This is a genomic window from Burkholderia catarinensis (assembly GCF_001883705.2).
Taxonomy (GTDB): Bacteria; Pseudomonadota; Gammaproteobacteria; order Burkholderiales; family Burkholderiaceae; genus Burkholderia; species Burkholderia catarinensis.
On record NZ_MDEQ02000006.1, the window covers coordinates 167113 to 223019 of the forward strand.

56 protein-coding genes and 3 pseudogenes (1 of these 59 running past the window's edge) are annotated in these 55907 nt (G+C 65.4%); 24 read left to right on the top strand and 35 right to left on the bottom strand.

The genetic code is table 11. The features are described 5' to 3' along the window. Positions 1-85 precede the first annotated feature (85 nt). Together BFF94_RS11760 and BFF94_RS11765 are read left to right on the top strand one after the other, a co-directional pair. The gene (locus BFF94_RS11760; protein ID WP_128849708.1) at positions 86-793 is read left to right on the top strand and encodes a M35 family metalloendopeptidase; all 708 of its coding nucleotides are present in this window, start codon (positions 86-88) and stop codon (positions 791-793) included. Between the two features lie 14 nt (positions 794-807). Further along, positions 808-1266, top strand: a complete 459-nt coding sequence (locus BFF94_RS11765) for a hypothetical protein (protein WP_143269756.1) — start codon at positions 808-810, stop codon at positions 1264-1266. A gap of 77 nt (positions 1267-1343) precedes the next feature. On the opposite strand, the gene BFF94_RS11770 is transcribed toward BFF94_RS11765, so the two are convergent. Together BFF94_RS11770 and BFF94_RS11775 are read right to left on the bottom strand one after the other, a co-directional pair. Further along, entirely contained in the window at positions 1344-2777 is a 1434-nt protein-coding gene (locus BFF94_RS11770) for a nicotinate phosphoribosyltransferase (protein ID WP_128849713.1), read from the bottom strand. A 74-nt stretch (positions 2778-2851) separates the two neighbouring features. Beyond that, positions 2852-3892 carry a bifunctional nicotinamide-nucleotide adenylyltransferase/Nudix hydroxylase gene (locus BFF94_RS11775; RefSeq protein WP_085038588.1) on the bottom strand — a complete coding sequence of 347 codons (1041 nt, stop codon included), beginning with the start codon at positions 3890-3892 and terminating at the stop codon, positions 2852-2854. A gap of 181 nt (positions 3893-4073) precedes the next feature. On the opposite strand from BFF94_RS11775, the gene BFF94_RS11780 reads away from it, so the two are divergent. From BFF94_RS11780 to BFF94_RS11790, 3 genes are all read left to right on the top strand, one after another. Continuing rightward, complete coding sequence (locus BFF94_RS11780) at positions 4074-4526, top strand: type II toxin-antitoxin system RatA family toxin (RefSeq protein WP_128849716.1); 453 nt, start codon at positions 4074-4076, stop codon at positions 4524-4526. Between the two features lie 225 nt (positions 4527-4751). After that, positions 4752-5639 (top strand): DUF4261 domain-containing protein, encoded by an 888-nt coding sequence (locus BFF94_RS11785; protein ID WP_128849718.1) that lies wholly within the window; start codon positions 4752-4754, stop codon positions 5637-5639. 131 nt (positions 5640-5770) lie between these two features. Then, positions 5771-6559 carry a lysozyme inhibitor LprI family protein gene (locus tag BFF94_RS11790; RefSeq protein WP_128849720.1) on the top strand — a complete coding sequence of 263 codons (789 nt, stop codon included), beginning with the start codon at positions 5771-5773 and terminating at the stop codon, positions 6557-6559. Here the strand turns inward: BFF94_RS11790 and BFF94_RS11795 are convergent. Genes BFF94_RS11795 through BFF94_RS11820 form a run of 6 tightly spaced genes read right to left on the bottom strand, consistent with a single transcriptional unit; the run spans position 6556 to position 10447 of the window. Continuing rightward, positions 6556-6900 (bottom strand): hypothetical protein, encoded by a 345-nt coding sequence (locus tag BFF94_RS11795; protein ID WP_246637278.1) that lies wholly within the window; start codon positions 6898-6900, stop codon positions 6556-6558. The two genes, BFF94_RS11790 and BFF94_RS11795, sit on opposite strands and share 4 nt — an antisense overlap. A 36-nt stretch (positions 6901-6936) precedes the next feature. Further along, positions 6937-7320, bottom strand: a complete 384-nt coding sequence (gene speD, locus BFF94_RS11800; protein ID WP_128849724.1) for an adenosylmethionine decarboxylase — start codon at positions 7318-7320, stop codon at positions 6937-6939. Next, complete coding sequence (locus tag BFF94_RS11805) at positions 7317-7466, bottom strand: hypothetical protein (RefSeq protein ID WP_158062128.1); 150 nt, start codon at positions 7464-7466, stop codon at positions 7317-7319. The genes speD and BFF94_RS11805 overlap by 4 nt, the downstream gene beginning before the upstream one ends. After that, on the bottom strand, positions 7463-8971 hold the full coding sequence (locus tag BFF94_RS11810; protein WP_219139363.1) for a DUF4178 domain-containing protein: 1509 nt from the start codon (positions 8969-8971) through the stop codon (positions 7463-7465). The genes BFF94_RS11805 and BFF94_RS11810 overlap by 4 nt, the downstream gene beginning before the upstream one ends. Positions 8972-8980: 9 nt before the next feature. Then, complete coding sequence (locus tag BFF94_RS11815) at positions 8981-10033, bottom strand: SPFH domain-containing protein (protein WP_219139364.1); 1053 nt, start codon at positions 10031-10033, stop codon at positions 8981-8983. 27 nt (positions 10034-10060) lie between these two features. Continuing rightward, complete coding sequence (locus tag BFF94_RS11820) at positions 10061-10447, bottom strand: DUF350 domain-containing protein (RefSeq protein ID WP_128846983.1); 387 nt, start codon at positions 10445-10447, stop codon at positions 10061-10063. Between the two features lie 121 nt (positions 10448-10568). Here BFF94_RS11820 and BFF94_RS11825 point away from each other — a divergent pair, with 121 nt between their 5' ends. From BFF94_RS11825 to BFF94_RS11850, 6 genes are all read left to right on the top strand, one after another. Next, complete coding sequence (locus BFF94_RS11825; protein WP_128846980.1) at positions 10569-12083, top strand: polyamine aminopropyltransferase; 1515 nt, start codon at positions 10569-10571, stop codon at positions 12081-12083. Then, on the top strand, positions 12083-13702 hold the full coding sequence (locus tag BFF94_RS11830; protein WP_128846977.1) for an NAD(P)-binding protein: 1620 nt from the start codon (positions 12083-12085) through the stop codon (positions 13700-13702). Before BFF94_RS11825 ends, BFF94_RS11830 begins: the two co-directional genes overlap by 1 nt. 124 nt (positions 13703-13826) lie before the next feature. Next, positions 13827-14591, top strand: a complete 765-nt coding sequence (locus tag BFF94_RS11835; protein WP_219139365.1) for an N-acetylmuramoyl-L-alanine amidase family protein — start codon at positions 13827-13829, stop codon at positions 14589-14591. A gap of 53 nt (positions 14592-14644) precedes the next feature. Continuing rightward, positions 14645-15034 carry a lysozyme inhibitor LprI family protein gene (locus BFF94_RS11840; RefSeq protein ID WP_128843620.1) on the top strand — a complete coding sequence of 130 codons (390 nt, stop codon included), beginning with the start codon at positions 14645-14647 and terminating at the stop codon, positions 15032-15034. 88 nt (positions 15035-15122) lie between these two features. Further along, positions 15123-15701: a hypothetical protein gene (locus tag BFF94_RS11845; protein ID WP_128843619.1), complete on the top strand. Its 579-nt coding sequence runs from the start codon at positions 15123-15125 to the stop codon at positions 15699-15701. Between the two features lie 50 nt (positions 15702-15751). Beyond that, complete coding sequence (locus BFF94_RS11850; RefSeq protein WP_128843618.1) at positions 15752-16279, top strand: GNAT family N-acetyltransferase; 528 nt, start codon at positions 15752-15754, stop codon at positions 16277-16279. 25 nt (positions 16280-16304) lie between these two features. On the opposite strand, the gene BFF94_RS11855 is transcribed toward BFF94_RS11850, so the two are convergent. From BFF94_RS11855 to BFF94_RS11870, 4 genes are all read right to left on the bottom strand, one after another. Continuing rightward, positions 16305-17651, bottom strand: coding sequence for a glutamine synthetase family protein (locus tag BFF94_RS11855; RefSeq protein ID WP_128843617.1), 1347 nt, complete (start codon positions 17649-17651; stop codon positions 16305-16307). Between the two features lie 152 nt (positions 17652-17803). Beyond that, entirely contained in the window at positions 17804-18361 is a 558-nt protein-coding gene (locus tag BFF94_RS11860) for a helix-turn-helix domain-containing protein (RefSeq protein ID WP_128843616.1), read from the bottom strand. A gap of 17 nt (positions 18362-18378) precedes the next feature. Beyond that, complete coding sequence (locus BFF94_RS11865; RefSeq protein WP_219139366.1) at positions 18379-19668, bottom strand: NAD(P)/FAD-dependent oxidoreductase; 1290 nt, start codon at positions 19666-19668, stop codon at positions 18379-18381. A 56-nt stretch (positions 19669-19724) separates the two neighbouring features. After that, positions 19725-19901, bottom strand: a complete 177-nt coding sequence (locus BFF94_RS11870; RefSeq protein WP_219139367.1) for a hypothetical protein — start codon at positions 19899-19901, stop codon at positions 19725-19727. A 352-nt stretch (positions 19902-20253) separates the two neighbouring features. Between BFF94_RS11870 and codB the strand changes: the two genes are divergently transcribed. Genes codB through BFF94_RS11885 form a run of 3 tightly spaced genes read left to right on the top strand, consistent with a single transcriptional unit; the run spans position 20254 to position 23538 of the window. Beyond that, positions 20254-21522: a cytosine permease gene (codB, locus tag BFF94_RS11875; protein WP_128843614.1), complete on the top strand. Its 1269-nt coding sequence runs from the start codon at positions 20254-20256 to the stop codon at positions 21520-21522. A 44-nt stretch (positions 21523-21566) separates the two neighbouring features. Beyond that, positions 21567-22820, top strand: coding sequence for a cytosine deaminase (codA, locus tag BFF94_RS11880; RefSeq protein ID WP_128843613.1), 1254 nt, complete (start codon positions 21567-21569; stop codon positions 22818-22820). 43 nt (positions 22821-22863) lie between these two features. Continuing rightward, entirely contained in the window at positions 22864-23538 is a 675-nt protein-coding gene (locus tag BFF94_RS11885; RefSeq protein ID WP_308286042.1) for a TetR/AcrR family transcriptional regulator, read from the top strand. A 72-nt stretch (positions 23539-23610) separates the two neighbouring features. On the opposite strand, the gene BFF94_RS11890 is transcribed toward BFF94_RS11885, so the two are convergent. Further along, entirely contained in the window at positions 23611-24048 is a 438-nt protein-coding gene (locus tag BFF94_RS11890; protein WP_219139368.1) for a hypothetical protein, read from the bottom strand. A 120-nt stretch (positions 24049-24168) separates the two neighbouring features. On the opposite strand from BFF94_RS11890, the pseudogene BFF94_RS11895 reads away from it, so the two are divergent. After that, positions 24169-24354 (top strand): annotated as a pseudogene (locus tag BFF94_RS11895) (DUF488 family protein); the annotation flags it as partial. Between the two features lie 132 nt (positions 24355-24486). On the opposite strand, the gene BFF94_RS11900 reads toward BFF94_RS11895, so the two are convergent. Next, the gene (locus BFF94_RS11900; RefSeq protein ID WP_128843685.1) at positions 24487-25782 is read right to left on the bottom strand and encodes a right-handed parallel beta-helix repeat-containing protein; all 1296 of its coding nucleotides are present in this window, start codon (positions 25780-25782) and stop codon (positions 24487-24489) included. 625 nt (positions 25783-26407) lie between these two features. Here BFF94_RS11900 and BFF94_RS11905 point away from each other — a divergent pair. Further along, positions 26408-27148, top strand: a complete 741-nt coding sequence (locus tag BFF94_RS11905) for a sulfite exporter TauE/SafE family protein (protein WP_128843684.1) — start codon at positions 26408-26410, stop codon at positions 27146-27148. 184 nt (positions 27149-27332) lie between these two features. Here BFF94_RS11905 and BFF94_RS11910 read toward each other — a convergent pair whose 3' ends face one another. From BFF94_RS11910 to ftrA, 7 genes are all read right to left on the bottom strand, one after another. Continuing rightward, entirely contained in the window at positions 27333-27911 is a 579-nt protein-coding gene (locus BFF94_RS11910; RefSeq protein ID WP_128843683.1) for an NnrU family protein, read from the bottom strand. A gap of 295 nt (positions 27912-28206) precedes the next feature. Beyond that, complete coding sequence (locus BFF94_RS38195) at positions 28207-28794, bottom strand: TfoX/Sxy family protein (protein ID WP_128843682.1); 588 nt, start codon at positions 28792-28794, stop codon at positions 28207-28209. 16 nt (positions 28795-28810) lie between these two features. Next, positions 28811-29920 (bottom strand): malate/lactate/ureidoglycolate dehydrogenase, encoded by a 1110-nt coding sequence (locus tag BFF94_RS11920; RefSeq protein ID WP_128843681.1) that lies wholly within the window; start codon positions 29918-29920, stop codon positions 28811-28813. Between the two features lie 56 nt (positions 29921-29976). Further along, positions 29977-31431, bottom strand: a complete 1455-nt coding sequence (locus BFF94_RS11925; protein ID WP_128843680.1) for a M20 family metallopeptidase — start codon at positions 31429-31431, stop codon at positions 29977-29979. Between the two features lie 80 nt (positions 31432-31511). After that, positions 31512-32582: an NAD(P)H-dependent flavin oxidoreductase gene (locus BFF94_RS11930; RefSeq protein WP_219139369.1), complete on the bottom strand. Its 1071-nt coding sequence runs from the start codon at positions 32580-32582 to the stop codon at positions 31512-31514. 108 nt (positions 32583-32690) lie between these two features. Further along, positions 32691-33428, bottom strand: a complete 738-nt coding sequence (locus BFF94_RS11935; RefSeq protein ID WP_219139370.1) for a hypothetical protein — start codon at positions 33426-33428, stop codon at positions 32691-32693. 162 nt (positions 33429-33590) lie between these two features. Then, on the bottom strand, positions 33591-34565 hold the full coding sequence (gene ftrA, locus BFF94_RS11940; protein ID WP_219139371.1) for a transcriptional regulator FtrA: 975 nt from the start codon (positions 34563-34565) through the stop codon (positions 33591-33593). Positions 34566-34684: 119 nt separating this feature from the next. On the opposite strand from ftrA, the gene BFF94_RS11945 reads away from it, so the two are divergent. After that, positions 34685-35104 (top strand): rhodanese-like domain-containing protein, encoded by a 420-nt coding sequence (locus tag BFF94_RS11945; RefSeq protein WP_128848113.1) that lies wholly within the window; start codon positions 34685-34687, stop codon positions 35102-35104. Positions 35105-35194: 90 nt separating this feature from the next. Beyond that, positions 35195-35521, top strand: coding sequence for a superinfection immunity protein (locus BFF94_RS11950; protein ID WP_219139372.1), 327 nt, complete (start codon positions 35195-35197; stop codon positions 35519-35521). A 15-nt stretch (positions 35522-35536) separates the two neighbouring features. Here BFF94_RS11950 and BFF94_RS11955 read toward each other — a convergent pair whose 3' ends face one another. From BFF94_RS11955 to BFF94_RS11985, 7 genes are all read right to left on the bottom strand, one after another. Continuing rightward, positions 35537-36706, bottom strand: coding sequence for a cytochrome P450 (locus BFF94_RS11955; protein WP_219139373.1), 1170 nt, complete (start codon positions 36704-36706; stop codon positions 35537-35539). A 101-nt stretch (positions 36707-36807) separates the two neighbouring features. Beyond that, a complete protein-coding gene (locus BFF94_RS11960) occupies positions 36808-37074 on the bottom strand; it encodes a YodC family protein (RefSeq protein WP_128847621.1) in 267 nt (88 codons plus the stop codon). 126 nt (positions 37075-37200) lie between these two features. Next, on the bottom strand, positions 37201-37407 hold the full coding sequence (locus tag BFF94_RS11965) for a hypothetical protein (protein WP_158062076.1): 207 nt from the start codon (positions 37405-37407) through the stop codon (positions 37201-37203). A gap of 13 nt (positions 37408-37420) precedes the next feature. After that, the gene (locus tag BFF94_RS11970; protein WP_128847617.1) at positions 37421-38281 is read right to left on the bottom strand and encodes an isocitrate lyase/PEP mutase family protein; all 861 of its coding nucleotides are present in this window, start codon (positions 38279-38281) and stop codon (positions 37421-37423) included. Between the two features lie 178 nt (positions 38282-38459). Next, the gene (locus tag BFF94_RS11975) at positions 38460-38885 is read right to left on the bottom strand and encodes a GNAT family N-acetyltransferase (RefSeq protein WP_128847615.1); all 426 of its coding nucleotides are present in this window, start codon (positions 38883-38885) and stop codon (positions 38460-38462) included. A gap of 55 nt (positions 38886-38940) precedes the next feature. After that, the gene (locus tag BFF94_RS11980) at positions 38941-39801 is read right to left on the bottom strand and encodes a MurR/RpiR family transcriptional regulator (protein WP_219139374.1); all 861 of its coding nucleotides are present in this window, start codon (positions 39799-39801) and stop codon (positions 38941-38943) included. A 55-nt stretch (positions 39802-39856) separates the two neighbouring features. Continuing rightward, positions 39857-40210 carry a YgiW/YdeI family stress tolerance OB fold protein gene (locus tag BFF94_RS11985; RefSeq protein WP_128847613.1) on the bottom strand — a complete coding sequence of 118 codons (354 nt, stop codon included), beginning with the start codon at positions 40208-40210 and terminating at the stop codon, positions 39857-39859. Positions 40211-40443: 233 nt separating this feature from the next. On the opposite strand from BFF94_RS11985, the gene BFF94_RS11990 reads away from it, so the two are divergent. The 3 genes and pseudogenes from BFF94_RS11990 to BFF94_RS12005 all read left to right on the top strand — a co-directional run. Beyond that, positions 40444-41106 (top strand): response regulator, encoded by a 663-nt coding sequence (locus BFF94_RS11990; RefSeq protein ID WP_128847611.1) that lies wholly within the window; start codon positions 40444-40446, stop codon positions 41104-41106. Further along, the gene (locus BFF94_RS11995; protein WP_128847609.1) at positions 41103-42479 is read left to right on the top strand and encodes an ATP-binding protein; all 1377 of its coding nucleotides are present in this window, start codon (positions 41103-41105) and stop codon (positions 42477-42479) included. The genes BFF94_RS11990 and BFF94_RS11995 overlap by 4 nt, the downstream gene beginning before the upstream one ends. A 393-nt stretch (positions 42480-42872) precedes the next feature. Beyond that, positions 42873-42953 (top strand): annotated as a pseudogene (locus BFF94_RS12005) (antibiotic biosynthesis monooxygenase); the annotation flags it as partial. Positions 42954-43355: 402 nt separating this feature from the next. Here the strand turns inward: BFF94_RS12005 and BFF94_RS12010 are convergent. The 6 genes from BFF94_RS12010 to BFF94_RS12035 all read right to left on the bottom strand — a co-directional run bounded on the left by BFF94_RS12010 (position 43356) and on the right by BFF94_RS12035 (position 51217). Then, a complete protein-coding gene (locus tag BFF94_RS12010) occupies positions 43356-43610 on the bottom strand; it encodes a PAAR domain-containing protein (protein WP_128847607.1) in 255 nt (84 codons plus the stop codon). Positions 43611-43641: 31 nt separating this feature from the next. Next, positions 43642-44475, bottom strand: coding sequence for a hypothetical protein (locus BFF94_RS12015; RefSeq protein ID WP_246637279.1), 834 nt, complete (start codon positions 44473-44475; stop codon positions 43642-43644). A 220-nt stretch (positions 44476-44695) separates the two neighbouring features. Further along, positions 44696-45667, bottom strand: a complete 972-nt coding sequence (locus BFF94_RS12020) for a hypothetical protein (RefSeq protein WP_246637280.1) — start codon at positions 45665-45667, stop codon at positions 44696-44698. After that, complete coding sequence (locus BFF94_RS12025; RefSeq protein ID WP_128847605.1) at positions 45657-48212, bottom strand: M35 family metalloendopeptidase; 2556 nt, start codon at positions 48210-48212, stop codon at positions 45657-45659. Before BFF94_RS12025 ends, BFF94_RS12020 begins: the two co-directional genes overlap by 11 nt. Before the next feature lie 35 nt (positions 48213-48247). Beyond that, on the bottom strand, positions 48248-50470 hold the full coding sequence (locus BFF94_RS12030; RefSeq protein ID WP_246637281.1) for a type VI secretion system Vgr family protein: 2223 nt from the start codon (positions 50468-50470) through the stop codon (positions 48248-48250). Between the two features lie 63 nt (positions 50471-50533). Then, positions 50534-51217 carry a TagK domain-containing protein gene (locus BFF94_RS12035; protein ID WP_128847603.1) on the bottom strand — a complete coding sequence of 228 codons (684 nt, stop codon included), beginning with the start codon at positions 51215-51217 and terminating at the stop codon, positions 50534-50536. 537 nt (positions 51218-51754) lie between these two features. On the opposite strand from BFF94_RS12035, the pseudogene BFF94_RS12040 reads away from it, so the two are divergent. Next, positions 51755-52949: pseudogene (locus BFF94_RS12040) on the top strand (IS3 family transposase); the annotation flags it as partial. Positions 52950-53618: 669 nt separating this feature from the next. Further along, positions 53619-53819 (top strand): DUF805 domain-containing protein, encoded by a 201-nt coding sequence (locus BFF94_RS12045; protein ID WP_128847601.1) that lies wholly within the window; start codon positions 53619-53621, stop codon positions 53817-53819. Between the two features lie 480 nt (positions 53820-54299). Here BFF94_RS12045 and blaPEN-bcc read toward each other — a convergent pair whose 3' ends face one another. After that, the gene (gene blaPEN-bcc / locus BFF94_RS12050; protein ID WP_219139375.1) at positions 54300-55238 is read right to left on the bottom strand and encodes a PEN family class A beta-lactamase, Bcc-type; all 939 of its coding nucleotides are present in this window, start codon (positions 55236-55238) and stop codon (positions 54300-54302) included. A gap of 128 nt (positions 55239-55366) precedes the next feature. Here blaPEN-bcc and penR point away from each other — a divergent pair, with 128 nt between their 5' ends. After that, positions 55367-55907, top strand: the 5' portion of a protein-coding gene (gene penR, locus BFF94_RS12055) for a beta-lactamase transcriptional regulator PenR (protein ID WP_128847595.1). 359 nt of this gene lie beyond the right edge of the window; 541 of the gene's 900 nt are visible here — the first part of the coding sequence; the start codon lies at positions 55367-55369; its stop codon lies off the right edge, out of view.

The window sequence follows — 55907 nt, forward strand, 5'->3', positions numbered from 1 at the left end:
ACTTCAAAAATCATACTCGTCTCATAGACGGGTATATCTCCGTCGACCGATAGTCTTCTCCTTCTTCCGGAGAACTATCGAGTCCATGAGCGGAACCTTCAATTCATACGATACTACGCGCCAAGAACACGACGACGAAGAATGGATTTGCGTCGGAACCACTTGCACAAACACCATACCGGGTTCCATTCACGCTATCGAACTCGACATGGCGCACATCTGCGAGAACATGTCGAACAAAACATTCAGGCACTTGATTGTACGTCTGCGTGACGCTGCGATTATCCTGATTCGTGAGCGGATTCATGGCCTTGCCGCTTGGGACCAGGAAGAACAGAGGCGCGTCCAGACTTGGTTCGGGCGATCGGACGAGGCGGTCCGGCAACGTTTGAGCATCGGGTTACCCAGGCTTCTTCGCGTCATGCAGGAACTAAAGCCCGAGAACGTCATCAGGTGGGATGAGCAGACGCAGAGAAACATAACGTGCACGGTGTTTCCCGACAACGGAATCACGGATGCCGCAGTATGCAAACCCGACTCACACAAACGGATAATCGCAATCTACCCGCATTTCTGCACGCTTCCCGATGCCAGGCTTTCTACCAATTGCAAGCTGAAAGTCCTTATTCACGAGTGCACGCACTATATCGACACCTTCGATTCAAACGACGAAATCTACGGATTCGGTACCGGCCTGAAGTACTGGGCCCAGGCACACCAGGATGTGGCGATCGACAATGCAGATAGCCTCGCTTGCTATATTTCATTTTTCGACGACCGGGACCTGTGGTGACATATCTTGCTCGCATGATGAGCCTGGCAATCTGGGCCTGCCTCTCGTTCCCGATTTCATCCACGGCATGCACCGTTTCCGAAGACATGCTAGACAGCGTCCCGCTCAATTCCGATACGATCCCGAACAAGGATCGCATCAAGATTGCGGAAATGGTCATCCGCGCGCGTCAATGGCCTGACGCCGAGATTCGAGGGATCGTCACCGCCGGAGCCTACATCGGTGAAGAAAATCCACAGGCACTCGCGCTGCGAAGAGCAGCGCGCCTGAAGGAGTATCTGGTCCAACTCGGTGTCAAGCGCGAGAACATCTGGTCGGACACCCACATGATCTCGAAACCGTATCCGAAAGACAGCGCCGGTTATGAAGGCTATCTTCAGATCGGACTGACACTGGTCCCAATATGCAAAGATGGATGTCGGCACCTATGCGGCGCTGCGCCTAACACACCGACATCCAGGGTACTCCGTTGACGGAGTTCGTCGTTAGATGGCATCTCCGATACATCTTGTCAGCGCCAGAGTAACGCGAACGTCTCACTCCGCCTGCGTCAAACCTCCCCCGCGTGCGCCCTCGCCCGCACCTCGGCAAACGACGTATCGACGAGCAAGCGCCCCGTATCGAACACCGTCCCGAGCGCCTCGTCCCATTCGCCTTCCAGCGCACGATCGTCCCACGCCACGGGCAGCGTCACGGTCCGATACTCTCCCGTGCGGCGATTGCGCAGCAGCGTGAGCCGCCCCTTCTTCGAGCGCTTGCCCTGATCGGTGACCGGATCCTTTCGGACGTCGTGCCATACGCCGCCGCGCCGGATCGCCGAGCACTTCATCGCGAAGCGTTGCGTATCGCGGTTCACCTGTTGCAGCAGCGCGCCGCCCATGCCGAACACGACGTTGCCGGCCGCATAGCCTGCGTCGTCGAGCGCGGAAAGAATCGCGTCGATCGACAGCTCGTCGACACCGTCGCCCTGGATCACGCGCACGCGATTCAGCACGCGCCGCCCCTTGCCGTTCACGGTCGAGCCGAACGACGCGTCGAGCGCGCGCACGGTCTGCAGCACGATCGTCACGGGGTCGCCCGAATCGGGACGCACGACGAGCGTCGCGCCCGAATCGATCACGGCCTGCCGCAGTTCGCCGCCCCACAGATCGAGCGCGGCGAACAGATCGTAGGAGTCCGACACGACCGATACGATCGCGCCAGGCAAGCCGAAGCGGCGGATCATGTTCCGGTATGCATCGACCTCGCCTTCGCGCCCCCACGACGTGATCGTGCTGTGCTCGGCCGCCGGCACCGAGTACGCGGCCATCGGCTCGCGATAGAAGCGGTTCGCGGCCAGCACGCCGAGCACCGTGTCCGAACCCATGAAGCTGACGAGGTGCGCCGCGCCGCCGATCGCGGCCGACTCCGCGCTCGACACGCCGCGCGCGCCGAAGTCGTGCAGCTTGAACGGCAGTTGCGCGAGATCGTCGTCGGTCTTCTCGAGGAAGCTGCGGATCGTCTGCCGCAGGTGCCAGCTTCGCGTCGCGACCGTCACCGGATACCACACGCGCAGCAGCATCGTCTCGAGATACGACGCGAGCCAGAACACTTCGGGGTCGTCGCATTCGACCGTCATCAGCACGTTGTGCACCGGCACGACCGAACCCTCCGGCACCGCGCGGATCTTCACCGGCAGGTAACCGTCGTAGCGTTCGACGATGTAGCGCCACCCGGCTTCGTTGAACGGCTCGCCGTGTACCGTGAAGAAATCGCGCGCATCGTCGATCATCGCGTGCGTGACCGGCTTGCACAGATATTCCTTCAGCAGCATCTGCAGGCCGAAAAACAGCGTGCGGTCGTAGCGCCCGCCGCGCGACTCGACATACGAGAACATCGCCGACGCGTCGGGCGGATATTGCAGGAAGTGGGATGCCTTGTACGAATCCGTGTTGAGGATCGGATTGGCGAGAACCGCGGCAAAGCCGCCGGGATCGTTTTGCATGGCTAGAGCTCCTCTAGGCCGTTGAAGTGCCGCCGCGTCTGTCGCAGCGGACCGGAATGCGGGGAATCAGCGGATCACAGCTTCCCCAGGAAGTGATACGCGATGTCGAAGTGATCCTCGAACATCACGTTGCGCATCTGCGCGAATTCGTTGAGCGGGACCCAGCGCGCCTTGTCGGCGTCGTCGCTGCCCTTCACGCGCGGCAGCTCGCCGGTCGGGAAATTGAACAGGCACGCGTGCGTGATCGTGCGGCCGCGCAGCGACCGCGTCGGGTGATCGAACACCTGGCGATCCTTGATCGAGCCGCGCAGCACGGGCTCCGGCAGCTTCAGGCCGGTCTCTTCGCGCAACTCGCGAATGCAGGCCGCGTCGAGCCGTTCGTCCTGGTTCACGAACCCGCCCGGCAGCGCCCACAGGCCGCGGCCCGGTTCGCTGCGGCGGCGCACGAGCAGGATATGGCCCGAGTGCACGACCACCGCGTCGACCGTCACGAACGTGACGGGATACGGCGCGGCCGCCCACGCCTTGCGATATGCGGCGATGAATTCGGCTTCCGACTTCAGTTGCGCGAATTCCGGCTGCGTACGGAAGCGCTCGAGCCAGCCGAACACGGGTTCCGGCACGGCCCACTGCACGAAGCTGTTGGTGCGTTCGGCGAAATACTGGTCGCGGATCTCGGTAGCGGAAATGTCTTCCGTCGCGTCGACGTCGACGAGCTCCCATTGCGGGAACATCCGCAGGTAATACGAGGTGGCATCCTTCTCGTGGCCGATCAGCCCGACCTTGCGCTGTGCGATATCGCCGAGCGCGGACGCGACGGCGTCCTGCACCCAGCGCACCCAGTCGCCGTCGTTGTACGTCGAATCCTGCAACGGCGCGATCGTCACGCGGTCGCGCTCGGACGCGTCGAGCAGCGAAGCCAGCATCTGGCGGCGCTCGTCGAACGAGAACGGATCCTTGATGGTGCGGGGCTTGTCGGTCGACCCGATCAGCACGCACACGCGCTCGGCCCGGCTCAGTGCCGACTTCAACACGTTCAGGTGACCACGATGCGGAGGCTGGAAACGACCAATGAAAACGAGCGCGTCGAAGCGCCGGTTCTGTTGCGTACTCATGAGGCTCCCTCAAGAGATTGAAACGCTCCGGGTCTTTCCCGAAGGGTTGAAACGAATCCTAGGTGAAATCCCGAAATGCGTCAATCGAGCCCATGCTCGACTTGACGAAGTCTGAAGAAACGCAATGCGCCGGCGGGTTACACTCGATTTCATCCCAATCCGCGTCATTGCGCCTGCCATCATGAGGATATCAGTCAGCCGGACCGTCGGCGTCGATCGCAGGCGCCTCTTCACGTGGTCGCAGGATTACGCGCGGCGGCTCGTGTGGGACAGCTTCCTCGTCGACGCCTACCTGCTCGACGGGATGGCGGCCGACGTCGGCGTCGACGCGTTCTGCCGCAGCCAGTCGGGCGCGACGATGGTGTCGCGCTACATCTCGTACCGCCCGCCGCAGGTCGCCGCCGTCGAAATGGTCGACGGGCCGAAAGTGCTCGAACGCTTCAGCGGCAGCTGGAACTTCACCGAACACGCGCCGGGCACGACCGAGGTGAAATTCACGTACAACTTCCGCGCTCAGCCGGCCTGGTTGCGCTGGTTGCTCGAACCGCTGATCGGCGCGTTCTATCTCGTGCAGACGCGCCGGCGTCTCGATTCGTTCAAGCGCTGGGCCGAGGCCGAAGCGTTGCCGCGCTGACCGCCACCACCACGGGCCGAGCGCCCGCTCGGTCCGGCGGATCCGCGCCACCGCCCCCCGAACACGTTCGAACGCGCCACGGCCGCATCATCAGGCATCGATCGGACATTTGCCAGATTCGCCGAACCCGGGGAAACTACGGGCGGCCGTCACCGTGACGGCCGGCCCTGACCGAGAGAACAGGGCACGCCTCCCTGAACCGGCGTCGACACAAACATAAATCCGATGAGCCTGATATCCCGATTCTTTGGCCGCAAGGAAGAACCCGAAAGCCCCGCCGCACTGGTCGCGGCATCCGACATCGAGCATCCGTTGAGCGTGGCGGTCGTCTTCGACGGCCCGCTGCAGGTCGATATCGCGTCGCTGACGGCCGCGCTGCGTGCGTACCATCCGAGCATGAAACAGGCCCGCGTCGAAACCGAACCGACGCTGGAGCAGGTATTCGGGCTCGCCGGCTGGGGCAATCACGTCGTCCGGCTGGTCGGCTTCGATGCACCCTACCCGTCCGATGCGCTGGAAGCCTGCGTCGCGCCCGCCCACTACGGGCAGGACCTGAAGCAGCAGGTGCGCGCGAGCCGCAGCCACGTGATCCTCTACTACGCCGGACACGAACCCGACCCGCTCGACCAGTATGTCGCGCTGGCGGCCGTCGCCGGCGCGCTGGCCGAACAAAACGGCCTCGCCGTGCTGAACGAGCACGCGCACACGTCGTTGCCGGCCGGCGTCTTCGATGCGAAGGAACTCGGCGAAGAAAGCCTCGAAGTGCTGCGCGGGATCCCGCTGAACCTGTTCTTCTGCGGCTTCGTGAAATACGAGGTCGAAGGCGCCGAAGGCGTGTGGATGCGCACCTATGGCGCCGACGTGTTCGGCCTGCCCGATTTCGCCGCGCTTGCGGCGGGCCATCACGAAGGCGAACGCTATTCGGGCATCTTCAACAACGTGATGCACTACATGCTGGAAAGCGGCGCGCACATGCATGCGGGCGAAACGATGCAGGTCGGCTCGGAAACGTTCATGAAACTGCGGGAGCCGCTCGAGCACGAGTACTACCTGCAGGGGCCCGCGCAGGTGCTGGTGGCCGAGCTGATCTCGGCGGACGAAATCAATCGCTGATCGCACCCCGTTGCACCGTATCGCATCCTGATGCACGGCGCGCGGGTTCGACGCTTTGCGAACCACGTGCGCCGCGGCGTCACATGACGGCTGCATGACAGCCGCCGCCCCGCCTCGATGAGGAGACGTCCGTGTTCGGTATTCGCCTTTGTCTCACACTGGCCGCCATCGGCCTGTCGTTGTCCGCTCACGCCGACGGCATCGACTGCACGCGTGCGAAGACGCGCACCGAGCGCCTGATTTGCGGCGACAAGGCGCTCGTATCGGCCGACAGCGCATTGTCGAACGCCTACTACGATGCAATCGGCATCGCCGCCGACCAGCCGGCCGTGATCCGGTCGCAACGCGCGTGGCTCGCGCAGCGCGATGCATGCACCGACGCCGCATGCATCGCCACCGCCTACCGCGACCGGACGGCGGCGCTGAAGCAGGTGAAACACGCGGGCTGGAAAACCTATCGCGACCCGGCGCTCGGCATCTCGTTCGAGTATCTCGCGAACCGGCAGGTGAAGAAGCCGTGCCCTGAAGGCGGCGGCGACCGCTGTGTCGCGATCGTCGGCCGCAACATGACCCAAAGCAACTATTTCATCTCGTTCGAGATCGTCGACGGCGCGCTGGAGCCGGTCGCGGAGAAGGAAGCCGGATTCGTCAAGCAGGACGACGGCAAGTGGGTGACGTCATACGGCCCCGGCATCCCGCAGGACGTCGAGCGCTTCTCCGGCGCCGGCTGGCACGGCATGCGCGCGACGATCACGTGCGGCATCAGCGATCCGGAAACCGGCTTCCACGCGGCCGGCGGCGAATGCTACTGGGCCGTGCTGAGCAACGGCAAGCGCTCGGCCGTCGCGGGTACGCAGGGCATCGTCGGCACCGACGACGCGACGCTGCACAGCGTGTCGACGTTCCGGTTCGAGCGCTAGCGGGTCGTGAACGCTTTCGCGTCCGGATCGCGACGCAACGTCACTTCCATACCGGTCAGCCATCCTGACGATTTCAGGATCGGGCGCGCGATCCCATACAGCCGATCGGCGCTGGCGCCATAGAAGTACAGGTAACCGTCGTTGCCGTCGCGATGCAGTTCGGTCTCGCCCAGTTCGCCCGCCCCGGCCCGCCGCACGGCGCGATCCAGCCGCTGTTCCAGCGCATGAAGGCGCGCCTTGTTCTTCTCGTCGTAGTCGAAGTGGATCATCACGACCGGCCCGGGCGGCGGCTCCGCGGCGACGTTGCCGGTGAAGCATGCAAAGCCGAGCAATGCGGCCATTCCGGTTCTTTTACGCATCGGTTGGGCAATGCCCGCTCAGGCCGGCGCAGCGCCGCGCGCCACCTGCTGCCGGACCTGCGCGTGCGTGCCGAGCGCGGCGGCGATCGCATCGACCGCATCGGCCGCGCGCGCCGCGCCGCACATGAACGCGTCGACGGCTGCGAAGCGATGCTCGGGCCACGTATGGATCGTGATGTGCGATTCGGCGAGCAGCACGACACCCGTCACGCCATGCTCGCCGCCGAAATGATGGAAATGCGCGCCGATCACGCGCGCGCCCGCCTGTTGCGCCGCTTCGGCAAGGATCGTCTCGAGCCGCGCGGCGTCGCGCAGCAGCGCCGCGTCGATGCCGGCCAGGTCGGCCAGCACGTGCGAGCCGAGCGTCGCGCGTGGCGGCGCAACCCCGTCGCGCGCGGTCATTTGTGCGACCCGTACGACGAGTAGCCGCTGCGGGCCGACGAACTGCCCCAGCCGCCGCCGCCCGAACCGCCGCCGCCGATCGATGCGCAACTGAACAGCGTGACGACGATCAGGCCGTAGACGCCGTAGAGGATGAACCGGATCACGAGTTGCCCCCGTCCGACGCAAAACCCTTCCACAGCCATTCAGGCAGCCACAGCACCAGCAGGCCGACCAGCACGTAGGCGGTGCGGCCGCTGAACGAGAACAGCGACCCCATGTTGAAGATCACGAGCAACGCGCTGAACACCCACGGCAGCGGCCCGAAACTGTGCGGGCTTTTACCGCCGAACAGGCCCGTCGACGCGGTGGCGCCGGCCGCCGCGGCCGGCGCAAGCGCCGGCGTGCCGAAGCGTTCGGCGATCGTGCTGCCCGACAGCGGCCGTGCACGCGACCAGACGATCTCCGCGGCGCTGCGCTCGCGCGTCAGCTTGTCCTTCTGCCAGCCGTAGTCGATGATCGACGTGCGATCGCCCACCTGCACGCGCCAGTTGAACGCACCGACCACGTAGACGACCTCCGATTCGTATTCCTCGCGCAGGCGGTAGGTCTTGCCGCCGTCGGTCACGTCGGACTCGCTGCCGATCGTCGGCCATTGGTCGAGCACCTGCACGCGTTCCCAGCGCCCTTCGCTCTGCACGAGCCACAGGAAACCGCGCTTCGGATTCAGCAGCAGGTATTCGTCCCACGTCTCGTCGTCGCCCGGCACGCGGCAGCGCATCATGCCGATCACCGTGTACTTCACGCCGTCGAACGTGCCGATCGCGCCGAGTTCCAGCGCGCCCTTCACCGATTCGAGCTTGCGCTGCGCCGCGAACACGGTCTGCTGCTCGGCCGTGCACTGCACGCCCGCATGGCAACTGCCGCACACGACGTAGTCGGCGACGCTCGGCGCATACGACAGCGGCGCGCCGCAACTCGGGCACGCGAACGGCACCATCTCCGCGCCGCGCTTCTCGCGCGTATCGGCTTGCGTATCGCGCAGCCCCGTGAACGCGAGCGCATCGAACTCCAGCGCCTCGCCCGAATAGACGGCCGGGCTCCCGCCGTTCGCATCGGCATCGGAATAGTCGTACGTCGCAAACGCGTTGCCGGTCCGCAGGTCGACGACGCGCGCCTCCCAGCCGGCATCGACGCGGAACGGAAGTTCGCCGTCGCCGCCCGTGCAGCGCGCGGTGCGCACGTCGGACACGAGATACGCGCGGCCGCCGTGGTCGATCCGCATGCCCGGTTCGAGCGTGCCGAACGCGGGCCACGCGCCGCCGGACGCATCGTCGGGCTCGCGCACCGTGACCGCGTACTGGCCCGACGCATCCGACAGCCAGCCGAACGCGCCGTCGTCGAACACGACATACCATTCGCTCCATGCGCCGGCGTCGTAGGTCATCTGGATGCGCCCGAGCACCGTGAACGCGCGCTTGCCGTAGCGCCCGGCCGTGCCGATCTGGATCGGCGACGCATCGTCGAGCACCGTGGCCAGTTCGCCGATACGTTCGACGTCGGTACCGCGCTTGAGCAGCGTGCTGCGGCAGAACGCGCAGACGGCCATCACCGCCGCCGCCGAGCGAAACTCGACCGGCGCGCCGCACTGGGGGCACGAGGTACTGAACATGCGCGACGCTTACCGGGTGAGCTTCGCGAGGATCTCGGCCTTCGCGCGCGAATATTCGTCTTCGGTCACGAGGCCCTTGTCGAACAACGCCTTCAACTGTTCGAGCCGCTGCACGTAATCGGTGCCGTCGGCCGGTGCGGCCGGCTGCGCGGCGGCCACCGGCGCCGCGACGGGCGCGGGCGGTGCAGGCTGCGCCGGTTGAGCGGCACCCGCGATCTGGCCGGCCATCGCCTGCCCGATCACTGCGCCCGCGGCGAGCCCCGCGCCGACGCCCGCGATGCCGCCCGGGTTCTGCGCGGCGAGCGGAATCGCCTGCGCGGTCTGGTACTGCGTGGCCCGCGCGAGATCGCCGGCCATCCCCGCGCCGATCCGCAGGTCGAGCGCCTTCTGCAGCTCCGCCGGCAGCGACACGCTCTCGACCGCGAATGCGTCGAGCGCGAGGCCGTAGCGCGTGAACACCGGCGCAAGCGCCTCGGCGATGCGCTGCGACAGCAGCGACTGGTTCGCGGCCATGTCGACGAACGGCACGTCGGCCGAGCCGAACGTCGTGCTCATCGCGGTCACGACCAGGTTGCGCAGTTGCTGTTCGAGATCGTCGACCGTGTACTGCGCGCGCGTGCCGCTGACCTCGCGATGGAACGCGGCCGCGTCGACGATCCGGTACGAGTAGATGCCGAACGCGCGCACCTGCACGAAGCCGAATTCGCGATCGCGGATCGTCACCGGCTGCGCGGTGCCCCAGCGCCGGCCGAGCTGCAGCCGCGTGCTGAAGAAGTAGACGTCCGACTTGAAAGGCGACTGAAAGAATTTGTCCCAGTTCTTCAGGTACGTGAGCACCGGCAGCGTGTTCGTTTCCAGCGTGTACAGCCCCGGCTGGAAAACGTCGGCGATCTTGCCTTCGTTGACGAAGATCGCGACCTGCGTTTCGCGCACGGTCAGCTTGCCGCCGTACTGGATTTCCTGATCCTCCATCGGATAGCGCCAGGCCAGCACGCCGTCGGTGTCTTCCGTCCATTGCAGGACATCGATGAACTGCTTGCGGATAAACGATCCCAGACTCATGTCGGTCTCCTCGAAACGCGTGGCGCGTCAGGTCAGGCAGGCGGCATTGATGATGCCGACGACGAGCGACGCGGTGCCCATCAGTCCGCCCATCGCGACGTTGCGATCCTCGATCGCATGATTCATGCCGGGCATCAGGCGCGTCAGCGCCGCATAGGTGATCAGTTGCACGATCATCGCGCCGACGGCCCAGGCCACGACTTCGCCGAGCGTCGAGTTGTGCGCGATGCTGGACGCGAGCGTCAGGCAGAAACCGATCAGCGCGCCGCCGAACGACAGCGTCGCGGCCGCGTTGCCGTCGCGGATCAGCGCCAGTTCGTCGAACGGGGTGACCTTCAGGTACACTGCCGCGAACACAAGAAGCAGCACGAACGCCGACAGTAAATGAACCGCATAAAGATAGGCACTATTCATTCTTTTCCTCGGATTTTGTGCTCGGTTCGCCGCCCCGCCGCCGGTTGGCCCACGACTGGCCAACCCACGAAAATCCGCGCCAGTATATCCACATTGCCGACCGCTGCACAACGGATGCGCCATGCTGCATAAGCGTGCGCTCGTCCTGTCGATCCTCGTGCTCGCGTCGTGCGGGCTCGGCTACGAACTGATCAGCAGCGCGCTGTCGAGCTACCTGCTCGGCGATTCGATCCTGCAGTTTTCATCGGTGATCGGCTGCTACCTGTTCGCGATGGGGATCGGCTCGTGGCTCGCGAAGTTCGTCGAGGACGACGACGTGCTCGACCGCTTCGTCGACATCGAGCTGCTCGTCGGCCTGCTCGGCGGCATCTCGGCCGCACTGCTGTTCGCGGTGTTCGCATGGCTGGCCGCGCCGTTCCGCGCGGCGCTCTATGCGCTCGTGTTCGCGCTCGGCACGCTGATCGGGATGGAGATCCCGCTCGTCATGCGCGCGTTCCAGCAGCGGCGCCAGGCATTCCGCCATACCGTCAGCGAGGTGCTGACCTTCGACTATCTCGGCTCGCTCGCCGTCTCGCTGATCTTCCCGCTCGTGCTCGCGCCGCGTCTCGGCCTGCTGCGCACCAGCTTCCTGTTCGGTCTCCTGAACGCCTTCGTCGCCCTGTGGACGACGCACCTGTTCCGCGACGAGATCCGCAACGTACGCGGCAAGCTGATGCGCGCGTCGCTCGTGATCGGGCTGCTCGTCGCCGGGTTCGCGCTGTCGGACCGCATCACGCACTGGGCCGAACACGGCGTCTACGGCGACGAAACGATCTATTCGGAAACGACGCCGTACCAGCGGATCGTGCTCACGCAGTGGCACGACGACATGCGGCTGTACCTGAACGGCAACCTGCAGTTCTCGTCGCGCGACGAGCATCGCTATCACGAAGCGCTGATCCATCCGACGATCGAGGCGCTGCCGTGGGCGAAGCGCGTGCTCGTGCTCGGCGGCGGCGACGGTCTCGCGGTGCGCGAACTGCTCAAGCACCGCAACCTCGAACAGATCACGCTCGTCGATCTCGATCCCGCGATGACGAAGCTGTTCTCGACCTCCACGCCGCTCGTCAAGCTGAACCAGGGGTCGCTGCACGACCCGCGCGTGCGCGTGATCAACGACGACGCGGTGCGCTGGCTCGAATCGAACGCCGATGTGTACGACGCGATCGTCGTCGACTTCCCCGATCCGACCAACTTCGGGCTCGGCCGCCTGTACTCGGTGCCGGTGTTCCGGCTGCTCGCGCGCCACCTGTCGGAAAACGGCTACGCGGTGATCCAGTCGACGTCGCCGTATTTCGCGCCGCACGCCTACTGGACCATCATCGCGACGCTGCACGAAGCCGGGCTCAACACGTGGCCGTACCACTGCTACGTGCCGTCGTTCGGCGACTGGGGCTTCGTGATCGCCGGCAAGCGCCGCGACTTCACCGTGCCGACGCACTACTCGGTGCCCACGCGCTGGCTCGATGCGCAGACGGCCGCCGAGATGTTCCACTTCCCGGCCGACATGCCGGCGCTGCCGATGTCGCCGAACGAACTCAACGACCAGCCGCTCGTGCGCCGCTTCGACGACGACTGGAAACACGTGCTGCGCTGATGGACCGCCGCACGTTCCTCGTCGCGTCGGCGGCCGCGTCGCTCGCCGCGTGCGGCCGCACCGGCTGGATCGAGACGACGCCGCGTGTCGGCTACCCCGGCATGCGCGAAGGCCATGCGCTGCGCGACCACGCAACGCTGCCACCGCCTTCCGGCACGATCGAGACGGACGTCGCGATCCTCGGCGCGGGCGCGGCCGGGCTGTCGTGCGCATGGCAGCTCGCCCGCGCGGGCCACCGGCGCTTCACGGTGCTCGCGGGCCCCGAGTTCGGCGGCAATGCGGCCGGCGGCCGCTTCGGCGATCTCGGCTATCCGAAAGGCGCGCACTACCTGCCGCTGCCGTCGCTCGAATCCGCGCATCTGCGCGACATGCTCGCCGATCTCGGCGTGATCGAATCCGCCCCGTTCTCCGCGCGCCCCGTGTACGACGAGCGCGCGCTCGTCCATGCGCCCGACGAACGGCTCTTCATCGCCGGGCAGTGGCAGGACGGCATCGTGCCGACCGCCGGCCTCGGCGCCGGCGAGCTCGCGCAGCAGGCACGCTTCTTCGCGTACACGGACGGGCTGCGCACCGCACGCGGCGCCGACGACCGCAAGGTGTTCTGCATCCCGATCGCCGAATCGTCGCGCGACCCGCGCTGGTGCGCACTGGACCAGCGCTCGTTCCGCCAGTGGCTGCTCGACGAGGGCTACACCGCGAAGGCGCTGCACTGGTACCTGAACTACTGCTGCCGCGACGACTACGGCGCGGGGTACGAGCATGTGTCCGCGTGGGCCGGCCTGCACTATTTCTCGTCGCGCGGCGGCCATGCGGGCGATGCAGGCGATGGCGCGGTGCTGACCTGGCCCGACGGGCTGCACACGATGGTGACGAAGCTGGGCGATTCGATCACCGCGCGCGCCGGCTCGAACGCGTGGTCGCGGGACGGCTTCGCGGTGCGCGCGACCGAACGCGCAGGCGGCGTCGACGTGCTGTGCGCGCGCATCGGCGTCGACGGCGCGCTGTCGACGTTCACGCTGAAGGCGCGGCGGGTCGTGTGCGCGATGCCGCTGTTCGTCGCGGCGCGCGTGTTTCCGCAGCTTTCCGCCTACGGCTTCGACCCCGCGCGCGACCTGCCGCCGCGCGCGCCGTGGCTCGTGTCCAACTTCCTGCTCGACGGCATGCCGGCCGAAGCAGCGGGCGTGCCGCTCGCGTGGGACAACGTCGTCTACGACGGCGCGGGCCTCGGCTATGTGGTGTCCACGCACCAGCTGATCCGGATGTCGCCGCCGACGCGCTCGGTGTTCTCCGCATACCAGGCGTTGAGCACGCACGCGCCGGACGACACGCGCCGCTGGCTCGCGCAGGCGCCGCCCGACGCATTGCGCGAACAGGCGGCGACCGACCTGCAGGCCGTGTACGGGCGCGAGCTGTGGAAACACGCGACGGCCCTCGAGATCACCGTGCGCGGCCATGCGATGGCGACACCCGACGTCGGTTTCCTGAGCCGGCCGGGGCTGCTCGCGCTGCGCGATGCCGACGGCCCCATCGTGTTCGCGCATGCCGACCTGTCCGGGCTGTCGCTGTTCGAGGAAGCGTCGTATTGGGGCATGCTCGCGGCCGGGCGCGTGCTGGCCTGACGGTCATCGTTCGTCATTGCGGCGCCGCCGCCAACCGCTATAATCGCGCGACATTCCGACTGCATTGAGCAGGCCGACGGTGCCGTGCCGTTCGACGCGCCGCATGCCCTCCTCGACAACAACAATGACGAACCGAACCCTCCGACGCCTTCGCCCGTTCGTGCGCGCCGCCGCGCGCGTGCTCGCCTGCGCCCCGCTGCTCGGCGCGCCGCCGGCGCTGCATGCGGCCGACACCGCGGGCGCCACCGGCACCGAGCCCGCATCCGGGCGCTACATCGTCATCGACACCGGCCATACGCCGGCGCATCCGGGCTCCACCGGCGCGAGCGGCCGCGTCGAATACCTGTACAACCTCGACCTGTCCGGCGCAGTCGCCGCAAGGCTCGCCGAACATGGCGACCGCGTGCTGCGCACGTCGGCCGACGGCCGCGAGATCGCGCTCGACCAGCGTTCGACGCAGGCGCCCGACGCCAACCTGTTCGTGTCGATCCATCACGACTCGATGCAGCAGCAGTTCATCGACGCGGGCCGGCAGCGCGAATTCCGCGGCTTCTCGGTGTTCGTGTCGGAGCGCAATCCGCACTATGCGGAAAGCCTGCGTTGCGCGAAGGCGATCGCCGAGCGGCTGGTCGCGGCCGGCGAGCGGCCGTCGCTTTATCACGCGCAGCCGATCCGCGGCGAGAACCGCCCGCTGATCGACCCGCAACTCGGCATCCACCGCTTCGACGATCTCGTCGTGCTGCGCACCGCGCCGGTGCCGGCCGTGCTGGTCGAAGCCGGCGTGATCGTCAATCCGGACGAGGAAGCGCGGCTCGCGCGGCGCGAGACGATCCAGCGCCTGTCCGCTGCGATCGCGGGCGGGATCGACGCATGCACGGCCCCGAAATGAAGGACGGCATCGCCGTCGGGCTCAACGGTTTTCACCCAGTCAGGAGCATCACGATGAAAAAGAAGAATCTGTTCGCATCCTGCGCGCTGCTCGCGCTCGCCGTTCCGTTCGCCGCGCACGCGGCAGGCTGTGCGAAGCCGCACAGCGCGTTCGACCAGGTGTATTGCAGCAGCACGCAGTTCTCGCAGACCGACCGCGAACTCAACGACGAGTACGGCCGCCTGCGCAAGCAACTGAGCGGCGACCAGCAGGCGACGCTGAAGGCCGGCCAGCTCGCCTGGCTGAAACAGCGCGACGGTCAGTGCAGCGAAACCCGCAACAACGGCTACCTCGTGGATCTGCAGTGCGCGACCGACATGACGCAGTCGCGGCTGTCGTTCCTGCGCGAGCGTGAACGCGAGTGTACGAGCACGGGGTGCGTGGCGTCGAAGCTCGGCGAGTAAGGGCTTCGCGAGTGCCGCGATGCGTTTCGCGTCGCGGCGCTTCGTGCACTCGCGATCCACCCGCTTCGGCACCGCGAAAGGAACGGCGATGCGACATGAATTTTCCGAAGTCCTCAACGATCTGGTCGACTACTTTCTCGTCGGCGATCTTCTGCTGCTGAAGCGCTACAAGGAACAGCACGCGCTGTCGGACAACGTCGCCTTGGAATTCACGACGAACGACAGCGGCGACAACGCCGTGCTGGAAGGTGTCGTCATTCCGCTGGCCGGCATCGTGAACCATCCGTACACGGTCATCTTCACGCTGGACGACGAAACACCCGAATTGCTGAAGACGGGAAGCCGCCTGCAGCATCGGCGCGGCGGTTACGTGCTGCGCGTCGAACATCGTTCGATCATGCTCTACACGTGGCGCATACTCGAACGCTTCAACGACGAAACGGTGAACGCGCTGCTCGCGCGCTATAGCGAACCGGGCCAGCCCGCGATCGAAATCGAGAACGGCTGGTACGAGGTCGAAATCCTCGGCGGAGAAATCCCGCGCAACCGCTGGTTCGAACCCGCGTTCGAATTCGTGCTGAAGAAAACCGACGCACCCGGCGATGCATCGCAAGTGGATATCAGCTACAGCTTCGCGATCAACAGCCGTTCGGGTCCGGCGAATTAAATCCCCCGCGCGACAACGCGACAAGCGACAACCGATCAGGCGGAGTACGCATGGCACCGAATACGACGAAGCTCGACATCCGCCCTGCCACGTCTGCCGACGCCCCGGCCATCGCCGCTATCCACGTCGCATCGTGGCAGGCAACCTACCCGGGCATCATGCCGGCCCCGTTCCTCGCCGGCCTGTCGGTCGACAAGCGTACGGCCGCGTGGCGTTATGCGCTCGACGCCGGACGACCGCGCGTCGCGCTCGCCTTCACGGAAAGCGGGCCGGCGGGCTGGATCGCGTATGGTCCGACGCGCGACACCGACAAGGATCGCAGTTGGGGCGAAATCGAAGCGATCTACCTGCATCCGTCGCATTGCGGGCAAGGCATCGGTGCATTGCTGGTCGACCATGCATGTCGATCGCTGCATGACGCGGGCCATGCGTGGGTGTCGCTCTGGGTACTGACCAAGAACCGTCGAGCCAGGACGTTCTATGAACGCGAAGGCTTCGTCGCTGAAGACGACATCAAGACGTTCGAGATCGACGGTACGCCGATCGACGAAGTGCGCTACTGGCGCGCACTACCGTAGTCCGCTTTATCGACGCGCGTGACAATCACAGAAACCACCGATACTCCCGCGCGCCGATTTCATTGCGGAAATCCAGCTCCTCCTGCCGCTTGTTCTCGCAATACACCATCACGAACTCGCTGCCGAGCCCTTCGCGCACGGCCGCATGATCCTGCATCGCGGCAACGGACGACAACATCTCCTTCGGGAAATCGATCCCGCTGCCGCGATCCTCGTTGAGCGGCGCGATCGGCTCGATCCTCGCATCGAGCCCGTGCTCCATTCCGGCGAGGATCGCCGCCAGCACCAGATACGGGTTCGCGTCGGCACTCGCGAGCCGGTGCTCGATCCGCAGGTTGCCCGCATCCGACTCCGGAATCCGGATGCATGCATCGCGATCCTCGAAGCCCCAGCTCGCGCGGCTCGCCGCGTTCACCATCGACCCGTAGCGCCGGAACGCGTTGTGATTCGGCGCGAACACCGGCATGCAATGCGGCAGCAGCGCGAGACATCCGGCCACCGCGTGTCGCAGCGGCCGCTGTCCGTCAGCCGCGAGCAGGTTGCGCCCCGCATCGTCGTACAGGCTCACGTGCACGTGCATTCCGCTGCCCGGCGCATGCAGGTAAGGCTTGCCCATGAAGCTCGCGCGATAGCCGTGCTGCAACGCGACGCCGCGCGTGCTGCGGCAGAACAGCGCCGACCAGTCGGCCGCGCGCAACGCGTCGTCGGTGTGGCCGAAATTGATCTCGAACTGGCCGGGCCCGAGCTCGGCCGTGATCACCGTCGCATCGACGCCCTGCTCGCACGCGGCCTCGACCATCTCGTGCAGCACGTCGGAAAAGCGCGACAGGCGCTCGATATGCATGTTCGGCTGGTCGTCGCGGTCGTCGCTCAGGCGGTCGCGCGGATACTGCGGCATCCCGTCCGCAAGTTGCGCGGCAAACAGGTAGAACTCGAGCTCGAACGCGACGACCGGCCGGATGCCGCGCGCCGCGAAGCGCCGCAGCACGTGCGCGAGCACCTCGCGCGGCTCGAACTCGATCGGCGCATCGGTGCCGTCGGAGCTGATCAGCATCTGCGCGAGTGGCTGGCGCTCCCAGCGCACCGGCTTCAGCGTACCGGGGATCAACCGGCGCGGCGCGTCGGGGTCGCCGTCGTTGAAGCAGTAGTCGCCGATCTTGTAGAGGCCACCCTGCGTGCCGAGCAGCACGCAATTCTGCGGCAGCTTCAGCAGCGAGCCCGACGCGACCTTCTCGAGCGCATCGATCGGGTAGCGCTTGCCGTAGAAGTGCCCGGGAAGGTCGAGGCAGATCAGGTCGACATAACGAATCTCGGGGTGCGCCTGCCGGAATGCGCGGACTTCACCGACCAGCGCGGGAACGACGTCAGCCATGTCTCATCCTTTCCATGTCTTGTATGGCGGTGCCGCATCGCGGCGAACCGGATTCATGCGGCACACGAAACGACGCATGCCGCATTTAAATCAGTACTGCAAACATGCTGCGCGGCACGGCGGCCTGCCATGCCGACCGCCCCGCCGACAACTCAGGTGAATACCCAGATCACGCGCGTCGGCGCTTCGGTCAGGTTGGCGTAACGGAACCGCTTGTGCGCAGGAAGCTGGAATGCATCGTTCGGGCCGAGCGTGACGGGCGTATCGTCGCCGTCTACCCAGATCGTCAGTTCTCCTTCGAGCACGAAACCACCCTGCTCGTCGCTGTCGTCGACGGGCCGCTCGCCGCTGCTCGCGCCGGGCGCGAGATGGCTTTCGAGGACCGAGAAGCGCGAGCGCATGTTCGGCGACACGAGGATGTCGGTAATGCCCGCCGCGTAATACACGGTGCGCCGCTCGTCGGGCCGCGTGACCCACGGCACGCTGCGCGGCTTGCTCAGGCTGTAGAAATACGTGGTCGGCACGCCGAGCGCCTCGCCGATCGCGGTGAGATCCGCGACCGTCGGGCGCGACAGCCCGCGCTCGACCTGCGACAGAAAGCCGACCGAGCGGCCGATCCGTTCGGCGAGATCGTTGAGCGTGACCTTGCGATGCTTGCGCAGGTCGCGGATCAGGATCGCCAGACTTTCTATCTCTTCCTGTTCGTTCATGATGAATTCCGGTGCGGTCAGACGGTATCGCGCAGACGGTACCAGGCCTTGCCGATCGCTTCCAGCGGCGCGGCGAGCCGGTCGCCGCCGGGGAAGCGCGGGTTTCGGATGCGCTGGTACTGCGCGAGCAGGCGCTCGTCGCCGAGCACGGCGTCGGCAACCGCGCGCGCGCCGGCGAGCGTCGGCAGCACGCCGTGCCCCGAGAAGCCCTGCAGCCAGAAGCGCTGCCCGTGGCGGCCGATGTCCGGCGTGCGGCGCATGCTGATGTCGATGTGGCCGCCCCACGCGTAATCGAGCGGCACGCCGGCCAGTTGCGGGAACACGCGTTCGAGGTGCGGGCGCGTCGCCGCCGCGATATCGGCCGGAATGCCGCCGAGATACGTGCAGCCGCCGCCGAACAGCAGCCGGTTGTCGGGGCTCAGGCGGAAGTAGTCGGGCACGAACTGGTTGTCGATCACGCAACTGTTCTGCGGCAGCAGCGCACGCGCGAGCTCCGGCGCGAGCGGCGCGGTCGCGACCTGGTACGTGCCGACCGGCAGCAGCCGGCGCGCCAGGTCGCGATCGAGCCGGTCGACATACGCGTTGCAGGCAAGCACGAGCACGTCCGCGCGCACCTCGCCGCGCGCCGTGCGGGCGACATGGCCGCCGGCCGTCTCGCAGCAGTCGAGCACGCGGCTCTGTTCGAAGATGCGGCCGCCCGCGCGCTCGATCGTCTGCGCGAGGCCGAGCGCGAGCTTCAGCGGATTCAGGTGGCCGGCCTCGGGATCGTGGAGCGCCGCGAGATAGCGCGTGCCGCCGATCCAGTCGGGCATCTCGTCACGCCCGATCACGCGCAGGCGGTCGTAACCCCAGCGCTCGGCTGCCTCGTCGCGGGCCTGCGCGAGCATCGCGACGCGGCGCGGCCGCACGGCGGCCCACAGGCTGCCGGGCCGGTAGTCGATGTCGAAACCGTGCCGCTCCGGCAGTTCGCGTACCTCGGCCGCCGCCCAGCGCATGCTGTCCCACAGCACGCGCGCGCCGTCGCGGCCGAGCGAATCCTCGAGCGGCTGCATGTCGCACGACCAGCCGAGCAGCGCCTGCCCGCCGTTGCGGCCCGACGCGGCCCACGCGACGCGGCTCGCTTCGAGCACGACGACGCGCTTGCCGGCAAGCGCGAGGCGCAATGCCGTATGCAGCCCGCTGAAGCCCGCGCCGACGACGAGCACGTCGGCGTCGATGCGTTCGTCCAGTTCCGGACGATGCGGGATCGGCGCCGGATAGGTGCTGGCGTAGTAGCTTGCGACGTGACGGTCGGACTGCACGAACATGCGGACTCCCGTGAAAATTACGCCGATAAATTTCATGAAAAATTAGCACGGCAATTTCACGGAAGCAAGCGAGCAAAAAAAAACGGCGTATCGGTCTGATGAATCAACGCTGCGCCGTTAGTCTGGTTAGCTGAAGATTCGCGGCCCGGGCAGACCCAGTCAGCGCCGAAATGGACTTTCGTGAAAGCCGCGAAGATCGATGGCGTCCAGGTCTGGCGGGTTCGTACTTCCATCCTCGATCGCCGTTGTCGGACGGGTCGGCCGGCCTGCCTCCAGCCGCACGCACCTGCCTTGCCTGTGGTGCAGACACCGGAAACATCGGCTCGAAATGCGCCCTCGCCCGCGGCATGAGGCGCTCCGGATCGGCCGATACACGAAACGCCTCGCGCATGAACCGCACTGGCCCGGTGAATGTTCCTGCCATCCGCCCGGACCAAATTTTTACCCTTGTAAAAATTTTGGACGGAGAGAATGACGCGCTGAAACCGAACGTCACCCACCCAAGCACGGCCCCCGTAAACCCTTTCAGACCCAACCCAATCGCTGACGGGAGACAAGATGCCCACGAACCGGGATGCAAGCCCGATGGACAAATCGGATCACGGAGAATTCTCGCTGAGCGAAGTCCCGCTCGAGAAACGCACCGGATTTCTGTCCATCACGATGGTGTTGTTGAGTTTCACGTTCTTCACGGGAACGATGTTTGCCGGCGGCAAGATCGGTGTAGCCTTCGACGTCGTCAGCATGATCCAGATCGCCTTAATCGGAAACCTGTTGCTCGCCGCCTATGCGGCATCGCTTGCGCTGATTGCCGCCCGCAGCGGCCTGAATGCGGTACTGATGGGGCGATTCTGCTTCGGGGAAGTCGGCAGCAAGCTGTCCGATTTCCTGCTCGGCTTCGCCGAACTCGGCTGGTACGCATGGGGAACCGCGACGGTGGCGATCGTATTGGTCAAGCTGCTGGGTTGGCCGGCCTCCGTTACCACGCCGTTGATGATCCTCTTCGGCTTCGGATTTTCCATCACGGCCATCATCGGCTATCGCGGCATGGATGTGCTGTCGCGCGTCTCCGTGCCGTTGATGTTCGTGCTTCTGATGACGTCGATGTGGATCGCCACCCGCGATATCGGCGGGTGGGCCGGCCTCACGCATATCGCGCCGTCTCATCCGATGCAGTTCTCGGCCGCCGTGACCATGGTCATCGGCACCTTTGCCAGCGGCGCCACCCAGGCAACCAACTGGACCCGCCTCGCACGCAGCGCGCGCAGCGCCGTCTCGGCCAGCATGATCGGATTCTTCGCGGGCAACGGCCTGATGATCGTCGCGGGCGCATACTGCGCAATCGTCTATCAGCAAGCCGACATCGTCGAGGTGATGATGCTGCAGGGCCTGTCGATCGCGGCGGTCGTGATGCTGTGCCTCAATCTCTGGACCATCCAGGGGCCGACAATGTACAACGTGGCAGCCGCCGGATGCCATCTGCTGCGCACCGAACGGCGCCGCACGCTCGTACTCGTGGGCGCGGCGATCGGCATCGTGCTCGCGGTCGGCGGGATGTACGAGTTGCTGATTCCGTTCCTGGTGCTGCTCGGCTCGATCATTCCGCCGGTCGGCGGCGTGATCATGGCGGACTACTGGTACCGCCATCGCGGGCAATACCCGTCGCTTGCCGCCGCCCGCCTTCCGCGCTTCAACCTGGTCGGCCTGGCCGCGTATGCAATCGGCGCCGGACTCGCCTATACATCGCCGTGGATCGCGCCGATCGTCGGCATCGCGGCGTCCGCCGCCGCCTACATCGTGCTGCTGCAGATTGCCCGCGCGTTCACGCGCGAGCCGTCGGTTCAGGGTGAATGATTCCGCTGCGTGCCCTCCCGCTGCCCAAAAATACAGGAATGCTCATGAAAATCATCAACGCCAGATTGCGCGGCCGTAGCGGCCTCTTCACGATCGACATCGATGCGGGCACGATTCGCGGCATCGGCCTCCAGCCGTCGCCGCTGACGCCACAAGAGGACGACGTCATCGATGCGGGCAGCAATCTCGTCATCCCGCCGCTGGTCGAGCCGCATATCCACCTGGATGCGACGCTGACCGCGGGCGAACCCGAGTGGAACATGAGCGGCACGCTGTTCGAAGGTATCGAGCGGTGGGGCCAGCGCAAGGCCACCATTACCCATGAGGATACGAAAACCCGCGCCCACACCACGATCGGGATGTTGCGCGACCACGGCATCCAGCACGTGCGTACGCACGTGGACGTCACCGATCACACACTTGCCGCGTTGAAGGCGATTCTCGAGGTCAGGGACGAAGCGCGCGATCTCATCGATCTGCAGATCGTCGCCTTCCCTCAGGAAGGCATCGAGTCGTTCGAGAACGGACGTGCACTGATGGAGCGCGCAATCGAAATGGGTGCCGACGTCGTCGGCGGCATTCCGCATTTCGAGAACACGCGCGACCAGGGCGTGAGCTCCATCAAGTTCCTGATGGAGCTCGCGGAGCGCAAGGACTGCCTTGTCGACGTTCATTGCGACGAAACCGACGATCCGCAATCGCGCTTCCTGGAAGTGCTTGCCGAGGAAGCGCGGGTTCGCGGGATGGGCACGCGCGTCACCGCCAGCCACACGACCGCGATGGGTTCCTACGACAACGCCTACTGCTCGAAGCTTTTCCGGTTGCTGAAGCGGTCGGAAATCCATTTTGTTTCGTGTCCGACCGAAAGCATCCACCTGCAGGGGCGTTTCGACACCTTCCCGAAACGACGCGGCATTACGCGTGTTGCGGAACTCGATCGCGCCGGCATCAACGTGTGCTTCGGACAGGATTCGATCAAGGATCCGTGGTATCCCATCGGCAACGGAAACATCCTGCGCATCCTCGACGTCGGCCTGCACGTGTGCCACATGCTCGGCTACGAAGACCTGCAGCGATGCCTCGACTTCGTGACGGAGCACAGCGCCCATGCGATGTCCCTGGGCGATCGCTATGGCATCGCCGTCGGGCGGCCGGCCAATCTGCTGATCCTCGACGCGGATTGCGACTATGAAGTGGTTCGCAAACAGGCCAAGGTGCGATTGTCGCTCCGTGCCGGGAAGGTCATCATGCAGCGCGCGCCTGAACGCATCACCTATCCTGAAGCGGGCACGCGTTGAGCGGGCGACGACGCGAGTCCGACATGCTGGAGGAAGCATCGTGATGAACCCGTCCGAGCCGACTGCAGGAACGCCGGGCCGGCCTCGCGGCCGGCGCGAAGCGCTGCGCGACAATCTCGAGGCGGCCATTCTCGCCGCTGCCGAAGAATCGTTTTCCGCTTACGGATTCGAGGGGAGTTCCGTCGCGACAATCGCAGCGGCCGCCGGCCTGTCGAAGCAGAACCTGATGTACTACTTCCCCACGAAGCTGGCGCTCTACCAACGCGTGCTGGACGACGTATTGCGGGACTGGCTCGGCAGAATGCGGGAGTTTGCGGCGCCCGATCGCGAGCCCGCGGAAGCCATGTCGGCCTATATCCGGGCCAAACTCGAATTCTCCAGAAATCGCCCGCATGGATCGCGGGTTTTTGCGCTGGAGATCATCGGCGGGGCCAAGACCTACGGAAAGGAAATCCGCAAACAACTGATTCCGGTGTTGCGCGACGACATCCGGGTGCTCGAACGCTGGATCGAGGAAGGCAAGGTCAGGCAGGTCGATGCCGAGCACCTGTTCTTCCTGATCTGGGCAGCCACGCAGGCGTATGCGGATTTCGCCCCCCAGATGCTGCTGGTGCTCGGCAAGCGTGCGCTGGGAAGCGACGATTTCGACGCGGCTTACCGCACCATCTCGGATCTGGTGCTCAACGCGCTGATCACCGGAGACGGAAAGACGGATTGACCGCTTGACCGCCTCCGTCGCCATTCATGCACGGCACCTCGGCGCCGTCAACACTCGCCGGGGAACCGCCGGTCAGTCGTCGTGCTTGTAGCGCTTCTTGTTCTTGTACTTGTTGCCGTGGTAATGATCGTTGGAACGCGAGTTGTTGCGCGACACGTGGCCGCCCAGCGCCGCGCCCGCGCCGCCGCCCACGGCGGCGCCGACGAGCCCGCCGGCCGTGCCGCCCATCGCGTTGCCCGCAGCGGTGCCTGCTCCGCCGCCCAGTGCGCCGCCGACGATCGCGCCCGTGCGTTCGCGTTTGTTCGACGTCACCGCACCGCCTGCACCACCGCCCACTGCCCCGCCGATCACGGCGCCCGTGCTACCGCCAACCGCGTTGCCGACCGCCGCGCCGGCAACGCCACCCAGCGCGCCGCCCAGTGCGTTGTTCGTGTCGCCTGCCACGGCAGGCAGCGACGCCACCGCCGTCGCACCGACCACCACGGCCATCCCAAGCAATTTCTTCAGCATCTGTCTGCCCTCTCCGCCTTCCGAGATATCGATGAGCGAATCTAGCACCTTTCCGGAAAGCCCATCGTAATGAAGCGTTAAATCGGGCGGTGTCCTGGTCGGCGCGCGTTTTAGCGGACTGTGTCTGTTTCCACGGACGAGTTCGTCGGGATGCTCGACGCAGTCGATATCGCGCTGCTCGCGGATATCCGCAAGATGACGTGCTCGCGCTCCAATCCCCGGTTCAACGAAGCGACGCTGCCGGACGCGCTGGCCGCCGCCGGCATCGCGTACGAACACATCGCCGCACTCGGCGGCCGGCGCGGCGATCCGGCCTGACGGCGCGATCGTCTATCCGGACGCCGGGGACGACGCCACGGCGCCGGGGGCAACCTCGCCCCCGAACGCATAGCGCGGCGCCCGTTCGATGGCACGGCCGGCAGCGCGTCGCGAACATCGTCAGTGCCGCGCCGACGCGGGTGCGCCATTCGCCTGCATCAGGCTCGTGCGCACGGCCGGCATCCCCGACGTCACCGCACCGCCGGCCGGAATCGTCCCGGACGGGGAAGCGCCGACCGGCGGCGCCAGCGCCACACCGCCCAGTGAATTGCCGTACGCGACGATATCGGCGGCCGGGCAGTTGTTCGTCAGCAGCGACACCGGCATGCCGGCGATCGATGCGAGCGTCGTGTCGCCCACCGAAAAATGGCAGACGTTCCCCAACGCCCGGAAGCCGGCATAGCCGGAGCCCGATACGCGGTTGCCCTTCACGACGACGTACGACACCGTCCCCGACCAGGTATCGAGTTCGATCGCGCCCTGCTGGGTAGGCGGCAGGCCGTTGTTCGCATTCGTGCCGTCCTGGATCGCGCCGACGACGTTGTTCTCGATCACCACGTCCGACACGCCGTAGGTCTTCCAGGAATCCTCCTGCGCGACCAGGATGCCGGCCGCCTTCTGCACGCCGCTGACGGTGTTGTTCGAAATCGTCACGGACCGCCCGCCGACCACGGCGATGCCGCGCCCCCAGTAGTTGCCCGACACCGTATTCCCGTCGATCAGCACGTTGGCGCTGAGGCGGCCGTCACCCTGGTAGCTGACGACAGCGATCAGGTCGTCGCCGGTGTCCTTCACCGTGTTGCCGCGCACCAGCACGTTGGTCGAGCCATAGGTGGCGTGGATGCCGTCGGCCAGCGTCGCCTGCACGGTGTTGCCCACGATCGCCACGCTGCTGCCGCCGAACACGAAGATCCCGGCGCCGGCGCCACCCTGGATCGTCACGCCGAGCACCTGGACGCCGGCGCCCGTCACCTCGACCTTCGTCGATGCGGGCGTCGTCAGCCGCGTCGTGCCCGTGCCGACCAGTGTGACGCCGACGAGCGTCGAACCGCTGCCGCTCATCACGATGGTCTGATCGGCCGGGTTGGTCGCAACCAGCGTCGCGCCATAGCCCGAGATCACGACGTCCGTTCTGGACACCGTCAGCGACCGACCGACGGCGTAGCGCCCCGGCGCGAGCACGAGGCGCTGGCCCGGCTGCAATGCATCGAACGCGGCCTGCAGCGCGTCGGCCTGGTCGCCACCGTTCGCCGTCGGCTGGACGGTCACGGCCGGAAGCACCGCCGCGCTGCGCAACGGATGCGCATGCCGCGTGCCGCCCGGCGTGTAGGCGGCCGCTGGCGATGCGGCAAAACATGCGGTACAGATCAGGCAGACGGCCGTACTCGGGCCGACCCCGCGAAACGACTTTCTCATGGTTGTTCTCTCACGCCCGTTCGCCCATGACGACCGGCCAACGGCTGACGGTCGCGAGGCGTTCGAGCAACGGCGATCGTACGGCGCATGGCACACGCGCCGAACCATCCCGACTGCGCCATTCATTTGCTCCGCCGATGCGGCGGAGCAACGGCAACGAAGCGCCGTCGCGTGGCCGCGATCGACACCCGGTCGCCTGTTCGCCCGCCGGCGCGCATGCGTGTCCCCCGAGAAAAGGCGGCCCGATTCCGACGCGCCGGCACCGCGTGGCCGGAATCGAACCCGTCAACAGGAATTGCGTTCCCGAGCGCACCGGGCGCCGGCTGCCCCCCCCAACCCTGCCGGTTCTTTCCCGCCACTCATCAACCAGTCTATTTCGCGCGCAGCGTTCGACAATCCGACATTGGTCGCACGACGTCGTAAGACCGCCCGTCCGCCCGCCCGGGACATCCTCGACCTTGGTCTCGGGCGGTGCGGCATCGTCGCTTGCGCCGGCCGGGAAGGCTCGCGGCGACACTGCGATCGCAGCAGTTCACGCCGCCTCCCGTCCTGCATTACCATCGTGCGTTCGCCGCGCCTGCCCGATTCCGGCAGGTGAGCCCCGTCACCTTGCGCCCCCGCTCCGATGCTCGCTCTCGTCATCCTCGCCGGCCTCTGGGCCGGACTGCAGAACACCCTCGCGGGCGGCGGCTCGTTCGTCACGCTGCCCGCGCTGATCGTGTCGGGCATGTCGCCGCTCGCGGCGAACATCACGTCGACGGTCGCGCTGTTTCCCGCGCAGGTCACGACCGGCTGGGCGAGCCGCAGCATGGTGCGCGGCGTGGGCAGGCTGTCGTTTCGCGCGCTGTTCGCGATCAGCATCGTCGGCGGCGCGCTCGGCGGGCTGCTGTTGCTGAAGACGCCTTCGTCGATCTTCTCGCGCCTCGTGCCGTGGCTCGTGCTGTTCGCGACGATCGTGTTCGCGTGGGGCAGCTTTTTCCGTAAGCCGCGCGAAGGCACGGCCCACCACCTCGGCACCGTCCCCGCCGCGCTCTCGCAGTTCATGATCGCGATCTACGGCGGCTATTTCGGCGGCGGGCTCGGCTTCCTGATGATGGCCACGCTGACGATGGCCGGCCTGTCGCCGCGTCACGCGATGTCGACGAAGAACGCGCTCGCGGGCGTGATGAACGCGTCGGCCGTCGTGCTGTTCCTGACGTCGCCGCACCTGCACTGGGGTTCGGCACTCGCGCTCGGCGGCGGCGCGATCGTCGGCGGCCTGCTCGGCTCGTGGGCGCTGCATCGCGTAAACGAACGCGTGCTGCGGATCGGGATCGTCTGCATCGGCGCGGTGCTGACCGTCGGGTTGTTCGTCAAGCCGATCTGACGCACGCGCATCACTGCCGCCGCCGCGGCAATTGATGAGCAAACCTCAAGACGTCTTTCGCCTATCTCGTTTGCCGTCGCGGCGGCGCCTGCCCACAACCTGGGGTTGCCATCGTCATCACCCTCTCGCGGGCGCGGCGGGCGACCTGGGCGCCCTGCTCGTCAATCCTCGCAGGCGTGCCCGCTCAGCCGAACGGCCGCACGCCGATCAGCCAGCCGTGCAGGAACAGCGCGAAGACCGCCCACACGACGAGCCCGGCCACGATCGCCACGGCATCGCCCGACAGCTTGCCGGCCGGATAGCGGACGCCGTTGCGGCGGTCGCGCGCGCGCCACACGACGAAATCGACCAGCGACCATACGAAGAAGGCGCCGAACAGCACGACCGCATGCAGCGTGCCGTTCGCGAGCAGGTGCGCGACCGCCCATACCATCACGCCGGCCACCATCGGATGGCCGACGAGCGTCTTGATGCGGTTGCCGGGCACGTAGGATGCGGCGATCAGCACGAATGCGATCGCGGTCAGCATGCCGGTGAGGTGGCGCACGCCGACGGGTGACACCCACAGCAACGTCACGCTCTGGCGCGCGATCCCGTAACCCCAGACGATCAACACGAAGCCCACGATCGACGCGATCGCATAGGGGCCTTTCCAGCGTTTCTCGCCGATCCGCTCGATGGTCGCGGATCGCCAGCCGTCCGCGACGATCCGGATCGAGTGCACACCGAGGAAGATCGCTAAACCGAGAATCAGGACGAGCATCGGTTATCTCCGTCTGGAACGATGAGTGGGGAATACATGCCGCGCGGCGTTCGATGCGCCGTTCGCGGGACCGGCGGCGAGGCCGGCGCGGGCCACCCCAGGCACGGGGCACGACCCGCGCCGATCATAAACGCCGGGGCCGCCGTTGTGAAGCATGCAGAATGCGCGGCGCGAAAAGGTTGATGCTTTCGTGATCCGGTGCGGATGGCGAGTATCGCGCGCGTCGCCCGGCGATGGGCAAGTCGGAAAAATAGGACAACGGAAATCATGGCGCCGCGGCGGCGCGTGGTTGATGCTACGGTCGCTTGCCCTTGGGCGCGGATTTCATGGCCTGTTTCGCTGCGGGTTTCGACGCAGGTTTCGCTGCCGATTTCGCGGACGTTTTCGCTGCCGGTTTCGCTGCCGGTTTCGCGCTCCGTTTCGTAGCCGGCTTCGTAGCCGGTTTCGCTTTCGCATTGCGCTTCGATGCCGGTTTCAGCGCTGCTCCGGATTCAGCCGCTTGCGACAGCTTCGCCGCCGCTTTCACCTTCGCCTTGCGCTTCGGCGGCCCCGCCAGCAGCGCCGCGCGATACGCACCGCGGCACCAGTCGAACAACGCGCCCGCATCCTCGAGCACGTCGGCCGGTGTTTCGTAGTACCCCTCGAGCGCGACGGTACGCGTGGGCCTCGCATACGAGAACGGCCCCATGCCCGCCGCGACGAACGCCGGGCGGTTCACGTCGTCAACGCGCAGGAACATTGATCCGCGCGCCAGGAAGCCGAACATCACGCCGTCGAGCCGCAACGCGGCGCCGCTGAAAAACCGCGTGACTTCGATATGGCCAAGGCTCGCGATCTGGTACGCGATCTCCTCGCCGTGTGCCTTGTCCGCCTGCCAGCTCATCGGCCACCCTCGTCAGTCATGCCGCGCCGGTACAGCGCAGCGTCCACGCATCGAGCCCGGCCTCGTCGAAGCCGACGGCTGCCGCGCTCTCGCGAATCTGCCGCCACGTCGCGCGGTCGACCGGAATGCCCTCTGCACCACGCGCGGCGCAGCTCGCCTCCTCCGGCTCGCCGGGCACCTGCACCGGCGCATCGCCCGCCTGCGGCGACGCCTTCGCCCAGGCGACGAACGCATCGGCCTCGCGCTCGGCGTCGGCCGCGTCGAACGCGTTCGGATCGATCAGCACCGACAGCATCCCGTTGACGATCGCGCTCGTCTTCTGCAGCGTGTCGCCGTACGTCGTATGCCCGCCGACGAGCGCGCCACCGAAGATCTCGCACATCGCCGCCAGCGCATACCCTTTGTGCAGCCCGAACGGCAGCAGCGCGCCGAACGGCTGCTCGTGCATCACGGCCGGATCGTCGGTCGGCTGGCCGCGATGGTCGATCAGCGACCCGGCCGGCACGCGCTTGCCCTGGTTGTACGCGACGCGCGTCTTGCCGTACGCGATCGCGCTCGTCGCGAAATCGAGCAGCAGCGGCGGCCTGCCCGCACGCGGATACGCGGCGCAGAACGGGTTCGTGCCGAAGCGCGGATCGGTGCCGTGCAGCGGCGCGACCAGCAGGTCGCCCGGCACGTTGACGAAATGGAACGACACGAGCCCCGAGCGCGCGCACTGCTCGGCCCAGTGCCCGATGCGGCCGAGATGATGCACGTCGCGCAACCCGATCGCGCAGATGCCCATGCGCCGCGCGCGCTCGATGCCTTCGACCATCGCCTCGAACGCGATCACCTGGCCGAAGCCGCGCCCGCCGTCGATCGTCAGCACCGCGCCGCCGTCGCGGACGATCGCCGCATGCCCGTTCAGCTTCAACTGCCCTTCCCGCCACGACGCGACGTAATTCGGGATCATCCCGATCCCGTGCGAATCGTGGCCCGCGAGATTCGCGCCGACCAGATGATCGGCAACGAGCCGCGCCTCGCGTTCGCTGCTGCCTGCCCGCTCCCAGAGTGTCGCGACGAAGGCATGCAGCGGTTCGGCGCGCATGCGCAGCGGTTCGGTATCGGGCGTCGGCAGTGCGGTCATCGGCGAGGTTCCATCAGGTCGGGTTGGACAATCGGGACGTCGAACGGTCGCGGCAATCAGCGCGCGGTCGCGATCACGTCCGCCACCGCCGCGGTCAGCTTCTTCGCATACGGCACGTGCAGGAACTCGTTCGGGCCGTGCGCGTTCGACTTCGGTCCGAGCACGCCGCACACCATGAACTGCGCGGACGGGAAGCCTTCCTGCAGCACGTTCATCAGCGGGATCGTGCCGCCGAGGCCCATGTAAGCGCAGTCCGCGCCGAAGTGGCGGCGCGATGCGGCGTCGAGCGACGACGCGAGCCACGGCGCGAGATCCGGCGCGCTCCAGCCCGTCGCGGCGCCCGCGTCCGGCTTGAACGTGACCTTCGCGTTGTACGGCGGATCGAGTTCGAGCAGTGCCTTCAGCTGCTGCACGGCCTGCGCGGCGTCGACGAGCGGCGGCAGGCGCAACGACAGCTTGAACGCGGTGCGCGGACGCAGCACGTTGCCCGCATCGGCGAGCGCCGGCATGCCGGCCGCGCCCGTCACCGACAGCGACGGACGCCACGTCGAATTCAAGAGCGCCTCGCGTGGATCGGTGGTGGTCGGCAGCACGGGCTTGCCGTCCGCGCCGCACGCCCAGGGCAGCCCCTTCCACACCGCGTCGCCGAGGATCGCGGCGGCCGCCTCGGCTTCGAGCACGCGGCTGTCGGGAATCTCGCAATGGAACACGCCCGGCAGCAGGTTGCCGTTCTTCGCATCTTCAAGGCGCTCGAACAGCTGGCGCATCACGCGGAAGCTCGACGGTGCAATGCCGCCGTAGACGCCCGAGTGGATGCCTTCCTCGAGTACCTCGACCTGCAGGTCGCCGGACACGAGCCCGCGCAGCGACGTGGTGAGCCACATCTGGTCGTAGTTGCCGGCGCCCGAATCGAGGCACACGACGAGCGACACCTGGCCGAGCCGGTCGCGCAGCGCGTCGACGTACGGCAGCAGGTCGTAGCTGCCCGATTCCTCGCAGGTCTCGATCAGGCCGACACAGCGCGGCCGTTCGATGCCCTGCTCGTCGAGCGCGCCGAGCGCGGCGAGGCTCGCGTAGATCGCATAGCCGTCGTCCGCGCCGCCGCGGCCGTACAGCTTGCCGTTCTCGAACTTCGGCGTCCACGGGCCGAGGTCCGCGCGCCAGCCGTCGAATTCGGGCTGCTTGTCGAGGTGGCCGTACAGCAGGATCGTGTCGGTGCTGCCGGAGCGCGTGGCCGGCGATTCGAAGAAGATCACCGGCGTGCGGCCCGGCAGACGCACGATTTCGAGCTTCAAGCCCTTCACGGGCTGCCGCTCGGCCCACTGCGCGGCATCGGTGACGACGCGCTCGAGATAGCCGCGCTTCGCCCAGTCGGGGTCGAATGCGGGGCTCTTAGCGGGGATCGCGATGTAGTCGGTCAGTGCGTGGAGGATTTCATCGTTCCACTTGCGCTCGACGAAGGTAACGAGCTTGTCATGGTCGAGGACGGGGGTAGTGTCGACGGAGGTCATGGTGGGGGTGCCTGGATCGGGCTGACGAAAACCCAGATCATACGCCGATGCTCCCCCGCCGGCGCCCCTTCCTCGGCCGCTCAGACAGCCTGCGGGAACGCGTCGCGCAGCCCCGCCGCGCACGCCAGCGCGTCGTCCCACAGGCGCCGCGTCAGCGCGCCGGCATCCTCTTCGCGCGCGAGCGCCGCGGCCTCGCCCGACCACAGCAGCGAGAAATCGTCGCGGCCCTGCCGCTCGAACGCGCCTCGCAACGGATCGACTGCGGCCGTCGCGAGCGGGAACGCCGGCGCGAGCGCGCTCATCGGCCCCTGCTCGCGCATGAAGCGCGTCAGCAGCCCGCGTGCCGGGCGGCCCGTGTACAGGTTGGTCATGCGCGTGCCGTCGTCGCGCGCGGCGCGCACTGCCGCACGATGCTGCGCCGAGCGGCCGGCCTGCGGCGTCAGCAGGTAGCCGGTGCCGATCTGCACCGCGCTTGCGCCGAGCGCGAACGCGGCCGCGATGCCGCGCCCGTCGGCGATCGCACCGGCCGCGATCACGGGCGCGCGCACTGCGTCGACCATCTGCGGCAGCAACGCGAACAGGCCCGGTTGCGCATGAATGTCGCCGGTCAGGAACATCCCGCGATGGCCGCCGGCCTCCGCGCCCTGCGCGACGATCGCGTCGACGCCGCGCACATCCAGCCAGCGCGCCTCCTCGACGGTCGTCGCGGACGACACGACCTGCGCGCCCGTGCGTCGCACGCGTTCGAGCAGCGCGTCGTCCGGCAGCCCGAAATGGAAGCTCACGACGGCCGGCCGCAATTCCTCGACGACCGCGCACATCGCATCGTCGAACGGCGCGCGGCCGGGGCCGCCCTTCACGTCGGCCGGATCGAGCCCGGCTTCCGCGTAGTAGCCGGCAAGCGCCGCGCGCCAGCGCGCGTCGACCTCGGCGTCGGGCGCCGGCGGCGTATGGCAGAAGAAGTTCACGTTGAACGGCGCGGGCGTGCGCGCCCGGATCGCCGCGATCTCGTCGCGCAACTGCTGCGGGCCGAGCGCCGCGCACGCGAGCGAGCCGAGTCCGCCGGCTTCGCACACCGCGATCGCGAGCGGGCTCAGCGAACCGACCATCGGGGCCTGGATCAGCGGCAAACGGGAAGGCAGCATCGTCATCGGAATCACCCTTCGGAAGAAACGATCGGCGCGCACGTCAAGTGCGCGATGCAACGCCACGCCACCGCGATGCGGCTGGCGACACTACAAGCAGCCGGTGTCGACCGCTCAGGTCGCCGGCTGTGCCGGCAACCGGCCGACCCATGCAGCAAGCTGCGCTTCGCCCTCTTCGTCGAGCTTGCCCTCGAGTTCGCCATACCACGGCGCGATCGCGTCGGCCGACTGCGTGGCCTTAAGGATCTCGAGGCTCTTTTCCAGGAAGGACGGGAAAAACGGAATGCCGCGCATGTAGAGGAAGGTCGAATCGGTGATGCGGACGTGGCCGTATACGTCGCGCACCCACGCGAGATGCGGCAGCGCCTCGCGCAGATGGCCGCTTTGCATCAGCGCGGAGATGAAGTTCACACGCGCAGCGACGTCGGACTGCTCGTGCGTGTCGTGATTGACCTCGGCAGCCTTCTGCATCCACGCTTCGCCGCGCTCCACTTCGCCGCACATCACTGAAGTCGTCGCGAGTTGCACCGCGTTGTGCGCGCTCGGCTCCTTGTCGAACAGCTCGAGCCAGTACGGGAACGCTTCCGGATAGCGATGCATCGCCGAGTACGACAGCGCGCAAAGGCGCGCCGCATCGGCAAGCCGTTCCGCGTGCGGCGCGGCGGCCGCGATCGCGGCCTCGTGCCGGCCGGCCTGGAGCGCGGCCAGCGCGGGGGCGAGTTCGGGCGCGATGTCGGGTTCGTTCCTGTCGTCGCGCTCGTCCGGCTCGCCCGCTTCGTCCGACGAACGTGTCGGTGCAGGCACCGCTTCGTCACGCGGTTTCTTTCCGAACAGCTTTCCCAGCAGGCCCATGATGCTTTTCCTTTTCGTTGTGGTCCATGCACGGCGGTTCAGCGCGGGGGGTTGGCATGCGTCGTCGCGACCGCCGCCTCTCGGCGACCGCCATCTTACGCGCGGATGAAGTCGTCGACGGGGCAACGGCCGACAGCTGGCTGTCGTACCGAAACACGGCGCTCAGATGTCCGGCGATCGCGTGCCGCGATCCATCCCGCGCCGGTACGCGGCCGGGCTGGTCGCCGCGACGCGCCGGAAATGCCGGCGCAGCGATTCCTCGGAACCGAACCCCGCGCGCGTCGCGACCTGCGCAAGCGACAGCGCGGGATGCGCTTCGAGCATGTCCTTCGCGACGTTCACGCGCTCGCGGATCAGCCATGCGAGCGGCGACATCCCCGTTGCGTCCGCGAACTGACGCTGCAGCGTGCGCGTGCTCATCGCGGCCTGCGCGGCGAGCGACGCGAGCGTGTGCGGCTCGGCCGCGTGCACGCGCATCCAGTCGATCAGCTTCGCGAGCCGGTCGCTGCCGCCCGGCGCGACCGGGCGCGGCACGAACTGCGCCTGGCCGCCGTCGCGATGCGGCGGCAGCACGAGGCGCTGCGCGACGCGGTTCGCGATGGCGCCGCCGTAATCGCGGCGCACGAGATGCAGCAGCATGTCGAGCCCCGCTGCCGACCCGGCCGACGTGACGACCTGCCCTTCGTCGACGTACAGCGCATCGGGATTCACGCGCAGCGCCGGATAGCGCGCCTGCAGCTTCTCCGCATAGCGCCAGTGAGTCGTCACCGTGAGGCCGTCGAGCACGCCGGCCGCCGCCAGCACGAACACGCCCGAGCAGATCGAGCAGAGCCGCGCGCCGCGGCGATGCGCGGCCCGCAGTTTCTTCAGCAACGGTTCCGGCGGCAGTTCGTCCGGATCGCGCCAGCCGGGAATCACGATGGTATCCGCGCGATCGAGCGTCGCGAGCCGGTACGGCGCGGCGACCGTGATGCCGCCCGCCGCGCGCACGGGCCCCGGCTCGCTCGCGCAGACGGCGAAGCGATACCAGTCGACACCGAGTTCGGGGCGCTCGAGCGCGAACAGTTCGACCACGCAGCCGAATTCGAACGTGCAGAGGCGATCGTAGGCGAGCGCGACGACGAGATGATTGTGCATGGCGCGATGTTACCGGAACTTGTCGATCGCGCCACTGCCGCGAAACGTGGCGAACCGCGATACTGCCCTTCATTCCGGCGCGTTCCGCGCCCGTTCGATTCAACCAGGAGAGCCTGCCCATGTCCTACGTCACCGACGTGCCCGCCGCCGACAGCCCCGCCGCCCTCGCGCATTTCGAGGCATCGCTGCGATTCGAGACCGATTGCTGGGACGTGCACGACGCGTTCGCGTCGGGCACACCCGATTTCGTGCTGCTCGACGTGCGCGGCCCCGCCCAGTTCGCCGCCGGGCATGTGCCCGGCGCACGCAACCTGCCGCACCGCAAGATCATCGAAAGCAAGCTCGCCGGCTATCCGGCCGGCACGCTGTTCGTCGTCTACTGCGCGGGCCCGCACTGCAACGGCGCCGCGCGTGCCGCGATCCGGCTCGCGCGCCTCGGCCGGCCCGTCAAGCTGATGATCGGCGGCGTGACGGGCTGGCTCGACGAAGGTTTCGCACTGAGCAACGATCGGCAGCCGGCGGACGCCGAAGCCGGCTGATCGTCATTAAAAGCGCAACAATCAATTGCCGGCACACAAACGGAAAAAGCGCGACAATCGGCCTCATTGCAGTTTGGGCGGAGCAGCACCATGCATGACGAAGTCCTGATTGAAGCGGTCGGTTCAGTCGCCGCGATCGCGCTCTATTTCCTGCCGGCCATCATTGCCGACAAACGCGGCCGGCGCGACAAGCTGACGATCGCGCTGTTCAACGTGCTGTTCGCGTGGACGGGCATCGGCTGGCTGATGACGCTGTATTGGGCGTGCCAGCCGAACCCGAGCATCGACGTCGCGCAGACGATCCTCGCGAAGCGCCGCGGCGTCAGCATGCGGACCTTCTCGACCGGCCTCGTCGAACGCGTGCAGCGCCGCGTCGCCGCCCAGGAGCAATGGGCGGAGAAACAAGGCTGCCGTTAAGTCCCTCTTTCCCCGTCACCGTGCCGCGTCGAACCGCGGCATCCTGACGTTGGTCGACGCGCGGTAACTCCACACCAGCCCGTCGCGCGGCGGCCAGCCGCCCGCGCGCAACCACGCCCCCAACGCCCCCGCCGTCACCGCCCGCGCGATCCGCTCGCCCGGGCAGCCGTGCGGCCCCGAGCCGAAGCCGAAATTCGGCCCGGCCGTGCGGCCGGGCATCAGCCGGTGCGGGTCGCGATACACGGCCGGGTCGCGATTTGCCGCGGCGAGCACGACGAGGATCGCGTCGCCGGCGTCGACGCTCACGCCTTCGATCGTCGTGCGCGACGCGACGAAGCGGCGCGTGTTCTGCACCGGAGAATCGAAGCGTCCGACCTCGGCAACGAATGCATCGAGCGCGGCGGCGTCCGGCGCGATGCGCGCGGCTCCCGCTTCCCCGTTCCATGCCACCAGCGCATTGCCGAGCCACGCGGCCGTCGCTTCGCAGGTCTGCGACAGCAATCCGACGAGATTCGCCACCAGCGCGCCGCTCGCCTGCCAGCCCGACGCGCGGGCCGCCTGCTGCACCGCGGCGACCAGCGTGCCGTCGTGCGCATGCGTCTGCGCCACGCGCTCCGTCATCCGGTCGAGCAATTGCCGCGCGCCGTCGCTCGCGCGGGCCAGCGCTGCGGCGTCCGACAGCGGCGACAGCGCGGCGACGAAGTCGACGACCCGCGCCGCGATCTCGTCGAGTTGCGTCTCGTCGAAGCCGAGCAGATCCGCGACCGCGCAGACGGGCACCGTCATGCACCACGCGTTCAGCGCGTCGGCATCGCCCGGCGCCGGCAACCGCCGCGCGGCAAGCCGTGCGGCGCGGTCGCGCAGCGCATCCGTGTCGATCGGCGCGAACGCCGCGCGCAGCGCCTGCTTCGGCACGTCGTGCCGCAGCGCGCCGTCGTTCATGCGCACCAGCTCGCCGAACAGCGCGCCGGCCGTCGTGCCGCGCAACGCGGGCGGCACGGGCGCGTCCAGCGGGCGCACGCGGCAGGCCGGATGGCCGAGCACGGCCGTCACGGCCTCCGCGCGGCTCGCGACCCACAGGCCGAGCGTGGCGTCGAACGCGAGCGGCGGCCCGTCGACGAGCGCCGCATAGTAGGGATAGGGATCGCGGTGCGTGACCGCGGCAATGGGATCGGTCGGGTTCATGCGGCCAGTATCGGCGCAGCGCGCCGCCGCATGTTTCGGGCTGGCGTGAAATGTCGTGGTGCGGCCGCCGCGCGTGGCCGCATCGCAACGACAGGTCGATGTCAGGCTGCCGACCGATAGCGATGCGACTGCATGCGCAGCCGGACGCGCCCGGCCGAAATCGCACGCGGCTCCAGCGCCACCGTGTCTTGATGGAACATTTCCTGCCGGAATTCGCCGCTTTCGTCGAACCACTGGCAGATCAGCCATTCGCCGTCGTCGAACACGACCGGCCCGGCATAGGTCACGGTCATGCGCGGTCCGCCCGTTTTCAGCGTCACGACATCGCCGACGCGAAACCCGATGCGTTGATTTTCTCGGTTCGTCATCGCTCTCTCAGTATTTTATATATTGAATATATTGATATTCTCGGCGGCCCGTCGACCGGTCATTCGAACGTGTCGCAGATTATCAATCAAAAAATCAGCCGGCAACTCCCACGTACAAAAACTCACTCATCGGCAAAATGCAACAATGCTCGGCATCGACACGCAAGGCGGGCGGCCAATCGCCAGATCCGGCGCGGCCTGCGCGCCGATTCCGGTCGAACCGGTGGAATACGGAGAATAGACGATGGTGTTAGTGTCGTCACCGATGTTTAATTCGGACACGAAATCGCGTTGATTATTATCAATCGACGTTTCGACTGGAAACGTTCCCACGTTTTATCGGTGGTCATTCTCCGAACGAAACCGGCGAATTATCGGGCGCCGCAAACCAGCGGTTGAGGTCGCGCCCCGGTACGGCCGCCTCCGTGAACGTAAACGTGCCGTCGCGCGCCATCTCCGTCGCAGCGCGCAGAAACGCGCCGAGCGCGGCCCGCGCCAGCGCGCCGCCGACGCTGACCCGCTTCACGCCGAGCGCCGCCAGCGCATCGAGGCTCAGCAACCCGCCCTGCAAACCCATCACGACGTTGACGGGCGCGCCGACCGCCTGCGTCACCGCCGCGATCTCGTCGGCATCGGTAATGCCCGGCGCATACAGCACGTCGGCGCCCGCGTCGCGATAGGCGACGAGCCGCGCGATCGTGTCGGCAAGGTCGCGGCGGCCGTGCAGGTAGTTTTCGCAGCGCGCGGTCAGCGTGAACGGAAACGGCAGCGCACGCGCCGCATCGACGGCCGCCGCGATGCGCTCGACCGACGCTTCGCGCGCATAGATCGGCGCATCGGCACGGCCCGTCGCATCCTCGATCGAGCCGCCGACCGCACCGGCCTCGGCCGCCAGCCGGATCGTTTCGGCTACCGTATCGGGCGCGTCGCCGAAGCCGTTCTCGAGATCGGCGCTCACGGGCAGGCCGCCCGCGGCGACGAGATCGGCGATGTGATCGAGCATCGCGTCGCGGTCGATCGCGTTGTCGGGCTGCCCTTTCGAAAAGGCGTAGCCGGCACTCGTGGTGGCGAGCGCCTCGAAACCGGCCATCGCGAGCAGGCGCGCGGTGCCGGCGTCCCACGGGTTCGGGATGATGAACGCGCCGGGGCGCGTGTGCAGTGCACGGAACACTTCGGCGTGGCGGGCTTGAAGGTCGGAACGGGTCATCGCGGACTCCCGGAGGGTGGTGACGGGTGAGCTTACGCCGGTCGTGCGCGCGACGTTTCAGCGATCGCCGAAATGTCGTCGCACGACAGGAAAAAGCGCCGCGCCGGCGGCCGGCATCGAGCGGACACGCACCGCCACCCGCCGGTTGCCCGCCTGCTGCCGCTTACTGCGCCGCCGCTCAGCCCGCGAGCTTCTTCGTCAGGAAAATGCGCGTGTGCCCGACCGGATAGTCCGGCAACTCGCCGAAGCGGACATAGCCGCGTTTCTCGTAGAACGGCCGCGCCTGGAAGTCGAACGTGTCGAGCCACGCGCTGCGGCATCCGCGCGCGACGGCCTCCCCTTCGGCCAGATCCATGATGCGCGTGCCGGCGCCCTGGCCGCGCGCCGCGTCGGGCACCACCAGCAGGTCGACATGCAGCCAGCCGTACGCCGTGCCGCCCCACAGGCCGCCGACCACCGCGCCGTCCTGATCGGTCACGACGACGGCCAGCGGACGAAAGTCGTTCGGGCCGGCCTGGCTTTCGTTGAATCGGATCAGCGGCGCGACGATCTGCTTGCGAACGTTCGCGTCGCCCGCGTCGGTCACCTCGTAAGTGAACGTCATCGGCTGCATCCGGTTGAATCGTGAGTGATGGCGGGGTGAAGCCGCACGTGCCGGCTCAAACGACGTAAGCGCCCTTCGCGTGCAGTTCCGCTTCCGTGCGCTCGAGCGCCGCGACCGCGTCGCTGCCTTCAAGTGCCAGCAACTGCGCGACCAGCGCCTCGACCATCGCATGCGCGGCCACCAGTGACGGAAAGAACGACGGGCTGTCGTGCGTGAAGATCAGTTGCGCCTCCGCGTGCAGCGCGATCGGCGACACCGCGCTGTCGGTGATCGCGACGATCCGGCTGCCCTGCGCCTTCGCGGCCTGCGCGACGCGCGTCGCTTCCGCCGAATACGGCGCGAAGCTGACGATCACGGTCACGCTCTGCTTCGCGATCGTCCGCAGCTCCATTTCGAGCGAACCGGCGACGCCATTGAGCAACGACACGGTCGGACGGAACAGCCGGTAGCCGTACACGAAGCCGAACGCGACCGGATAGCACGAGCGAAACCCCGCGACATGCACGTGCGACGCCTTGCGGATCAGCTTCGCGGCATCGGCGAGCGCGTGCTCGTTCTGCGCGGCGGTGGCCGACAGGTTGTGCTGCTGCGCGGCGAGCAGGTCGTGCGCGAGCGACGCCTTCGCGTCGGGCCGCACGAGCGAGCGCGCTCGCTGCGTGAGCGGCTCGGGGCGCGTGCGCACGCGCGCGACGCACAGGTCGCGTAGCTCGTTCCAGCCGGGGAAGCCGAATTGCTGCGCGAGCCGCACGAGCGACGCGGGCTGCACCCGCGCGCGCTGCGCGACCTTGCGCATCGACGAGGTGGCGACTTCGTCGGGATGATCGAGCAGAAAAGCGGCGCCCGCCTGGAATTGCGGGCTCAGCTCGGAAAATTGCGCCCGGATCCGGGACGCGAGTTCGTCGAAATTGGCGGCCATCTTGGTGGGAACGGGAACCGGTCGTTCATGGTATCACCGGCCCCGCGCGCACCGGTCAGCGCAGCACTTCGACGTGATCGGCGTCGACCTTCACGCCGCCCGACCATTTGCGCTCGAATTCGCCGGTCACCTTCACGTCGTTCTTGTCGCTGACGGGCTGGCCGCCCTCCCACAGCTTGTTGTCGATCTCGACACGGATCGTGCCGGTTGCGTCGGCGAATTCGAAATCCTCGCCGCCGACATGCTTGACGATGCGCCCCTGCAATTGCACATGCTGGTCGTCCTTGCCGTTCGCGAGCAGCTCTTTCACGGTCGTCGTGGTCAGCGCGGACGGCCCCGTGTATTGCGCGTAGACGGCGGCGGGCAGCGTCGCGAGCGCGACCGTCAGGATTCTGGCCAGGTGTTTCATGATCTCGTTCCTCTTTTTCGATGTGGCGCCGCGCCCCGTTGAACGCGACGGCGCCAGATTACGGGTCGTAAGATTAAGCAAACCTGAAGGTCGTGCCGAAGCGACACGGCGCCGCATCGGGCCGGTACGCAAGCCTGCCGCGCGCCGCCCGCATTTAAGCTCCGCCTAAGACGGGTGCGCTTATCATGGGAACCCCGGGCGCCCCGGCGCCCCCGTTGAAGAGACACGAATCCATGCGCGTACTGCTCGTCGAGGACGATCCGCTGATCGGCAGCGGGCTCGAACAGGGCCTCAGACAGGAAGGCTTCGCGGTCGACTGGGTGAAGGACGGCGACGCCGCGTCGCTCGCGCTGCGCTCGACCGGCTACGGCCTGCTGCTGCTCGATCTCGGGCTGCCGAACCGCGACGGCCTGTCGGTGCTCGCCGCGCTGCGCCGCCGCGACGAAACCTTGCCCGCGATCATCATCACCGCGCGCGACGGCGTGCCCGACCGCATCGCGGGCCTCGACAGCGGCGCGGACGACTATCTCGTCAAGCCGTTCGAGCTCGACGAACTGCTCGCCCGCATCCGCGCCGTCAACCGCCGCCATGCGGGCCGCGCGCAGACGACGCTCGCGATCGGCCCGCTGCGGCTCGACCCCGTCAAGCACCTCGTCTGGCTCGACGACGACGAAGTGCCGCTGTCGCCGAAGGAATTCGTGCTGCTGCACGAACTGATGCGCGAACCGGGCGCGGTGATTTCGCGCGAGCAGTTCGAGGAGCGGCTATACAGCTGGGGCGAGGAAATCGAGAGCAACGCGGTGCAGGTGCATATCCACAACCTGCGCAAGAAGCTCGGCCACGACATGATCCGCACCGTGCGCGGCGTCGGCTACCGGATCGGTGACGGCGCATGACGCGCATGCAACGCGCGATCGCGCGCTGGCGCAACACGTCGCTGCGGCGGCGCCTGCTGATGTGGCTGCTGCCGGCCGCGTGCGTGATCGGCCTGGTCGCGAGCGCGGGCACCTACTGGGGCGCGCTGCGCGAACTCGACGACCTGCTCGACGACCAGATGCGCAGCATGTCGAAGCAGATCGTCGTCGGTCCGAACGGCGAGCTGTCGTTCAGCAACCACGGCAACGGCAAGCACGACTTCGAAGCCAGCGATCCCGATGCCGTGCTGTTGGAGGTCTGGCGCAACGGCACGCTCGTGTATTCGACCGACCGCGATTCGAAACTGCCGCCGCCCGCGCAGACGGGCATCTCGAACGTCGACGTCGGCGGCCAGCCGTGGAGCACCTATGTGACCGAGCGCGGCGGCACGACGATCCGGCTCGCGCAGGCACGCCATGCGCGATGGGAAGCGATCGCGGCCATCGCCGTGCACCTGCTGTGGCCCGTGTTCTCGATGCTGCCGCTGCTGGCGATCGGCCTGTGGTTCGGCATCGGCGCGGGGCTGCGGCCGCTGCGCACGATCGCATCCGGCCTTAAACGCAGGAATGCGAACAACCTCGAACCGGTCGACGTCGCATCGATGCCGAACGAGGTCCGTCCGCTCGCCGAAGCGATCAACGACCTGCTCGCGCGGCTCGACCGCTCGTTCACGCTGCAGCGGCACTTCATCGCCGATGCCGCGCACGAGTTGCGCACGCCGATCATGGGGCTGTCGATCCAGTCGCAATTGCTGCGGCGCGCGGCGAGTGCCGACGAACGCGAGCGCATCCTCGCGCAGATCCATGCGGGCACGACGCGCCTCGGCCACCTCGCCGAACAGCTGCTGACGCTCGCGCGCCTCGAACCCGATGCGCAAGCGGCCGCATCCGCGTCGGCGCCCGTCGATCTCGCCGCGCTGTGCCGATCGGTGGTCGCGGATCGCACACGCGTCGCCGACGCGCACCGGATCGACCTCGGCGCGATCGTCGGCTCGCCCGTGATGACCCCGGGCAATGCCGACACGCTGCGCGTGCTGCTGAACAACCTCGTCGACAACGCGATCCGCTATGCGGGCGACGGTGCGCGCGTCGACGTGTCCGCGCGTTTCGACGGCACGACGCCCGTGCTCGAAGTCGCCGACGACGGCCCCGGGATCCCGGAAGCCGAACGCACGGACGTGTGGGAGCGCTTCTATCGCGGCGAGGGCGCGCAGGCCGTCACGTCGTCGGGCAGCGGGCTCGGGCTGTCGATCGTCAAGCGGATCGCCGAACAGCATCGCGCGACGGTCGCGCTCGGTACCACGCGCGGCGGCCGCGGGCTGACCGTTACGGTGCGCTTTCCGCTACCGGCCTGAGACACGCGCGACGGGCGGCTTGTCCACAGATTATGTTGGCAAGCTTGTGGACAACCTTCCATTAACGGCACCAAGCCATTGATCGGAAAGGGTTTGTCGAGCGTGCGCGGCAAATGCGCCAGGCCGGGTCAGCCCACCACCCGATTCAGTTGTCGTCGACGATTCGCTCGACCCGCAGGCCGTCGGCAGGCGGTGCTGAAACAGATCAACGCGCTGACCGGCGACGGGCCGGTTGAGTCGCTACCCGGTCCGGCACACAAACGTTCCCCTTTGTACGCGCTGACGCCTCGCAGCGAGGCGGCCTGTCAGGCCGTGGTCGGGCAGTGGCAACAGCATGTCCGCGACATCGCCGGCGACTTCAGTTCGGCTGACCTGGATGCGGCGCTCCGCGTGCTGCCGGCCTATCCGTCGTCCGCCGTCGCGAGCCCGCACCTGTTCCAGAAAGTCGGCGTGGCCGGTATCTGCACGGCGTGAGGGCATGACCTGCCCGGCGAAGTTTAAGAAAACATCCTGGCGGCTGGTTGTCCGGTCCAGTAATCAATCGTCCCTGGCGGGCGGCCCAACCCGTTTGCAGAAGCACGTTGTACCCATCCCGGTTGGGGGGCTGGATCGTCCCCGGCGGCAAATGCCCTCCCCCCAAACACCGATGCGGCTGTTCGGCGTAGCCAAGTGCGTTGCTCTGATCATCGCGTCAAAGTAAGACGCGAAAGCGTGAAGAACTTTGCCTGCCGCCACACAAACGGTAGCCACCCCGTCCTGTCTACTATTGAGATTCATGCGAACAGCGACAAGCTGCGGTGACTCGGCGGACGCCGATGCGTCGCCCGGTGCATGTCTGCCTGGAAGTTGAATCATGGCGTGCTTTCCCTGTTCCGCTCAATCAAGCAACCAGCCGTTATCGCCCTCGACCAGTGTGCCGCCGTGGCTGGTGGTGTCACCCTCGCGGGCGACCGCCCGGCTGCCAAACGTGGTTACGCCCCCGGTGACGATGACAGCACCGCAACTCGTAGAGTCACCGACACAGGCCGCTTTTCTCCCCCCGACTGTCACGCCGTCCGTGCCGCTGATAACAGTCCCAGGTCCATGCAACGGACAGACATGGCGATGGCCGACAAGCACAACGGGTCGCATGAAAATCTCCGATGGTGATATTGATCAGCCGTTACTTTCCAGCGGCCGCACTCTGTTCGCCCACATACTTCCACTGGAAGCTGAAGGGGTCCACGCCCCTGTCCCCCGGCAGGTTCGGCAGTGAATCACCCTCCTTGACGAACACCTCGTGATAGCCGCCGAGCCGTTCGATGCTCTTGCCCGTCGCGGCCCAGTAGCCGGTCTTTGGCGCGTAGTCGCCCGGACGGGCGTACGGCAGCGCGGGAACCTGCGTACGGGCATCCACTTCGCCGAGGAATTCAATGTGCCGCCCCTCACGCGCTTCTTCATCGGTCGGCTTGTAGACCCTGAAATAGAGGCGGTTCGACGGCGCGTTATCCGTGATCGGATACATCATCCTGCCTTTGCCCGTATCGGTACGGTCCAGAACCTCGCGCACGTCGATCCAGTCAAGTTGCGTATGCCAGTAGACCATCTCGTAGACATGTGTGCCAGGAAGGAACTGGCTGTTCATGATCACAAATTCACCGGGGCCATCTGAAGTCCATTTGCTTTCAGCCTTAACCTTGTTGGCGTACAGTTTTATTTCCTCATCCCGTGGAGCCGCGACATAAGGCTCAATGTCACGATGCTTAGGCGGGGCAGGCTTAATCTCCTTGCCCCCCGAATACAGCCGCATTGCAGGACCATCCGGTGTCGGTTTACCGGTCCATTTAACGTCCTGCTTACTTGGATTGATATAAGACAGGTAATAGTGAATTTCGACGTAGTTGCTGCCAAGCTTTCCGTCATGAAACCTGATCTGCGTGATCAGCGGATTCTTGACCCAGGTTACCCGCTCATTCGGCACGACGCCCGTCTGGTTTCCACTTTGCTTGTCAGTCAAGGGACTCTCCGTGGTTTGGGTCGGTAACGGAAAGGCTTGCGATACTGGCGAGGCAAAGCAGGCCGACGCCGCTACAAGCCCCGCTGTCAGAACAACCAGTCCAGTACCGCGCATCGTCCGATGGTGATGCCTCATCTTTCGCGCTCTTAATAGAAATGCTATTCCTTGGCATACACCGGTTCACGATTGGGCATGAACACATCCGGGAAGTAATCTGCTGTCATTGCCCGCTAGCCTGACTGTGGTCGCCCACGTACTTCCACTGGAAGCTGAAGGGATCCACGCCCCGGTCCCCCGGCAGGTTCGGCAGTGAATCACCTTCCTTGACGAACACCTCGTGATAGCCGCCGAGCCGTTCGATGCTCTTGCCCGTCGCGGCCCAGTAGCCGGTCTTTGGCGCGTAGTCGCCCGGACGGGCGTACGGCAGCGCGGGAACCTGCGTACGGGCATCCACTTCGCCGAGGAATTCAATGTGCCGCCCCTCACGCGCTTCTTCATCGGTCGGCTTGTAGACCCTGAAATAGAGGCGGTTCGACGGCGCGTTATCCGTGATCGGGTACATCATCCTGCCCTTGCCCGTATCGGTACGGTCCAGAACCTCGCGCACGTCGATCCAGTCGAGCTGGGTTTGCCAGTAGACGACTTCGTAAATGTGTGTGCCCGTAAGGAACTGGGTATTTTCGATTACAAATTGGGTTGGCCCATCTGTCGTCCATTTCTCCTCTTCCTTTAAAACGTAGGAATACAATCTAATGTCCTCATCTCGCGGAGATGCCACATATGGCTCAATGCCATTCGACTTGCGTGGAGGCTCAAGTTGAATTTCATGCCCCTCTGAAGACAGCCGTATTTCGGGGGCGTCAGGAGTCGGCTTACCGGTCCATTTAACGTCCTTTTTACTCGGATTTATATAGGAAATGTAGTACCGCACTTTAATACTGTCGTCACGTACGATTGCGTCATGGAACCTGATCTGTGTGATCAACGGATTCTTGATCCAGGTTACCCGCTCATTCGGCACGACACCCGTCTGGTTTCCACTTTGCTTGTCGGTCATAGAACTTTTCGTAGTTTGGTTCGAAGGCGGCGCCGCTTGCTGTTCTGCAAGGGACGAGCAGCCGAGCAGCGCCACCATCCCTCCAATCGAAATAATGGTGCGAACGCCGTTCATTGTCAGACGGTCAGGTTTCATTCTTTGCGCTCTCGATAAAAAATGCAATACTTTCGGCATTAGCTAACGCCCTGTTGGGCGTGAACTCGGCGAGTACCCGTGCCGCGTGTGCCCCATAGGCAGTCTTTCCGTTGTATTTGCCAGGGTCATGTGTCCCGTTAACATCGATTTTCTGGTCCTTGGCATGAGCGGTATTCTGCAAATGCGCCACCTCGTGCAGCTGGATTTCCATTCGGTTCTGATCGACCGGGTCCCCGTTATTAAAGCTTCGGAAGAACGGACCATACTGGCAAGCGATATTGACGTATTCCATCCGGAAGCCTGATTGGGCGGGCTTGAGCGCCTTGGCTGGATACAACCCCGGCTGCACATAGGCACCTGCCTCAAAACCCAGTGCGCCCTTGACCACCCGTTGCATGGATATATGGCGGAAGAACTCCCGCATGCCTTTCAGGTAGTTGTGGACGTGATGCCCGGCAGGCTTGGCTGCAAGCTGTCCGTGCAACGTTTCCGGGGCAGCGATGTCGTTGGGCGTTACGCCAAACCAGTATTCGAAGTTCGACCAGAGATCGTGATGAGCAACATTGTGAATCGTTTGCAGAGTCGCATATTCCCTGACGACTGGCGCCCGCGCCGAGGGCTCATCAGGCATGGCGGCGTTGGCGTCCGCCCAGGGTTCGAGCTGTTTGAGGCGCTTCTCGATCAGCTTCAGGCAGGTTATCCAGCTCTGTCGAATTTCCAGTTCGAACGCCTCCTCGGACAGCGTTGCGTCCGTTGCGAGACATTCCCGCATCTGGGCTAGAAAACCCACTGGGTGGAAATGCCAGTTCTTCGCATCCATCGGCGTGGAGAGCGGCTTCATGGCATTGTTCACACCGTCCTGCTGTACCTTCGCCTCGCTCCAGAACTGCTGACGCCGAATATCCTGCAAGAACGCCTTGAACTGGCTGTCGGATAATTGCGGAAGCGGCGGATGGCCGCCTTGCTGAAGTTTGTCGTATCGCTTGCTGTTGTTGCTGCTGTCCCATTCAGTGTGGAACCGGACGGCGGCGGTGCGCAAGATCGCGTCAACGCCATCAGCGTGAAGATCCTCAAGACTCAGGCTCGCAGAAGACTTGTGTGCGGCAGACAGGATTTTCTGCATGACCGCATCGTCGTCTTCAACGAAGCCATCGTCAGTCGTATTCAGTTCGCTATCCTCATAGGTCTGCCATCCCCGTGCTACCCAGTCGCTATCGGTAGTCAGCGTCACCCACGCTTCGCGGACAATTTCCCGCCCATCGGCTGCGGCCCTCGCTTGATCGGCGTACGCGTAGTAAGTACTTCCATTCATGCCAAATAGCTTGAAACATATCAGGTCGCTAACCAAATTAGGCTTCTTTCCATCTACCCCGCAGGGTATCGCTCCAAAAAAGCAGGAGCCGGCTGGAAACACTTGCATGTCGGATGCCGATAGCGAAGGTGAAACTCTAGTGTCGAGAACCATTCGGGATAGGCGAGCATTATTCGTCAACCACACCTTCCCCATACCATCGCTTTTCTGTCCATCGGCATATTCCTGGTACGACGAACTTGGGTCGATAATGTTCAGCGGAACAAGCGGCTTCATCTGCTTCACCAGCTTATTCTCACCTGTAAAAATCTCGAAGTGGAAGCTGTCCGCCACCGGACCAAGATCGCCGTCCGTTATCCCGGCGTAACCAATCACCTGTCCGGCCCTGACCGGATACTCCATTGAGAAGGTGCAGTCCAACGGCATCCACCGCTTTTCCGTAGGATGGCAGCAATACATGAACGAAATGGGGTAGCCCAGCCGGATTTTCTGCTCGGGCCTCAGTGGAGCGCCTGGCGCCACGTCCAGATACATGCGCTCGATCCATCCGTCGCCACTGTTGCGGGTATTGATGTCAGTAATCCTGATCTTGACCATGTGGTGCCCGTCATCGATCACCGCGCTTACCGTTACTTCGTCCCCGCGCAACGCGGCAACCGGGACAATTGTATTGGTGGTCGTGAGAAACGGCGGCAGGACTGCCTTGTTCTGCAACTGCTTCTGCGGCAGCAGATTCGCGTAGAGCGAGTAGAAGTGCGCCCCGATGTATCTGGGGATGCTCGCGCTGACACCCTGCGAAACGCCCGCCACGGGCTGCATTTCACCGCCTCCGCTATTGACCTCGCACTCGTGCCGTATCAGTACAAAGCTGCTGCTGAACTGCCGGGGCGGTGACTGCTGCGGCTTGGCTTTCGACGCTGACGCCTTCACGGGTGCGGCCGCCTTGATCTGCCGGTCGAGTTCGCTGTCGATATAGTCCCGATCCAGTCGGAATGCGACGATGGTTCCGTCCGCGACCGCGCGCACCGGCTTTTTTCCGCTCAGGTGTACGCCGCCGTGCCAAAAGCGGTTGCGCCCTACCGGGAATACACCTCCCGCGACGTGCTTCGCGAGATCGATATATTTGCGGACAAGTGCTGGCGTACTCAGCGCGGCACTGGCTGACTGCGGGTAAGACGCTGGCTGCGGGGCGTTGTAATAAGGATCGTCTTCAAACGGGAAAGTCACAATCATGAGGCACCGTTCCTTGATGGAATAAACGGCAGGCGTCAGCCTGAAAACGGGAAGTAGTCCGGTGTGAACGGGTCGCCCTTGTTCACGTCTGAGCGCACGTCCAGGGCGTTCTTGACCCAGCCGGTCTCGGTCTGGACCGGCCCCTTCAGCTTGATCCGGACTCCTTCAATCGTGACGCCCTCACCGTCGAGCGTGATCTTTCCGGCCGGGCCGATGATTTCAGCCTTGTCGCCCGCCTGTAGCTGGTAGATACGAGTCTTGCGCTCAATAGCCTGCCCCGCCTCGACCTGGTGGCGCCCCTGCACCTTGTGTTCGGCGTTGCCGCCAGTCGTGACCAGGAAGTTGGCCGCAATGGTGTCCTTGCGATTGTTGCCCGTTTCCTCGATTCGATCCTTGCCGATCTGGATGCGGTGATCGCGCCCAACCGAAAGAAACGCATCCTGGCCGATGGTGTGACGACGATCTACACCAATATCGACCTGTTCGCCTCGGCCGACTTTTTCCGTACGATCGTTGTCAATCGTCACCGATTCATCATGTCCGACTGTCTTCGCGCGATCATGCCCAACCGTATGCGATTCATCGTTTTCAACTTCGGTTCGCATATCCCTTTCGGCATGGAACCATATTTCCTCCCTGCCTTTCCTGTCCTCGAACCGCAGCGCGTTGGCGGTTTCGTAGCCGCCCTGATCGGTGGAGCGCGTCAGCGTGCCGCTCTGGGTCGCATTGGCGGGCAACTCCCACGGTGGCATGTTGTGCGCGTTGTAGTGCCGCCCCGTTACAAATGGCCGGTCAGGGTCGCCGTTCTCGAAGTCCACTATCACTTCCGAGCCGACCCGCGGAACGCTGATGGTCCCGTAGTTGTTGCCTGCCCACGGATAGGAAACCCGCAGCCAGCAGGATGATGTCTGATCATGTACTGGCGAGCGGTCCCAGTGGAACTTCACCTTCACCCGGCCATACTGGTCCGTGTAGATTTCGCTCCCGTCGGCCCCCGTGACAATGGCTGTCTGCGGGCCGGTTGTGCGTGGCTTGCTGACCGTGCGCGGTGGACGGAAAACGGTCGTGGCCGGCTGCACTTCAAACCGTGTCCGAATCCGGTATTCGCCGGTATTGGTTGCCCCGTCGAGTTCAGCCGCATCCAGCCGAGCCCGGATAACAAGGTATTCGCGGTTTGCACCGGTTTGCGGAAAGCCCGCCAACGTAAAAGTCGTCCCGCACACAACGTTCCGCACATTCCCACCGCCAGTGCCCCGCTCACCCAGCGCACGCATTTCCTGCATGCGTATTCGTGCAAACTGCTCACCGGCCTCCCGATCGGTGTAGTCGCCTGGCCACTCGTAGCGTTCAAGCGTATTGTGCGAGGTGTCCTGCGGCAACTGAATCTGCGCCTCCAGATTTGCCCTTGGCCGGGTGAAGTCGAAATCGTTCGTGGTCCACTGACCTGACTGGATACGCGCAGTCGTATCAAAGTTGTCGATGTGCTCCATGTCAACCCTGCGGCCTGGCGGATAGTACGACAGCGTCTGATAGGCTTCACTGTCAACCGGCTTGTGTGCCCCCAACTGGTCCACCAGGATCATGCGATGCACGGTATCTGAATGCTCGAAGAACCAGTAAATACCGTTCTCTTCCATTAGACGCTGGATAAAATGAAAGTCGGATTCGCCATACTGGACCTGATAGACCAGCTCGGGATAAGACGCGCTTAGCCGCATGTCCCACGAGTAGAGGTAGCGGCCGCCCAGCACTTCGCGAATGATTTCAATAACAGACTTATTCTGAAAAATCCTGTAATCCGAGCGTTTCTCAGCCAGCGCGATCCACGGTTGCAATTTGAGTCGATACCTACTCTGGCGGTTTGACTGCCCGGCAAAACTCACTGCCGTGACAATCCCGCTGATTTCGCGTAACCCGCGTCCGATGTTTGCTGCACCGGTCGCCCCTGGCATTCCAGGGACAAAAGTGCCCATCCCGTCAAGCTGGATGGTGACGGTCAGTTCCTTCCCAATCATGTCGAGCGTATTGAGATTCGCCGCCTCTTCGTCACTCAATCCTGCGTCGAGCGAGGTTTTAACCTCCAAATCGTAGGTGTAGATTTTGGAAAGTTCTTCCTCGCCTTCGATCGCAACCAGTTGCAATACAGGTTCGCCATTGGGCGATAACGGAACGGCAGCCCCACTAATAGAGAGCGTTCGGGGCCGGCTGAATTTCTGCATGACCGGATATAGCTTCTGAACATCAAACGCGTTGGACATGGTGATTCCGACAATAAGATGGATCGTATTTGGCTACTCGGCGAGCGTATGCAGACTGCCCCGTCAGGACGTTTCGCTATCAGGCAACAACCGGACCGGCAGGGACACGGGGCTATCCATTGCGACCATATGATGTTCACGTCGCGTCAGTTCGGGTAGCCGCTGGGCAGCATGGCGTGATGCGGCTGCGAGGAATTCGGCAGGCGCGAACAGACCCAGCACGTCGTTCCGTTGCTCCGGTTCACAGAGGTCCGGTACCCCACTGAGGTCGCCGAACAGCTGTTCAAGTTTGACCGGAGGCCTGAGTAGCTCCGTGATCCCCTGGGGCTTGGCAACCGGCTTAACCGGTTGCGGCGGCAACTCCACCATAGTGAGCAAACCCAATCCCGGTTCAGCCTGCACGGGCAACGCAGATGGAGTGGCTTCCTGTGTATGAGGGATTGCCCACTCGGCCAATGAAAGCGGATCATCGAGAAATCTAAGGTATTGACTGTACAGTGACGCAATAATATTTACGTCCTCCACAGCACCGTTATTGTCATCGAGTTGGTGAAGGGCCTCGCTGCCACGAAGGGACGCTGATGATCCAAGCAGGCCAAATACTGCCCCACCTCCGCATTCGTCACCAATGGACAGCGCCCGAAATCCCCCGCGCATAACATTGTCTGCGACGTGAACAACCGTGCCGCCGTGATCCGTTGAATCGCCAAAGCGAGCGACATCCTCGCCTGAGGTATTGTCTTTCACGTTTCATCTCCGTCGAACGGAATTTCTCCTTCGTCGAATTTACCGAACACACATGAAAAATCACATAAGACGCGTCCGAAATTGACAAAACCTGGCAAAAATCACAGGGTGTGATTTTTTGTCGCGACAATGGACATGCCACGCGTATAAGTTGCACACACAACGTCTGCACAACCGGGGCTGGCTCAAGCGGACAACGGCAAGTGACTTGCCGCCTCACGCGAACCCAATCGGGCGGCTCGGACATATTGCAACCTTCTGGACACTCCTCCATCATGGCTTGCGCCGTCCGCCGAAGCAAATTCACACCAGCAGAACAACAACCAGAAGACCGAATCAACCACACGAAAATTCGAGATAAATCCCACCCATATCCATAGGCATCCTAACTTATCGATATAACAAGACACACTGCCAGCACATCGGACTCAGTGCTGGACGCCTGGAGCAGCCCCCTGAAACGCCGGACACAGTCACCCAATTACAATAACAGGCAAGCATAAGACTATGTCTTTGACTAACACCTGGCAGGAAGTGATGGAAGTGTTGACGGGCCCGGAGCGCCGGCGGCGCCGGACGGCGGAGCGAAGCTGGCGATGGTTCGCGAGAGTTTCGAGCCGGGGAAATCGGTTTCGACGGTCGCGCGCCAGCACGGCGTGAATCCGAACCAGCTGTTCCACTGGCGCAAGCTGTATCCGGATGGGAGCCTGTCAGCGGTCAAGGCTGGCGAGGAAGTGGTTCCGGCCTCGGAACTGGCCGACGCGCTCAAGCAGATTCGTGAGCTGCAACGGAGGCGCCCATATAAAGACCATGGAGAACGAGATTCTCCGCGAAGCAGTCGAGTACGGCCGGGCAAAAAAATGGATAGCGCACTCGCCCTCGCTGCCGGAGGACCAGTGAAACTGGTTTGTGAAGTTCTCGGCGTGTCGCGCTCGAACGTATCGGCACGACTGTCGCGTCCGACGACGTGGCGCGATGGCCGTCAATCGCGGCAGACCGACGAGGCGAGCGTGGTCGAAGAAATCCGCCGAGTCGCCGGTGATTTGCCCAGCTATGGCTATCGCCGGGTGTGGGGCTCGCTGCGTAATGAACGCATTGCCAGGTGCCGTTCAATGCGAAGCGCATCTATCGCATCATGCACACTCATGGTCTGCTGATGCAACGTCGTCCAACTCCACCTCGGCCGCAACGTCGGCATGATGGCAAAGTGGCCGTGACGCGCAGTAACCAGCGTTGGTGTTCGGATGGCTTCGAGTTCCGTTGCGACAACGTCGAACCGTTGCGAGTGACGTTCGCGTTGGACTGCTGCGACCGCGAAGCGATGAGCTGGGCGGCCACGACGGCAGGCCACAGCGGCGACATCGTGCGCGACGTGATGCCGGCTGCAGTGGAAAATCGGTTTGGCAATGAGCTGCCTACACCGTCCGAAATCGAGTGGCTGAGCGACAACGGTTCGGGCTACACGGCCGACAACACACGTCGGTTCGCAGTGGCCATCGGCCTGAAGCCATTGACCACGCCGGTATGCGGCCCGCAAAGTAACGGAATGGCCGAGAGCTTCTTGAAAACGATGAAGCGCGACTACGTCGCGTTCATGCCGAAGCCGGACGCTGCGACTGCTGCACGCAATTTGGCCATCGCGTTCGAGCATTACAACGAGAAGCATCTCCATAGCGCGCTGAAACATCGCTCGCCTCGCGAGTTCCGGCGCTCGATGGATTCAGCAATCCTTAGTGTGATGCCGCGTCCGGTATTACAGGGCAACTCCAGCGGGGTATCATGTCAATTCGTCATGCGGGATGGGGAATTGTGGAGGAATGGCCTGAAGCAGCCACACCCCGTTTCGCCACATCTTCTATCTTGCCCGCCTGACAAGAGTTCGCTGCCACCGCCAAAGTTCTCCACAGAAAATGTTGGCAAGCTTGTGGATATCCTGCGCACCGCCACCCTAAGCCCTTGATCCGATGGACTTTGGCACGCGTGATGCAGACGAGGCCCTGGTAATGGCCATCGCACACACCGCTTCGCCGCACTTCGCGTCACGACGCCACGACGACGCTCGCCGCAGCCGGTTCACGCGCGCCCGCCATGCGCGGCGCGACTTACCCACAGATTTTGTTGGCAAGCTTGTGGATATCCTGCGCAAGCCTGCGCTAACCCGTTGATCGGCCTACGGTTCATGCGCGCGGTCACGGTTGCGGCACCCTGCGGCCCGAGCCTGCGCGCAGGCGCACGATCCCGCGCAACCGCGGCGCGTCACCCACGCCTTGACGCTCGCGCCTGCCGCGCGTCAAGATCACGCCAGCCGCACGCAGACGCGCATCGCCGGCTTCGCGCGACGGTTCAACGGGCCGGCCGTTCCGCCGGCGCCGCACCACAAAACCTCACTCCGAGGAAGGCCATGGAACACTTCTCCGCGTGGCAGTTGCTCGTCTCGCTTGTGCTCGTCGCGATCGTCGTCTATCCGTATGTCCGCATCGTCCGGCGCACCGGGCATTCGGGCTGGTGGATCCTGACGATGTTCGTCCCCATCCTGAACTTCGTGATGTTGTGGGTGTTCGCGTTCGCGCGCTGGCCCGCAGTCGACGATCGGCAGCCCTGATCGTCGCAATGGCGGCGGTGCAGGCTTGTCCACAGATTTTGTTGGCAAGCATGTGGATAGCCTGCGCATACCGCGACCAAGCGCTTGATCCGAAAGGCTTTGTCCGTGCCGCCTCGAATGCGGCACGCGGCCGGCAAATCGCCGGCCCCGTATCGTTTTACCGCGTGACGGGTGGCCTTCCGAGCGTGCGGACCGGCTTATCCACAGATTGTGTTGGCAAGCGTGTGGATAGCCTGCGCATACCGCGGCCAAGCGCTTGATCCGAAAGACTTTGTCCGCGCCGCTTCAAATGCGGCACGGCGGCGCGCGCCACGCCGGACGCGGCCGCTCGCGGGCTTGTCCACAATTTTTGTTGGCAAGGATGTGGATATCCTGAGCATGCGTGACCTAAGTCGTTGATCGCACAACGTTTCGACGCGCGGGTCACGATTGCGGCACGACGTGCATGCGGATCTCGTCACGCACGCCGCGCCGCCCGGCTCAACCGAACGCCTGAACCGCGATGCGCGCGGCCGAGGCGATCACGTCGTCCTTCGCCCGCGCATCGGCTTGCGCCTGCGTGTAGTACACGACCAGCACGATCGGCGCACGCGACGGCGGCCACACGATGCCCGCGTCGTTCGTCGTCCCGTAGTCGCCGGTGCCCGTCTTGTCGCCGACCGTCCACCCGGCCGGCACGCCCGCACGGATCCGCTTGTCGCCGACCTTGTTGCCGCGCAGCCACGTGACGAGCTGCGCACGCTGCGCGGCCGGCAATGCCTCGCCGAGCGTCAGCACACGCATGCTCGCGGCCATCGCGGCGGGCGTCGTCGTATCGCGCAGGTCGCCCGGCAGCGCGGTATTCAGTTCGGTCTCCCATCGATCGAGCCGGAACCTGTCGTCGCCGATCGAGCGCGCGTAGGCAGTCACGGCCGGCGGGCCGCCGATCAGCTTTATCAGCAGGTTCGCGGCCGAGTTGTCGCTGTACTGGATCGTGGCCTCGCACAGCCCGGCGACCGTCATGCCCGCGCCGACATGCTTCTCCGTCACCGGCGAATAGTTGACGAGGTCGGCCTTTCCGTATGTCACGCGCCGTTGCAGCAATCCCGGACGCTCGACGCTCTGCGCGAGCACCGCCGCACTCAGCATCGCCTTGAACGTGCTGCAGAACGGGAACCGCTCATCGGCGCGATGCTCCACGCTCCGGCCGCTCGCGGTGTCGATCGCGCACACGCCGAGGCGGCCGCCCGCGTCGCGTTCGAGATCGGCAAGCGTCGCCGCCGCGGCTGCGGGCGCTACGGCGTCCGCGGCAGCAGCCGCTGCCGCAGTGGCCGGGTCCGGCGCGGCGCTCTGCCGCGATGCGCATGCGGTGACGGTCAGGACGAGCGGCGCCGTCGCGGCGGCCAGCAACAGGGTTCTACGTTGCGGTGAGTAAGTCATGTCGGTTGTCTCGTGGTGGAATGGAGGCGAAACGATGTTGAAAACGCCCGGCCGGCAAGACAGCACTATCGGGACTTTACGGTTAGCTGACAAGCAACGATAATTGAGCGCTGACAAAAGAAATTCTTATGACGAAGCTCCGCCCTCATCTCCCGCTCAATGCGCTGCGCGCGTTCGAATCGTCGGCGCGCCATCTGAACTTCACGCGCGCCGGCCTCGAGCTGAGCGTGACCCAGGCCGCCGTCAGCCAGCAGGTGCGCTCGCTCGAGGAGCGGCTCGGCTGCACGCTGTTTACGCGACTGCCGCGCGGCCTCGGGCTCACCGACGAGGGGCGCGCGCTGCTGCCCGTGCTGAGCGATGCGTTCAGCCGCATCGAGACGGTGCTCAAGCAATTCGACGGCGGACGTTTCCGTGAAGTGCTGACGCTCGGCGTCGTCGGCACCTTTGCCATAGGCTGGCTAATGCCACGGTTGAAGCAGTTCGGCGATACGCACCCGTTCGTCGAGCTGCGGCTGCGGACCAACAACAACGTCGTCGACCTCGCCGCCGAGGGCCTCGATTTCGCGATCCGTTTTGGCGTCGGCAACTGGCCGGCGACGCGCAACGAGCGCCTGCTCGAGGCGCCGCTCACCGCGCTGTGCGCGCCGGAGATCGCGCGGCGCCTCGCGC

Coding starts and splice junctions, on each gene's coding strand:
- BFF94_RS11945 (WP_128848113.1), top strand. CDS start 34,685: ATGTCCTACGTCACCGACGTGCCCGCCGCCGACAGCCCCGCCGCCCTC.
- BFF94_RS12030 (WP_246637281.1), bottom strand. CDS start 50,470: ATGTCCAACGCGTTTGATGTTCAGAAGCTATATCCGGTCATGCAGAAA.
- BFF94_RS11855 (WP_128843617.1), bottom strand. CDS start 17,651: ATGGCTGACGTCGTTCCCGCGCTGGTCGGTGAAGTCCGCGCATTCCGG.
- BFF94_RS11970 (WP_128847617.1), bottom strand. CDS start 38,281: ATGACCCGTTCCGACCTTCAAGCCCGCCACGCCGAAGTGTTCCGTGCA.
- BFF94_RS11935 (WP_219139370.1), bottom strand. CDS start 33,428: ATGGGCCTGCTGGGAAAGCTGTTCGGAAAGAAACCGCGTGACGAAGCG.
- BFF94_RS11815 (WP_219139364.1), bottom strand. CDS start 10,033: ATGAGTCTGGGATCGTTTATCCGCAAGCAGTTCATCGATGTCCTGCAA.
- BFF94_RS11825 (WP_128846980.1), top strand. CDS start 10,569: ATGCTGCATAAGCGTGCGCTCGTCCTGTCGATCCTCGTGCTCGCGTCG.
- blaPEN-bcc (WP_219139375.1), bottom strand. CDS start 55,238: ATGACTTACTCACCGCAACGTAGAACCCTGTTGCTGGCCGCCGCGACG.
- BFF94_RS11955 (WP_219139373.1), bottom strand. CDS start 36,706: ATGAACCCGACCGATCCCATTGCCGCGGTCACGCACCGCGATCCCTAT.
- BFF94_RS11760 (WP_128849708.1), top strand. CDS start 86: ATGAGCGGAACCTTCAATTCATACGATACTACGCGCCAAGAACACGAC.
- codA (WP_128843613.1), top strand. CDS start 21,567: ATGAAAATCATCAACGCCAGATTGCGCGGCCGTAGCGGCCTCTTCACG.
- BFF94_RS11890 (WP_219139368.1), bottom strand. CDS start 24,048: ATGCTGAAGAAATTGCTTGGGATGGCCGTGGTGGTCGGTGCGACGGCG.
- BFF94_RS11925 (WP_128843680.1), bottom strand. CDS start 31,431: ATGACCTCCGTCGACACTACCCCCGTCCTCGACCATGACAAGCTCGTT.
- BFF94_RS12020 (WP_246637280.1), bottom strand. CDS start 45,667: ATGAAACCTGACCGTCTGACAATGAACGGCGTTCGCACCATTATTTCG.
- ftrA (WP_219139371.1), bottom strand. CDS start 34,565: ATGCACAATCATCTCGTCGTCGCGCTCGCCTACGATCGCCTCTGCACG.
- BFF94_RS11910 (WP_128843683.1), bottom strand. CDS start 27,911: ATGCTCGTCCTGATTCTCGGTTTAGCGATCTTCCTCGGTGTGCACTCG.
- BFF94_RS11775 (WP_085038588.1), bottom strand. CDS start 3,892: ATGAGTACGCAACAGAACCGGCGCTTCGACGCGCTCGTTTTCATTGGT.
- BFF94_RS11960 (WP_128847621.1), bottom strand. CDS start 37,074: ATGACGAACCGAGAAAATCAACGCATCGGGTTTCGCGTCGGCGATGTC.
- BFF94_RS11810 (WP_219139363.1), bottom strand. CDS start 8,971: ATGTTCAGTACCTCGTGCCCCCAGTGCGGCGCGCCGGTCGAGTTTCGC.
- BFF94_RS11795 (WP_246637278.1), bottom strand. CDS start 6,900: ATGGCCGCATTGCTCGGCTTTGCATGCTTCACCGGCAACGTCGCCGCG.
- BFF94_RS11990 (WP_128847611.1), top strand. CDS start 40,444: ATGCGCGTACTGCTCGTCGAGGACGATCCGCTGATCGGCAGCGGGCTC.
- codB (WP_128843614.1), top strand. CDS start 20,254: ATGGACAAATCGGATCACGGAGAATTCTCGCTGAGCGAAGTCCCGCTC.
- BFF94_RS11830 (WP_128846977.1), top strand. CDS start 12,083: ATGGACCGCCGCACGTTCCTCGTCGCGTCGGCGGCCGCGTCGCTCGCC.
- BFF94_RS11785 (WP_128849718.1), top strand. CDS start 4,752: ATGAGCCTGATATCCCGATTCTTTGGCCGCAAGGAAGAACCCGAAAGC.
- BFF94_RS11995 (WP_128847609.1), top strand. CDS start 41,103: ATGACGCGCATGCAACGCGCGATCGCGCGCTGGCGCAACACGTCGCTG.
- BFF94_RS11835 (WP_219139365.1), top strand. CDS start 13,827: ATGACGAACCGAACCCTCCGACGCCTTCGCCCGTTCGTGCGCGCCGCC.
- speD (WP_128849724.1), bottom strand. CDS start 7,320: ATGACCGCGCGCGACGGGGTTGCGCCGCCACGCGCGACGCTCGGCTCG.
- BFF94_RS11920 (WP_128843681.1), bottom strand. CDS start 29,920: ATGACCGCACTGCCGACGCCCGATACCGAACCGCTGCGCATGCGCGCC.
- BFF94_RS11820 (WP_128846983.1), bottom strand. CDS start 10,447: ATGAATAGTGCCTATCTTTATGCGGTTCATTTACTGTCGGCGTTCGTG.
- BFF94_RS11765 (WP_143269756.1), top strand. CDS start 808: ATGATGAGCCTGGCAATCTGGGCCTGCCTCTCGTTCCCGATTTCATCC.
- BFF94_RS11980 (WP_219139374.1), bottom strand. CDS start 39,801: ATGGCCGCCAATTTCGACGAACTCGCGTCCCGGATCCGGGCGCAATTT.
- BFF94_RS11770 (WP_128849713.1), bottom strand. CDS start 2,777: ATGCAAAACGATCCCGGCGGCTTTGCCGCGGTTCTCGCCAATCCGATC.
- BFF94_RS12045 (WP_128847601.1), top strand. CDS start 53,619: ATGGAACACTTCTCCGCGTGGCAGTTGCTCGTCTCGCTTGTGCTCGTC.
- BFF94_RS11860 (WP_128843616.1), bottom strand. CDS start 18,361: ATGAACGAACAGGAAGAGATAGAAAGTCTGGCGATCCTGATCCGCGAC.
- BFF94_RS11975 (WP_128847615.1), bottom strand. CDS start 38,885: ATGACGTTCACTTACGAGGTGACCGACGCGGGCGACGCGAACGTTCGC.
- BFF94_RS11905 (WP_128843684.1), top strand. CDS start 26,408: ATGCTCGCTCTCGTCATCCTCGCCGGCCTCTGGGCCGGACTGCAGAAC.
- BFF94_RS11840 (WP_128843620.1), top strand. CDS start 14,645: ATGAAAAAGAAGAATCTGTTCGCATCCTGCGCGCTGCTCGCGCTCGCC.
- BFF94_RS11950 (WP_219139372.1), top strand. CDS start 35,195: ATGCATGACGAAGTCCTGATTGAAGCGGTCGGTTCAGTCGCCGCGATC.
- BFF94_RS11845 (WP_128843619.1), top strand. CDS start 15,123: ATGCGACATGAATTTTCCGAAGTCCTCAACGATCTGGTCGACTACTTT.
- BFF94_RS11870 (WP_219139367.1), bottom strand. CDS start 19,901: ATGGAAGTACGAACCCGCCAGACCTGGACGCCATCGATCTTCGCGGCT.
- BFF94_RS11780 (WP_128849716.1), top strand. CDS start 4,074: ATGAGGATATCAGTCAGCCGGACCGTCGGCGTCGATCGCAGGCGCCTC.
- BFF94_RS12025 (WP_128847605.1), bottom strand. CDS start 48,212: ATGATTGTGACTTTCCCGTTTGAAGACGATCCTTATTACAACGCCCCG.
- BFF94_RS11930 (WP_219139369.1), bottom strand. CDS start 32,582: ATGACGATGCTGCCTTCCCGTTTGCCGCTGATCCAGGCCCCGATGGTC.
- BFF94_RS11885 (WP_308286042.1), top strand. CDS start 22,864: ATGAACCCGTCCGAGCCGACTGCAGGAACGCCGGGCCGGCCTCGCGGC.
- BFF94_RS11850 (WP_128843618.1), top strand. CDS start 15,752: ATGGCACCGAATACGACGAAGCTCGACATCCGCCCTGCCACGTCTGCC.
- BFF94_RS12010 (WP_128847607.1), bottom strand. CDS start 43,610: ATGCGACCCGTTGTGCTTGTCGGCCATCGCCATGTCTGTCCGTTGCAT.
- BFF94_RS11985 (WP_128847613.1), bottom strand. CDS start 40,210: ATGAAACACCTGGCCAGAATCCTGACGGTCGCGCTCGCGACGCTGCCC.
- BFF94_RS11865 (WP_219139366.1), bottom strand. CDS start 19,668: ATGTTCGTGCAGTCCGACCGTCACGTCGCAAGCTACTACGCCAGCACC.
- BFF94_RS38195 (WP_128843682.1), bottom strand. CDS start 28,794: ATGAGCTGGCAGGCGGACAAGGCACACGGCGAGGAGATCGCGTACCAG.
- BFF94_RS11900 (WP_128843685.1), bottom strand. CDS start 25,782: ATGAGAAAGTCGTTTCGCGGGGTCGGCCCGAGTACGGCCGTCTGCCTG.